Origin of the sequence: Allomuricauda sp. ANG21, from assembly GCF_040705235.1 — a bacterium.
In the GTDB taxonomy this organism is placed as follows: domain Bacteria; phylum Bacteroidota; class Bacteroidia; order Flavobacteriales; family Flavobacteriaceae; genus Flagellimonas; species Flagellimonas marina.
In genome coordinates this window covers 57,672-115,342 of sequence record NZ_JBFCVT010000013.1, presented here as the reverse complement: position 1 = coordinate 115,342, position 57,671 = coordinate 57,672, and the positions used below count along the sequence as shown (strand labels likewise).

General features: G+C 41.8%; 44 protein-coding genes (2 of these 44 cut by a window edge). 26 read left to right on the top strand and 18 right to left on the bottom strand.

Going from position 1 to position 57,671, the window contains the following annotated elements; translation table 11 throughout:
* The 3 genes from AB1A65_RS15245 to AB1A65_RS15235 all read right to left on the bottom strand — a co-directional run.
* Positions 1-1,808 carry the 5' portion of a carboxypeptidase-like regulatory domain-containing protein gene (locus AB1A65_RS15245; RefSeq protein ID WP_366590795.1) on the bottom strand. The gene continues 754 nt to the left of window position 1, outside the view, so the window shows 1,808 of its 2,562 coding nt (coding positions 1-1,808); it begins with the start codon at positions 1,806-1,808; its stop codon lies beyond the left edge, outside the window.
* Complete coding sequence (locus tag AB1A65_RS15240) at positions 1,786-2,700, bottom strand: FecR family protein (RefSeq protein ID WP_366590794.1); 915 nt, start codon at positions 2,698-2,700, stop codon at positions 1,786-1,788. Before AB1A65_RS15240 ends, AB1A65_RS15245 begins: the two co-directional genes overlap by 23 nt.
* 141 nt (positions 2,701-2,841) lie before the next feature.
* On the bottom strand, positions 2,842-3,342 hold the full coding sequence (locus tag AB1A65_RS15235) for a sigma-70 family RNA polymerase sigma factor (protein WP_366590793.1): 501 nt from the start codon (positions 3,340-3,342) through the stop codon (positions 2,842-2,844).
* A gap of 113 nt (positions 3,343-3,455) precedes the next feature.
* On the opposite strand from AB1A65_RS15235, the gene AB1A65_RS15230 reads away from it, so the two are divergent.
* The 3 genes from AB1A65_RS15230 (at position 3,456) to folD (ending at position 7,671) form a co-directional block, all read left to right on the top strand.
* Positions 3,456-5,222 carry a hypothetical protein gene (locus tag AB1A65_RS15230; RefSeq protein WP_366590791.1) on the top strand — a complete coding sequence of 589 codons (1,767 nt, stop codon included), beginning with the start codon at positions 3,456-3,458 and terminating at the stop codon, positions 5,220-5,222.
* A 108-nt stretch (positions 5,223-5,330) separates the two neighbouring features.
* A complete protein-coding gene (gene ffh, locus AB1A65_RS15225; protein WP_366590790.1) occupies positions 5,331-6,659 on the top strand; it encodes a signal recognition particle protein in 1,329 nt (442 codons plus the stop codon).
* A gap of 124 nt (positions 6,660-6,783) precedes the next feature.
* Positions 6,784-7,671 carry a bifunctional methylenetetrahydrofolate dehydrogenase/methenyltetrahydrofolate cyclohydrolase FolD gene (gene folD / locus AB1A65_RS15220; RefSeq protein ID WP_366590789.1) on the top strand — a complete coding sequence of 296 codons (888 nt, stop codon included), beginning with the start codon at positions 6,784-6,786 and terminating at the stop codon, positions 7,669-7,671.
* On the opposite strand, the gene AB1A65_RS15215 is transcribed toward folD, so the two are convergent.
* The 3 genes from AB1A65_RS15215 to AB1A65_RS15205 form a co-directional block, all read right to left on the bottom strand.
* Entirely contained in the window at positions 7,668-7,826 is a 159-nt protein-coding gene (locus AB1A65_RS15215) for a hypothetical protein (protein ID WP_366590788.1), read from the bottom strand. The two genes, folD and AB1A65_RS15215, sit on opposite strands and share 4 nt — an antisense overlap.
* A gap of 280 nt (positions 7,827-8,106) precedes the next feature.
* Complete coding sequence (locus AB1A65_RS15210; protein WP_366590787.1) at positions 8,107-8,529, bottom strand: VOC family protein; 423 nt, start codon at positions 8,527-8,529, stop codon at positions 8,107-8,109.
* Between the two features lie 34 nt (positions 8,530-8,563).
* Positions 8,564-9,403: an alpha/beta hydrolase gene (locus AB1A65_RS15205; protein WP_366590786.1), complete on the bottom strand. Its 840-nt coding sequence runs from the start codon at positions 9,401-9,403 to the stop codon at positions 8,564-8,566.
* Positions 9,404-9,500: 97 nt separating this feature from the next.
* On the opposite strand from AB1A65_RS15205, the gene AB1A65_RS15200 reads away from it, so the two are divergent.
* On the top strand, positions 9,501-9,923 hold the full coding sequence (locus AB1A65_RS15200; protein WP_366590784.1) for a helix-turn-helix domain-containing protein: 423 nt from the start codon (positions 9,501-9,503) through the stop codon (positions 9,921-9,923).
* On the opposite strand, the gene AB1A65_RS15195 is transcribed toward AB1A65_RS15200, so the two are convergent.
* The 3 genes from AB1A65_RS15195 to AB1A65_RS15185 all read right to left on the bottom strand — a co-directional run bounded on the left by AB1A65_RS15195 (position 9,920) and on the right by AB1A65_RS15185 (position 13,013).
* A complete protein-coding gene (locus AB1A65_RS15195) occupies positions 9,920-10,879 on the bottom strand; it encodes a DUF4440 domain-containing protein (protein WP_366590783.1) in 960 nt (319 codons plus the stop codon). The genes AB1A65_RS15200 and AB1A65_RS15195 overlap by 4 nt on opposite strands.
* Positions 10,880-10,951: 72 nt before the next feature.
* Complete coding sequence (locus tag AB1A65_RS15190; protein WP_366590781.1) at positions 10,952-11,500, bottom strand: hypothetical protein; 549 nt, start codon at positions 11,498-11,500, stop codon at positions 10,952-10,954.
* Between the two features lie 4 nt (positions 11,501-11,504).
* A complete protein-coding gene (locus AB1A65_RS15185) occupies positions 11,505-13,013 on the bottom strand; it encodes a helicase HerA-like domain-containing protein (RefSeq protein ID WP_366590780.1) in 1,509 nt (502 codons plus the stop codon).
* A 57-nt stretch (positions 13,014-13,070) separates the two neighbouring features.
* On the opposite strand from AB1A65_RS15185, the gene AB1A65_RS15180 reads away from it, so the two are divergent.
* Together AB1A65_RS15180 and AB1A65_RS15175 are read left to right on the top strand one after the other, a co-directional pair.
* Positions 13,071-13,523: a Rid family detoxifying hydrolase gene (locus AB1A65_RS15180; protein ID WP_366590779.1), complete on the top strand. Its 453-nt coding sequence runs from the start codon at positions 13,071-13,073 to the stop codon at positions 13,521-13,523.
* Positions 13,524-13,683: 160 nt separating this feature from the next.
* A complete protein-coding gene (locus AB1A65_RS15175; RefSeq protein ID WP_366590778.1) occupies positions 13,684-16,170 on the top strand; it encodes a T9SS type B sorting domain-containing protein in 2,487 nt (828 codons plus the stop codon).
* A 25-nt stretch (positions 16,171-16,195) separates the two neighbouring features.
* Here the strand turns inward: AB1A65_RS15175 and AB1A65_RS15170 are convergent, their stop codons facing one another.
* A complete protein-coding gene (locus tag AB1A65_RS15170) occupies positions 16,196-16,870 on the bottom strand; it encodes a DUF4386 domain-containing protein (protein ID WP_366590777.1) in 675 nt (224 codons plus the stop codon).
* 97 nt (positions 16,871-16,967) lie between these two features.
* Between AB1A65_RS15170 and AB1A65_RS15165 the strand changes: the two genes are divergently transcribed.
* Positions 16,968-17,600 (top strand): 7-carboxy-7-deazaguanine synthase QueE, encoded by a 633-nt coding sequence (locus tag AB1A65_RS15165; RefSeq protein WP_366590775.1) that lies wholly within the window; start codon positions 16,968-16,970, stop codon positions 17,598-17,600.
* A 7-nt stretch (positions 17,601-17,607) separates the two neighbouring features.
* On the opposite strand, the gene AB1A65_RS15160 is transcribed toward AB1A65_RS15165, so the two are convergent.
* Together AB1A65_RS15160 and AB1A65_RS15155 are read right to left on the bottom strand one after the other, a co-directional pair.
* Positions 17,608-18,408: a hypothetical protein gene (locus tag AB1A65_RS15160; RefSeq protein ID WP_366590773.1), complete on the bottom strand. Its 801-nt coding sequence runs from the start codon at positions 18,406-18,408 to the stop codon at positions 17,608-17,610.
* 37 nt (positions 18,409-18,445) lie between these two features.
* Positions 18,446-19,159 (bottom strand): class I SAM-dependent methyltransferase, encoded by a 714-nt coding sequence (locus tag AB1A65_RS15155; RefSeq protein ID WP_366590771.1) that lies wholly within the window; start codon positions 19,157-19,159, stop codon positions 18,446-18,448.
* Between the two features lie 85 nt (positions 19,160-19,244).
* On the opposite strand from AB1A65_RS15155, the gene AB1A65_RS15150 reads away from it, so the two are divergent.
* Together AB1A65_RS15150 and AB1A65_RS15145 are read left to right on the top strand one after the other, a co-directional pair.
* A complete protein-coding gene (locus AB1A65_RS15150) occupies positions 19,245-19,739 on the top strand; it encodes a YkgJ family cysteine cluster protein (RefSeq protein ID WP_366590769.1) in 495 nt (164 codons plus the stop codon).
* A 21-nt stretch (positions 19,740-19,760) separates the two neighbouring features.
* On the top strand, positions 19,761-20,591 hold the full coding sequence (locus tag AB1A65_RS15145; RefSeq protein ID WP_366590767.1) for a sterol desaturase family protein: 831 nt from the start codon (positions 19,761-19,763) through the stop codon (positions 20,589-20,591).
* A 198-nt stretch (positions 20,592-20,789) separates the two neighbouring features.
* Here the strand turns inward: AB1A65_RS15145 and AB1A65_RS15140 are convergent, their stop codons facing one another.
* Entirely contained in the window at positions 20,790-22,016 is a 1,227-nt protein-coding gene (locus tag AB1A65_RS15140) for a DUF1343 domain-containing protein (protein WP_366590766.1), read from the bottom strand.
* Positions 22,017-22,019: 3 nt separating this feature from the next.
* Between AB1A65_RS15140 and AB1A65_RS15135 the strand changes: the two genes are divergently transcribed.
* The 4 genes from AB1A65_RS15135 (at position 22,020) to AB1A65_RS15120 (ending at position 26,527) form a co-directional block, all read left to right on the top strand.
* Complete coding sequence (locus AB1A65_RS15135; protein ID WP_366590764.1) at positions 22,020-23,261, top strand: FtsX-like permease family protein; 1,242 nt, start codon at positions 22,020-22,022, stop codon at positions 23,259-23,261.
* A gap of 85 nt (positions 23,262-23,346) precedes the next feature.
* The gene (locus tag AB1A65_RS15130) at positions 23,347-24,327 is read left to right on the top strand and encodes a cysteine synthase family protein (RefSeq protein ID WP_366590916.1); all 981 of its coding nucleotides are present in this window, start codon (positions 23,347-23,349) and stop codon (positions 24,325-24,327) included.
* 125 nt (positions 24,328-24,452) lie between these two features.
* Positions 24,453-25,754, top strand: a complete 1,302-nt coding sequence (locus tag AB1A65_RS15125; RefSeq protein ID WP_366590762.1) for a M20/M25/M40 family metallo-hydrolase — start codon at positions 24,453-24,455, stop codon at positions 25,752-25,754.
* The gene (locus AB1A65_RS15120) at positions 25,751-26,527 is read left to right on the top strand and encodes an aldose 1-epimerase (RefSeq protein ID WP_366590761.1); all 777 of its coding nucleotides are present in this window, start codon (positions 25,751-25,753) and stop codon (positions 26,525-26,527) included. The genes AB1A65_RS15125 and AB1A65_RS15120 overlap by 4 nt, the downstream gene beginning before the upstream one ends.
* Positions 26,528-26,802: 275 nt before the next feature.
* Here the strand turns inward: AB1A65_RS15120 and AB1A65_RS15115 are convergent, their stop codons facing one another.
* The 4 genes from AB1A65_RS15115 to AB1A65_RS15100 all read right to left on the bottom strand — a co-directional run bounded on the left by AB1A65_RS15115 (position 26,803) and on the right by AB1A65_RS15100 (position 32,681).
* Positions 26,803-28,164, bottom strand: coding sequence for an exonuclease domain-containing protein (locus tag AB1A65_RS15115; protein WP_366590915.1), 1,362 nt, complete (start codon positions 28,162-28,164; stop codon positions 26,803-26,805).
* A 67-nt stretch (positions 28,165-28,231) separates the two neighbouring features.
* Entirely contained in the window at positions 28,232-30,649 is a 2,418-nt protein-coding gene (locus AB1A65_RS15110; protein WP_366590760.1) for a TonB-dependent receptor, read from the bottom strand.
* Positions 30,650-30,834: 185 nt separating this feature from the next.
* Positions 30,835-31,920: a histidine kinase gene (locus AB1A65_RS15105; RefSeq protein ID WP_366590758.1), complete on the bottom strand. Its 1,086-nt coding sequence runs from the start codon at positions 31,918-31,920 to the stop codon at positions 30,835-30,837.
* Positions 31,920-32,681: a response regulator gene (locus AB1A65_RS15100; RefSeq protein WP_366590757.1), complete on the bottom strand. Its 762-nt coding sequence runs from the start codon at positions 32,679-32,681 to the stop codon at positions 31,920-31,922. Before AB1A65_RS15100 ends, AB1A65_RS15105 begins: the two co-directional genes overlap by 1 nt.
* 350 nt (positions 32,682-33,031) lie before the next feature.
* Between AB1A65_RS15100 and AB1A65_RS15095 the strand changes: the two genes are divergently transcribed.
* The 6 genes from AB1A65_RS15095 to AB1A65_RS15070 all read left to right on the top strand — a co-directional run bounded on the left by AB1A65_RS15095 (position 33,032) and on the right by AB1A65_RS15070 (position 44,267).
* A complete protein-coding gene (locus tag AB1A65_RS15095) occupies positions 33,032-33,484 on the top strand; it encodes a nuclear transport factor 2 family protein (protein ID WP_366590755.1) in 453 nt (150 codons plus the stop codon).
* A gap of 43 nt (positions 33,485-33,527) precedes the next feature.
* Entirely contained in the window at positions 33,528-35,513 is a 1,986-nt protein-coding gene (locus AB1A65_RS15090) for a M13 family metallopeptidase (protein WP_366590754.1), read from the top strand.
* Positions 35,514-35,975: 462 nt separating this feature from the next.
* Complete coding sequence (locus AB1A65_RS15085; RefSeq protein ID WP_366590753.1) at positions 35,976-38,966, top strand: TonB-dependent receptor; 2,991 nt, start codon at positions 35,976-35,978, stop codon at positions 38,964-38,966.
* 12 nt (positions 38,967-38,978) lie between these two features.
* Positions 38,979-40,577 (top strand): RagB/SusD family nutrient uptake outer membrane protein, encoded by a 1,599-nt coding sequence (locus AB1A65_RS15080; protein ID WP_366590752.1) that lies wholly within the window; start codon positions 38,979-38,981, stop codon positions 40,575-40,577.
* A gap of 147 nt (positions 40,578-40,724) precedes the next feature.
* Positions 40,725-42,680 carry a glycoside hydrolase family 97 protein gene (locus tag AB1A65_RS15075; RefSeq protein ID WP_366590751.1) on the top strand — a complete coding sequence of 652 codons (1,956 nt, stop codon included), beginning with the start codon at positions 40,725-40,727 and terminating at the stop codon, positions 42,678-42,680.
* A 24-nt stretch (positions 42,681-42,704) separates the two neighbouring features.
* On the top strand, positions 42,705-44,267 hold the full coding sequence (locus AB1A65_RS15070; protein ID WP_366590749.1) for a hypothetical protein: 1,563 nt from the start codon (positions 42,705-42,707) through the stop codon (positions 44,265-44,267).
* Here the strand turns inward: AB1A65_RS15070 and AB1A65_RS15065 are convergent.
* Positions 44,264-45,106 (bottom strand): AraC family transcriptional regulator, encoded by an 843-nt coding sequence (locus tag AB1A65_RS15065; RefSeq protein WP_366590748.1) that lies wholly within the window; start codon positions 45,104-45,106, stop codon positions 44,264-44,266. The two genes, AB1A65_RS15070 and AB1A65_RS15065, sit on opposite strands and share 4 nt — an antisense overlap.
* A 133-nt stretch (positions 45,107-45,239) precedes the next feature.
* Between AB1A65_RS15065 and AB1A65_RS15060 the strand changes: the two genes are divergently transcribed.
* The 7 genes from AB1A65_RS15060 to AB1A65_RS15030 all read left to right on the top strand — a co-directional run.
* Positions 45,240-46,163: a dihydrodipicolinate synthase family protein gene (locus tag AB1A65_RS15060; RefSeq protein WP_366590747.1), complete on the top strand. Its 924-nt coding sequence runs from the start codon at positions 45,240-45,242 to the stop codon at positions 46,161-46,163.
* Entirely contained in the window at positions 46,164-47,687 is a 1,524-nt protein-coding gene (locus AB1A65_RS15055) for an aldehyde dehydrogenase (NADP(+)) (RefSeq protein WP_366590746.1), read from the top strand. It begins immediately after the preceding gene.
* A 54-nt stretch (positions 47,688-47,741) separates the two neighbouring features.
* Positions 47,742-48,749 (top strand): 4-hydroxyproline epimerase, encoded by a 1,008-nt coding sequence (locus AB1A65_RS15050; protein ID WP_366590744.1) that lies wholly within the window; start codon positions 47,742-47,744, stop codon positions 48,747-48,749.
* Positions 48,750-48,764: 15 nt separating this feature from the next.
* Complete coding sequence (locus tag AB1A65_RS15045) at positions 48,765-50,009, top strand: FAD-dependent oxidoreductase (RefSeq protein ID WP_366590743.1); 1,245 nt, start codon at positions 48,765-48,767, stop codon at positions 50,007-50,009.
* A gap of 187 nt (positions 50,010-50,196) precedes the next feature.
* Entirely contained in the window at positions 50,197-52,446 is a 2,250-nt protein-coding gene (locus AB1A65_RS15040) for a DPP IV N-terminal domain-containing protein (protein WP_366590742.1), read from the top strand.
* A gap of 78 nt (positions 52,447-52,524) precedes the next feature.
* Entirely contained in the window at positions 52,525-55,581 is a 3,057-nt protein-coding gene (locus AB1A65_RS15035) for a beta-L-arabinofuranosidase domain-containing protein (RefSeq protein WP_366590741.1), read from the top strand.
* Positions 55,582-55,634: 53 nt separating this feature from the next.
* On the top strand, positions 55,635-57,671 hold the 5' portion of the coding sequence (locus AB1A65_RS15030) for an alpha-L-arabinofuranosidase C-terminal domain-containing protein (RefSeq protein ID WP_366590740.1). It continues 294 nt past the right edge of the window; 2,037 of the gene's 2,331 nt are visible here — the first part of the coding sequence; the start codon lies at positions 55,635-55,637; its stop codon lies beyond the right edge, outside the window.

The window sequence follows — 57,671 nt, the reverse complement described above, 5'->3', positions numbered from 1 at the left end:
TGATTGGTGGTCTGACTCTTAAATTCTCCCAAAACTTCAGCACGTAGATAATTGGCCAATCTAAAGTTTAGGTTGATTCTGGGTTCTACCAAAAATGTATTGAAGGTTTCCAGATTCTCAATAAAATTGAACCGGGCTCCAAATTTCCCAATGAATTTGTTCTCAAAGGAAGTATAGCCAATTTCGGAATATGGAGCGTGAATTCTGATGACGCCCTTAATATCGCTTTCAAACTCAGGTTGTGTGACATTGGTGGTGTTCCTGATTCCGGTCTCAATATATTGAAACCCGTTGGTCCATTGTAGGTTGTCCGAAACTTGATAGCGGGTATTAAGTTTTACGGCTCTTTCATCCACGCTATTTTTCTGGTCCAGTTGTCGCACTTGATTGAAGACACTCTGACCATCCAAATTGTAATTGGAATAGTAGATATTCAAGTGGGATGAAAACTGGTCCATCCATTGACTTTGTAGTTGCACACCGACAGATAAATTGGTTTGTTTCAATAGGCTGATGGAGGTTTCACCATCTGTTATATTATTTTCCACATAACGGAGATTGTTGTTAAGACTGATGGCACTCAACCTAAATTTATGCGCATCATTAATGTCATATAAAAGCTTTCCTGAAAAGTCATAGAAGTAAAAGTCCTCATTCCGGATAATTTCATCGTCAACGGCCATGTTATCTTCATCGGTCACTTCACTGTCTTGAAAGGCACGGTCAAAAAACTTGTTGTAGGTGGGGGTGTTCAAAAAATCTGTTGTGGACCTGCGTGCCGAGAATTGGAGCCCTAGTTTATCACTCAATGGAAGCTGCCCAAAAACATCACCACTGATAAAATTAAATCCGGCGCCACCTTCAAAATATTCAGTTATGCTATTACCGGTTTCCATTTGGATAACACTGCTCACCCCATCCCCAAAATTGGCAGGTGTACCGTTTTTAATCACCGAAATTTTGTCCGTTAAATAGGGATTGAAGGCCGATATCAACCCAAAAAAGTGTCCGGATTGATACATTTTAATACCGTTCCAAAGGATGAGATTTTGGTCGTTTGTGCCACCACGAACATTGATGTCGGATACGGTCTCGTCTATACTTTTAATTCCGGGTAGGGCTTGAACCGTTTGCAGGATGTCTGGTTCAATGAGTCCGGGAAGAATTCCAAACTCAGCAGTGTTCATAGTGATACTTGCATCGGTCTCTTTAATAAGTCCGGTGGTCAGGAATTTGTATACAATAACTTCATCCAGTTGCTCGTAATGCTGGGCCATCAATATTTTGGGGCACCCACCTTGTTTTAACAGATTTTCAACAGAAATGTATTTGGTGAGGTAGCCCAAGTAGCGGACTTTCAACGAAGCATCTCTTGGGACATCTGTTAGCGTAAAATTTCCGTTGGCATCCGTGGTTTGAGCATTTGTGGTGCCCAAAACCTCCACAGTGGCTCCAGGAATTGTGTTTTCGGCAAAATTATCCAGCACTGCTCCGCAGAGGGTTACTGAGCGCAGTTTTGCCAGCGTATAATAACGGTCGCTTAGCTTGTTGACTTCAATCTGATATTGGTTTTCAATGTATTGGAGGATATCTTCCAGTGAGGCCAGATTTTTGGGAATGGTCATGGGAATATCATCCAAATCTTCGTTGAGGTATGAAAATTTGACATTAAAGCGCTCTTCCAAGGTTTTTATATATGGAACAAGACCTATGGGTTCCTGCTGTTTTTCTTGAGCATAATTGAAAAAGAAGAACAGTAAAAAAACCAAAAAGTGGCCAACTTGGCTATTGCGACGTATTTCCAGCATAGAAAAGTACATTATCACCCTCAACTGTATAGTTAATGTGAGATGGGGCACTTATACTTTTTAACGCCATATCGAGGTCTGTGTTGCTAAAGGTACCGGTAAAAAGTAAATTGGTGTCTACATTTTCGGTTTTTACCTTGATGTTGTACTGTCTTTCCAGTTCATTGAAGACATATTGAAGAGGGATGCGCTCGAAATTACTTTCATTGTTCATCCAAGTGGGTTGACTGCCATTGGGTTTGGAAGTGTCGATAACTTTTCCATTGATTACCATGAACGAAGTACCTGCAGGCAATTTGGTTTCCGTATTGTTATGGGTTACGCTCACCAATCCTTCGTAACAAGTAACCTCAAAGAAATTTTTCCTGTTTTCTACATTGAACTGGGTGCCCAAAACGGCTACCGTACCGTGTTCGGTTTCTACCGTGAATTTTTTTCCTTTGGCCACTTTAAAGAAAGCTTCACCTTTAAGGTTTACGTTTCGTTTTTTGTCCCAATTCTTTTTACTGAAAGTTACCTCGGAATCGGCATTAAGGAAAATTTCGGAATCATCGGGCAGAGTAACTTCGGAACGTTCTGCAAACTGGGTGGTTATGTTCTCGTTCAAGGTATTCAGGTAAAAATAGGAACCAACAACAAGTACGGCAATAGCAGCGGCAACACGAAGGAACTTTTTGAAAGGACTTAATGTAATGACTTTAGGGGATTGCCCCATGTGTATCTCTTTAAACCGCTCCAAACTTTGGTCCACATTGAACTCAGGGGCCTCCAAAGTATTGGAAACCTTTTTGAGTTTTTCATAGGAAGCATACTCTTCGGAATTTTTAAATTCCGCAAGTTCCTCCTCAGAAAACTCTCCATTGAGCCATTTTGCCAAGTAATTTTCTTGCATGATTTCTATGCTTTACTTTCTTATAACAACTATGGTATAAAATACCCTACTTTTTTAATTTACATGTTCAATTAACAGTAATAAATGAATCCGATCTGATAAGTTTTTGCACTTATTGTAAATTGTTCATTGCTAATTGTCCTATATTCCATCAATCTGCTCCCGTAAGCTTTTTAGGGCCAAATGCATCCGTTTTTCAATGGCCTTTACACTAACACCTTCCATCTCTGCAATTTCAGCATATTTTTTTCCGTCAATCCTGTTGAGCAAGAATGTGGTCCGTTGGTTTTCCGGTAATGCATTCAGAGCATTGTCCAACTTTTCCTTGTATTCCTGTTCTTCCATCAAAAACTCTGGGGAAAGATTTGAAGAATGATCATCAACACTATTGGCATATTTTAAGCGTACTTTTTCCGCTTTGATTACATTAAGATATAGATTGTTGGCCACAGTGTACACAAACGACTTCGCTTTTTCTGGGCTTACCTTGGCACAATTTTCCCAAAGCTTCACAAAAGCTTCTTGTACAGCATCATTGGCCTTCTCCTCATTGCCAAATTTGTAATATATGTAGTTAAAAACCGTTTTGGAATGGGCCTTGAATATGGAACTGAAGACCTGATCTTCACATACGTTGCTCATGGAAAAGAATTTGTTTCCTCATCAAAGATATTTGAAAAAAATTAAGATTTGGTAGGGTTTTTTTTAACACGGTTGTTTTAGAATTGAATTGTAACCCCAAAATTCAAATTGTTATGAAAAAGTTGATCAACAACTTATTGTATGTAGGGCTAGCGCTTTTGGCCCTTAATTTCACCTCTTGCCAAGACGAGTTCGAAGAAGTGGGAGGTACTGATGAACAAGAAACTATTCAAGCTAACTCTTCTGTAGCTACATTAATTAAGGAAACCTCTTCCAAAGATGGTTCCTATGACAACATTGTAGATGGTGCCAGCTGTTTTGCGGTGCGATTTCCCTACACTGTTGAGGTTAATGGTATCGAGATTACATTGGATTCCAAAGAAGATTTGCACGCCATCGAAGAAATTTTTGATGAAGTGGATGACGATGAGGACATCTTAGATATTTTCTTTCCCATTACCATTACCTTGCCCGATTTTTCCGAAATCGTAATTGAAAACAAAGAACAACTGCTCGAAAAAGCTGAGGAATGTTTTGAAGGTGGCAGTGATGATGACATTGAATGTATAGACTTTGTCTACCCCATCACACTTTTCACTTTTGATATCAACGCCCAGCAGTCTGGAGAAGTAAAGATTGAGAGCGATGAGCAAATGAGAAGGTTCTTTGCGGAATTGGATGAAAACGATCTTATCAGCATAGAGTTTCCGCTGACCCTTAAAAAATATGATGGTACTGAAATTGTTGTTCAGAACAACGCTTCATTGGCTGCAGCCTTAAGTAACGCCAAGGATATGTGCGATGAAGATGATGATGACGATTATAATGATGATGATTTCACCAAAGAACGCTTGGATGCCCTTTTGGTTGAGTGTCCATGGGAAGTTCGCGAGATGTATCGTGAAAATGTAAATCAGACCGATCAGTACTTGGAGTATCTTATGACTTTCAAAGAAGATGGAAGTGTAACGGTGAATGACCGTATCGGTAATACCATTAATGGAACCTGGAGCACTACTGCAACAAACGAGGGTGTTCTGGTTGAGTTGGACTTTGAATTCTTGGTCGACTTTAACTTGGAATGGGTCGTTTACGAGTTGGATGACGACAAAATCAAATTCTATAACGACAATGGCAATAAGATTATCCTAAAACAACGGTGCGATACCACTCCTGGCGAAGAACCAAACCCCAATATCTTGAGGGAACTCCTTGGAGAATGCGAGTGGATCATAAAAAAAGTTACCAATCAAGGTGAGGAGATTGAAAGGCTTTTAGGCTACGAGTTTAAGTTCATGGCAGAAGGTATGGTAACTTTGAGCAACGGTGTCAATACTTCCGAAGGAACATGGGAGATTGGACTAAACAGCCAAATGGTATTGTCCCTAATGATTAATATTGGCGATGAAGAAGGCGTAAGTTTTGAGTGGCCTGTGCGTGATCTGACCAACTCAAGACTGAAATTTGAGATTGACGAAACCGATTACGAATTGGTACTTCTAAAAGTGTGTGATGACAGTGCCGATGACGGCGACATTACCGAAATTAGAAACATAATGATGGGTGGAGCATGGAATGTTGCCCTTTGCACCGAAGGAGAAGTGGACATAACCTCAGAATTCACAGGATTGGATTTCAATTTCTCCACGATGCACCAAGTTGAAGTTTCCCTATTGGGTAATGTAACGGCAGAAGGTCTATGGAGAATTCTAAGGGATTCTGAAGAAGGACTAAAGTGCTACCTCAACTTTGATAGCGCAGATATTTTAGGAGAATTAACCGAGGATTGGAAAATAATTTCGGTAACCGCTACTCGAATAGAATTGAAGAACGAGAGTGGAGATGGAACCCTTAAGACCTTAGTGTTCGAGAAACCATAACAAATTTTCCCCAATCTTTTTGATTTGAGAAGGACGGCTCTCCCCAAAGCCGTCCTTTTCTTTGTTATTATTCTTAACTTTGTCCTCCTTTTAAAATAAAGAGCACCTATGTTCGATAATTTAAGCGAAAAACTGGATAAGGCACTCCATTCCCTCAAAGGGCATGGACAGATAACAGAAATCAATGTTGCGGAAACCCTTAAAGAAGTTCGAAGAGCGTTACTGGATGCCGATGTCAATTTTAAGATTGCCAAGGAATTCACCAATAAAGTAAAGGAAAAGGCGCTTGGTCAGAACGTATTGACCACTTTGCAACCAGGCCAGCTCATGGTCAAAATTGTAAAGGATGAGTTGACGGAACTCATGGGAGGCGAAACCGAAGGTATTGACCTTTCTGGAAATCCATCGGTAATTCTCATGTCCGGTCTACAAGGTTCAGGTAAAACCACTTTTTCGGGAAAACTGGCCAATTTCCTTCAAAATAAAAAGAGCAAGAAACCACTTTTGGTGGCTTGTGATGTCTACCGTCCCGCTGCGATTGACCAGTTGCACGTAGTTGGTGAACAAATTGGGGTCGAGGTGTATTCGGATAGGGAGAACAATGACCCAGTTGCCATAGCCAAAGCAGGGATAAAACATGCCAAAAGTTTAGGTTGCAACGTAGTGATTATCGATACCGCTGGTCGTTTGGCTGTGGATGAGCAGATGATGACCGAGATTGCCAATATCCATAAAGCGATTGAACCGCAAGAAACCCTATTTGTGGTGGATGCCATGACCGGTCAGGATGCGGTAAATACGGCAAAGGCCTTTAACGATGTCCTTAATTTTGATGGGGTCATCCTCACCAAATTGGATGGTGATACCCGTGGTGGTGCGGCCATTTCCATTAAATCTGTGGTGGACAAACCCATTAAGTTCATCGGTACCGGTGAAAAAATGGAAGCCATTGATGTGTTCCACCCTTCCCGAATGGCCGACCGTATTTTGGGGATGGGGGATGTGGTTTCCTTGGTTGAACGAGCCCAAGAGCAGTTTGATGAAGAACAAGCCCGAAAAATCCAAAAGAAAATTGCCAAGAACAAGTTTGGATTTGATGATTTCTTGAGTCAAATACAACAGATTAAGAAAATGGGGAACATGAAGGACCTCATGGGCATGATTCCCGGTGCGGGAAAAGCATTGAAAGGCTTGGATATTGATGATGATGCCTTTAAGCATATCGAGGCCATCATTCACTCCATGACTCCCGATGAGCGATCTACCCCCTCCAAATTAAATGCAAGCCGTAAAAAACGAATCGCCGCTGGTAGCGGAACTTCCATCCAAGAAGTGAACCAACTTTTAAAGCAGTTCGATCAAATGAGCAAAATGATGAAGATGATGCAAGGCGGTGGCGGCAAAAAGATGATGCAGATGATGCAGAATATGAGATAATTTTAGTCAGTAGTCAGTAGTCAGTAGTCAGTAGTCAGTAGTCAGTAGTCAGTAGTCAGAAGTCAGAAGTCAGAAGTCAGTAGTCAGTAGTCGGAGAGCTATAACCAAAACCAAATACAAGACCATGGAAATCCTTGACGGGAAAAAAATATCCAACCAAATCAAAGAAGAAATCACCGTTGAGGTGGCCCAAATGAAGGAACGGGGTGAAAAAGTTCCCCATTTGGCCGCAGTTCTGGTGGGCAATGACGGTGCCAGTCTCACCTATGTGGGCAGCAAGGTGCGTTCCTGCAAAAAAATTGGTTTTGAATCCACTTTGATTCACCTTCCCGAAGAAACCACAGAAGAAGAATTGTTGCAACATGTGGCCGACCTCAATGCCAATCAAGATATTGATGGGTATATTGTGCAATTGCCGTTGCCCAAACATATCAATGAAGAAAAAGTGCTCATGGCCGTAGACCCCGATAAGGATGTAGATGGTTTTCACCCCACTAACTTCGGAAAAATGGCCTTGGAGATGGAATCCTTTATTTCAGCAACACCCTTTGGCATTATGGAACTATTGCGTCGCTATAATGTGGAAGCCGAAGGAAAACATACCGTTGTCATTGGAAGAAGCCATATTGTGGGAAGACCCATCAGCATTTTAATGAGTCAAAAAGGAAAAGCGGCTAATTCCACCGTAACCCTAACCCATAGCCGAACCAAGGATATAGCATCAATTACCCGCCAGGCGGATATTGTGATATCCGCATTGGGCGTTCCCAACTTCTTAAAGGATGATATGGTCAAAGAGGGGGTGGTCATCATTGATGTGGGCATTACCCGAGTACCCGATGCATCACGGGAAAGAGGCTATTACATCACCGGGGATGTGGATTTTGATAAGGTCAGTAAAAAGGCCTCCTACATAACGCCGGTGCCAGGAGGAGTAGGCCCAATGACCATTGCTATGTTGTTGAAAAATACCCTGCTGGCAAGAGAAAGGCACCAAGCTAAAAAAGCTTAATCCTGGTTTTCATCCGCTTGGGTTCCCATCAGAAGAACCTCTTCCTCATCATTGGGAGCTAGGTAATCAAGATCATTATCGCCTTCGTCATTGGTGCAACTGGTTACGGCCAAGGATGAAACCAATACCGTAATCAATAGTAGAATAATCTTCATAATAGTACGATTTGGGGGGCACTATTGCCTGTTCAACTTCTTATATAACGTTTTAGGGGTGTTGTTCTTGTTTTTTACCCCAAATATTCGATAACTTGCTTTACTGTGAATTCGGGATAAGCCTATACTTAAGTCTTGGTTTTTAGAAGTTTGAATAATCTGTCGGGTCGAGCGCAGTAGAAACCTAAATGAAAAGTGCAAGCTTTAAGGCTTCTCAACTGCGTGGGAAGTAACATATCCATTCTCCGGGCACACAGTAAAGGTTTGGCCATAGACTGAGCTACTTTGCAAATAATTGTTCCATATCCTTGAACGCTTTGAATTCAAGTGCGTTTCCGGCCGGATCTAAAAAAAACATGGTGGCTTGTTCCCCCGGCTCACCCTTAAATCGGATGTAGGGTGCAATCACAAAATCAATCCCTTTTTCTTCCATTTTTTTGGAAAACGATTGAAAGGTATCCCACTCCAAAACAACGCCATAGTGGGGGACGGGCACATTCTTTCCGTCGACTGGATTGGTGTGCAAACCTTCTTCAGATTTAGGTTTGTAGTGAATCACCAATTGATGTCCAAAGAAATTGAAATCTACCCAATGGTCACTGCTTCGCCCTTCCTCGCATTCCAAAACATCACAATAGAAAACTCGACATTCATCCAAATTATGAACGGGAATGGCAACATGAAAAGGAGTAATATTTGGCATAATTGAGTTTTTAGGAAAGTTAGGGCAATTTTTTTTAAGCTTCCAAAAAAGTGATGATTTGATTGTTCACATCTTCCTGATGCATGGAATGGCCCAACCCCTCCGTAGTGACCAGTTGACTCCCTTTCCATTTTTTATGCACTGCTACCGAAGCATGATAGGGTGTAATGGCATCAAAACGATCGTGAAAGAGAAGCCCTTTTTTACTATTGGTTTCAGCAAATTTTGAAGTGGAAAAATCATGGATTTTAAACCCAAACCGATCCTGAACATACTTATCCAAAACCTTCATCACCCCATCATTGAATCGTAATAGATCTTGGTAGTGTTGCATGATCTCATGAAACTCTGATGGTGATCCGATAAGAATCATTTTTTCCACATCAGGATTTGGGTTGGTGAATTCGTTGTACATCAAAGTCATACCCCCAACAGAATGTCCAATAAGATGCCTTGGGTTAAACTTCTCTATCATATGGCGCAAGGTTTTTTCGTATAAAGGAACATGTAAATATTTCCCAGAGGAATATCCATGGGCCGGAGCATCGAAGGCAAAAATGTTAAAATTGGCCTCGCGTAACTTTTTTATAAGGTTGCGCCACCGGAATGTGTTGCTTTCCCAACCATGTACCAATAACACGGTATCCTTGCCACCTTTCCAGTGGTAGGTCTGAATTTTCAGGTTGCCAACGTATTCTAGGGAATGTTTGGCTTCCTCTAAATAATCCACTTGTTGGGGTTGTACACGGCCTTTCCGAACCGTACAAAACAAATGAAATGCCTTATTGGCTGCTTTTTTTGGGGCGATGATTGTATAAAGATTAAAATATTGGCCATAGGCCAAAGGAATTATTTTTGCTAGGAGTTTTTTCATACGGTTACTTTTTGTAACTTACTCTTTAATAGTTACTAAAAGTACATATTCATTTTAGAACAAAAAAGAAGTCACCTCAACAAAACTAAGTAAGCGTATGGAAACTGTTGCTGAAAATCAAGAAGTTGGAACCGTCAAAAAATTGGAAAAAATGTTTGGGCATATCGATTTCAGGAACCCGCCCGAACTTTGCCCCGTGCGTGATGTCATGTCTGTGGCCTCTGACCAATGGAGTATCCTTATTATTCTTTGGTTGGCCTACTTCCCAGTACTTCGGTTCAACAAGCTTAAAAAGTATGTGTACGGAATCTCAAATAAAGTATTGAGCCAACGGTTAAAAGTATTGGAAGCAGATGGCTATATTTCCAGAACAGCATATCCTGAAGTCCCCATTCGGGTGGAATACAGTCTTACCGAATTTGGACAATCCTATGTGGAAAAGTTATTGGAGCTGACCGAATGGATGCAGGCCAATAGCCCAAAAGTACTGGCAAATCGGGAAAAATATGGACTGTTTTAATCTCGAATCTGATTCCAGATATCCAGATACATTTTCCAATTATCGTTCTCTTTTTTCCAAACCACCACATATTTTCCTTTCCAGTTGTCAACGGAACCCTCCTTATTTTCCGATTTTCCCTCAAAGTATCCATAATCGTGGGCATAGTCTCCAAGAAAGGTAATTTCTTCAGGGAGTATCTTATGATGCAATATTTTGGTCCCAGCCCCCATCATCCATCGTTCTTTAATAGCTTCTCGGCCGGATATGATATCCGCATTATTAGGAAAAATTTTGGCATCCTCAGTGTAGCTGTTGGCCATGCTTTCAAAATCACCATTTATATAGGCTTTTGAAAATGTTTTTGTCGCTGTTATGATTTTAGCCTTTTCCACCTCATTGCCATGGTTGACTTTTCCGTTGGTACAATCTATTTTCCAAGTTGGAAAAACAACGGATTCCGTTTTATCCACCCATTCCCCAATCCATTTAAACCCTGAATCGGCAATGTCGTAAAAAGTGAGTCTATAAAACCCGTCTGTTCCATTGGGAGCTTTTTGTTCCCTGTAAAGCACAATTTTTCCATCTTTTGTCTTATTGCCTTCCCACGAGGGTAAGGTGGTTGAAACTCTTGGAAAACTATAGTAGTGCACATACCATCTTGTGCTGTCTGGAATAAATTGACGGATGCTGCCGGAATACGTGCCATCTTCTTTCAGTGTCTCATCCTGAATGCCCATTCCGTTCATAATATACTTGAAACGCCAAATCATATTCACAGGCTCGGCCCAGGTTTGATCCGCTTTTCTAGCTTGGGATGTACAATTGCATTCTCCTATTAAGGGAGCAAAGTCTAAAAGTTCAGTAGGGGCCTTTGGGTTGGGCAGACCATACGGGTGTTCCACAGAAGGCTCAAAATCATATTGCGACCAGAGTGCAGCGGGAAGCAGGCAAAAAATAAACAACAGGTTTTTCATTGGTTTGGCTTTGGACTATAAAATAACCAATTGATAGAGTCTTATGCTCCTGTTTAGCAATAAATTAACAAGTTATTCCCACCCCAACATCAGGTACTTTATTTTGGCTTCATCCGGGATTTGCACTGCTTCAATATTGGATGAAGAAAAACGAAGATTGGATGGCAATTCTTCCTTGTCAATGGTAAAATAGAGGTTACTTTCCTTTGGAAAAACCACAATACTGCTAATGGTCGTCACTATTTTCTTAATGGCATACTGCTTTTGAATGTCCTTAAAGGTGCTTTGTAGTCCTATGCCTTTATCCGTTTTATAACGTTTGTCCAGAACCCTAACATTTTCAATGGTGGGGATGCTGTCCGTACTGGGTGTCAAGGTCAATAGATGTTTTCCTCCTTTCTCAAAAACTTCAATCTTTTTTGATGAATTTCCAATGCTAAGATTTGCAGTGTCCTTTACAACAGAATCATTGGCAAAGAGTGTTTCCAGTTCTGAAACGGGGGATGATTTTAAAAGGGGACCCACACTATCTTCAGTGATGCGATAGGGCGTGTCTTTTTCACAGGATTGTACAAAAGCCAACGTGCAGGCTAGCAGTAGTAGGGCAGTTTTATTTCTCATTAAATTATCGAATCACTTTTTTTAATACCCCAAGCACACCTCTAATAAAGGTTGCGCTGGTGAGCACCTTGACCACGGGGTTCATTCGGGTGCTTCTTCTTGTGGATGTTGATCTTCGGGAGGAGGTTTGTTCCTTCTCCTTTTCAGCTTCTTTCTCGGCCTTTTCAATTTTTTCATTAAGGATTTCGTAGGCACTTTCCCGGTCGATATCCTCATTGTATTTTTTAATCAACTTCGATTTTCCCAGGGTTTCTTTAAGCTCTTCTTCGGAAAGGATGTCCATTCGGCTCATGGGTGCCCGCATCATGGTGGCGGCCAGCGGAGTGGGCCGTCCTTTTTCATCCAATGCAGAAATCAGCGCCTCTCCGGTTCCCAAGGATGTGAGAATTTCAGCCGTATCGTAAAATTCTGTAATGGGATAGTTTTGCGCGGTTAGTTTGATGGCTTTTCGGTCTTTGGCCGTAAATGCCCTAAGGGCATGTTGTACCTTCAATCCCAATTGGGCCAACACGTCATCGGGAACATCGGTTGGGTTTTGAGTCACAAAATAGAGACCGATTCCCTTGGAACGAATAAGTTTTACAATACTTTCAATCTGGTCCAGCAAGGCTTTGGATGCATTGTCAAAAATTAAATGGGCCTCATCAATAAAAAGGACCAATTCAGGTCGCTCACTATCGCCTTGCTCTGGAAAAGTGGCATAAATTTCGGCCAATAAACTCAACATAAAGGTTGAAAAAAGTTTGGGCCGGTCTTGTATGTCCGTCAACCGGATGATGTTCACATACCCTCTTCCATTTTCATCAATCCGAACCAAATCCTCTACATCAAAAGATTTTTCGCCAAAGAAAAGTTCGGCGCCCTGTTGCTCCAGTTCAATGATTTTTCGCAGAATAGTACCCGTTGAGCTGGTGGAAATACGCCCGTAGGCCTTTTGGAACTCTTCTTTGCCCTCTCCAGTGGCATATTGGAGCACTTTTTTGAAATCTTTTAGGTCAAGCAACGGAAGTTTGTTGTCATCGCAATATTTAAAGACAACGGCAACAATGCCTTCTTGCGTAACAGAAAGGTCTAGGATTCGCGATAACAATACAGGGCCAAATTCAGAGACGGTGGCCCTTAGGCGTACCCCATCTTGTTCTGAAAGGGACAAAATCTCCACCGGAAAACCTTTGGCTTCAAAAGGGAGTCCTATTTTTTCATGCCGTTCATCAATTTTTGGGTGGCCTGGACTGGGTTGGGCAATCCCGCTAAGGTCGCCTTTAAGGTCCATCAACAGCACCGGAATTCCCTTTTCCGATAGATTTTCGGCCAAAACCTGAAGGGTCTTGGTTTTTCCAGTTCCCGTGGCACCCGCAATCAAGCCATGTCGATTTAGGGTTTTTAGGGGAACCTTCACGTAGGCATTGGTTATGGTCTCACCATCCAACATTCCGGCACCCATAACAATAAAGTCACCTTTGGTGGTGTAGCCTTGTTCTATGTGTTCAAAGAATTTTTCTTTGTTGCCCATCCCATTCAATTTCCGATAAAAATAGGGTAATTTTAAGCAAATCTAAAAAACCCTGTCATGAAACCTTTTCAATTTATTTTACTAGTTGCTTTCATTTTGGGAACAACAGTGTCCATCCATGCCCAAGACGAAACCGAGCTTATTTTTCATAAATCGCACGAGGCCAAAAAGCAGGGCGCTCCCTTTAGTGATGCCGTTCAAGCTGGGAATTTGTTTTTTTTGGCTGGGCAAATAGGAATGGACCACACCACCCGGACTTTGGTTGAAGGCGGTATTGAAGCAGAAACTGAACAGGCGATAAAAAACATTCAGGAAGTGCTGAAACAGCACGATATGGATTTGGGAAATGTGGTAAAGTGCACGGTAATTTTAAGTACTATGGACGATTTTGCCAACTTCAATAAAATCTACACCCAATATTTTACCCAAAAGCCTGCCCGAACCACTTTTGCCGCCAGTGGGTTGGCAAGGAATGCGAAAGTTGAGATTGAGGCTTTGGCCGTAAAGTAATAGGCTATGCCTATCGAGTATTATAACACATTTGACTGGTATAGTTGGAACCTTTGGCTTACTTTGTCATCTTAGGCAGAGAACCAAGGAAAGAATGGGTAAAATAAAACAAATTCATGATTTGATCCACAGGGCAATATGGCCTAAACTATGTGGTTTTTTGTTTTTTTTATGGGCGATAAGTATTTCTGCTCAAAATAACAGTGCACCTGAGGTAACGGCAAATGGTGATCAAACCTACTGCCCACAGACTACCGTTCCAGTGGCCACTTCATTCAACATTATAGATGTGGATGATACGGAAGTTGAATCTTTTCACATTCAAATTTCTACGGGTTACGAAAGAGGAGAGGACATACTCCGATTGGAAAACAATCATCCTATGGTAACCACAACATGGAACAGTTTAGAGGGAAAATTGACCTTTAAAGGTCCATCGGGAGGTCCGGTTGCCTATACCGATTTAATAGGGGCGGTCAATGATGTAGTTTTTGAAAGTACATCAGAATCACCGGCTGAGGAAAAGTTTTTCTCTTTTACCATTGGAAGTGCCAATTACTTGCCGGAAACGCAACATTATTACGAGTATGTGCCCAATCTTGGAATTCGTTGGGATGATGCAAGAATAGCCGCCGAGAACAGAACTTTTTTTGGACTACAAGGGTATTTGGCCACCATTACCTCTGAGGCTGAGGCTCAGCTTACAGGTGAACAAGCTGCTGGAACGGGATGGATAGGTGGGTCGGACGAGCAGGCTGAAGGAACATGGAAATGGGTTACGGGTCCTGAAGCAGGACTTATATTTTGGAATGGAAATGTTACGGGTAGCAGTCCAAACTTTGCCTTTTGGAACAACCAAGAACCTAACAACTTGAACGGTGAAACGGGTTCGGGGGAAGATTATGCCCATATAACCGCTCCGGGGGTGGGAATTGCAGGGTCTTGGAATGATTTGCCTATGGAGGGTAATTCAACAGGCGACTATCAGCCCAAAGGGTACATTGTGGAATATGGTGGACTGCCTGGAGATCCTATTTTGACATTATCTGCCAGCACCAAATTAACCACGCCCAAAATTTCTCAAGTTTCTTCTGGTAGCATTTGCGGTCCCGGAATGGTTACCTTGGAAGCCCAATCAACACGTGGGGATATAGTTTGGTTTGATGTGGCAACGGGAGGAACCCCTTTATTCACTGGAAGTACTTTTCGAACACCTTCGCTGACAAATACCACCACTTTTTATGCCATGGCATCCTATAATGGTTGTCTTACGGGTGATCGAATCGCGGTTGAGGCTGAGGTAAAGCTACAGCCGCTGGTCAATGACGGATTTATTATTTCCAATTGTGACGAGGATGGCGTGTTGGATGGGTTCACTGATTTCGATTTGACCCAATATCTACATCTCATCAATTTGGATAACGCCGACTTGGACATCACTTTTTACTTGACCGAAAGTGATGCTGAGAACCAAGTGAACGAACAATCTGCAACTTTGTTCAATAACAGCCTTGCCAACGAACTTTATTTTAGAGCCGAGGGCAGTGGCGTGTATTGCCATTCCATTGGTAGACTCTTCTTGAATGTGACCACAACATCCTTTCCGCAAGATTACCTCTATGAGCTTTCAACATGCGATCAAGATACCGCTGATGGAGTTTCTGTCTTTGATCTGAATGAAGCGGAAACCAATTTGTTGGCCCAATTTCCAAGTGGACAAAATCTAACCGTTTCTTTTTATCAAAATAAAGATGATGCCTTTTTGAAACGTAACAGCATTGAAAATGCCACGGCCTACAATAATACGCAAGCGTATTCTGAACTGCTTTATGTGCGGATTGAGGATGAACTATCGGGGACATGCTATGGTGTTGGCCCACATTTGTTGCTTACAGTATATCCCATTCCGTCTTTTGAGGTGGAAGAGAAATATGTTTTTTGTAGTGGTGATGAAGTTCAGGTTACGCCCATCAACACTGATGGAAACTACCAGTACATTTGGTACAATGCCCAGAACGAAGTAATTGGGAATGATATGCAGATTAACATTTCGGAAGTAGGTACTTTCGGTGTGGAAGCAGTTTCGGTAAATGGCTGCCGTTCGGAAAAAATAAGGTTTGAAGTGGGGGAGTCCGGACCTCCGATGCTATCCCCGGAATTTGTGGAGGTGGATAATGTTGGTGAAACGGGAACAATAACCATAATGCATGCGAATGGCGAACTTGGTCTTGGAGATTATGAATTTTCTTTGGATGATCCTTTTGGACCCAAACAAGATGAAGGTTTTTTCAGGGATGTGGAACCAGGAACCCATACCCTTTACGCTCGGGATAAAAATGGTTGTGGAATAGACCAAATGAAGGTTGGCGTAATAGGGGTTTCCAAGTTTTTTACACCTAACAATGATGGCATAAACGATGAAGTAAAGGTATTGGGGATTACAGGTGAATTTTATCGGGAAGGCAACTTTTTGGTCTACGACCGTTATGGGAAACTGCTGGCACAAAGAAATCCCATGCTGGCAGGCTGGAATGGTCTTTACAATGGCAGCCCCCTACCGCCTTCAGATTATTGGTATGTCCTTGAGTTGGTCGATTTTGATGGAACTTTTTATTACAAAAAAGGACACTTCACACTAAAGCAGTAATTAAAACATGAAAAGGCTTAAATAACTAAGTCTTTTCTTTCGCACCCATGATAGCCAACCATAGGCAGGTTCCAATTTCACCAATGCTGGCCGGAATGGTCATGTAGTTTGAAATAAGATAATCGGAATAATCGGGCAACGCCACTCTGCCCAAAAAGTCCAAATAGTAGCCCACACTACCAACCATTAAAAACAGCCCCAGTATTTTGGGCAGAAAACCGGATTTAAAAACCAAATATCCGAAAGGGAAAAGCCATAAGGCCCAAAAGTTTTGGCCAATAAGGTTGCCCTTGTTGAATTGTCTTAAGTAGAACATCACCTGTTCCGCAATGGGCCAAGTTCCTTCTCCAACCCCATCGATCAGCGATAAAACCGCAAACTTGTTCAAGAGTATGCTAAAAAAGATAGGAACCGTAGGTAATGCTAGGGTTACCATGGCTACGGCAAAAGATTTATTTACGGTGTGCAGTAACTTGTATAATACTGGGAGCAATAATAGAAAAGCCGTAAAACTGATGGATTCTGATACTATTCCCAATCGAAAAAGTCTTTCGGAGGCTACGATGTTATCAAGCGTTTGTTGGGGGTTGTCCCATACAAAAAGTTGGGACGGAACGTAAAGTAGGGAGAAAATTCCGCAAAGAACCACGGTGAGGTATAGGAATCCGGCTAGACGGGCTGTAGATTTATTGGTATTCATGTGGAAGTTTTTTGTATGACGATAGAAGAAAAGGTTTGTTACAGCCAATGATTATTTTATAGGAAATAAGTACACTAAGGAATCTTATCTTTGCACCATGGTAAAAGACAATGTTATGGATTTGGTGGACAAGGGCTTGATGCTTCCTTTAATGGAGGAGTTCTACACCATTCAAGGAGAAGGATATCATAAGGGAACCGCAGCTTATTTTATCCGAGTGGGCGGTTGTGATGTGGGGTGTCATTGGTGTGATGTAAAGGAAAGTTGGAACGCAGAGACACATCCACCCACAGCGATTGAAAGTATTGTTGAAAATGCCGCGAAATACTCCGATACCATTGTAATAACCGGGGGAGAACCTCTTACTTGGGATATGGGCCCGTTGACTTCTAACCTAAAGGCCAAAGATTTGCAGATTCATATTGAAACCTCAGGAGCGTATCCGTTGACGGGAACTTGGGATTGGATTTGCCTCTCTCCAAAAAAGAACAAACTTCCCGTAGGAGACATTTATCAAAAAGCACATGAATTGAAGGTAATCGTCTTCAACAAACACGACTTTATTTTTGCCGAAGAGCAAGCAGCCAAAGTGGGTAAGGACTGTATTCTCTATTTACAGCCTGAATGGAGTGTCCGTGATAAAATGGTTCCTCTGATAGTAGATTACGTAATGAAACACCCCAAGTGGAAAGTTTCCTTACAGACACATAAATACTTGAATATCCCGTAGCACTTTGCTAACGACCACCATTGCTCTGAAGGTCCAGCAAACATTCTTCGTCTAAATTAGGGATTGCTGCCAATCCTTTTGAGGCATTGCTTTGCATCATTTTCAGCATGGACCGCCCAAACTGTAGTTCGGCCCGCATAAGGCAGCCTTCCGTTGTGCAATGACTTTCCGCCTCTTGATCTTCATGGTCATTGATTGCCGGGGTGCCCAAGTCCACAAGCCCCATCAAATGGCCCAATTCGTGGTTCAGGGTTGCTGCTTCAACATCGGAAACGGTTATAAAAGAGCTATTTCCTACCAAATCCCTTATCGTTGCTTCATAGATGATCATGGATGTATTTTGATATACAGCCCCTAATGTAACGGCCTCTGCGCCTTCGTCATCAGACTCGGTAGGTGCATCGGCAAAATAAATGTATAGGGCCAATGTGGATCCATCATTGTAAGCAGTTCGGTTTTCGTTTTCCAATTTTACCACTTCATTCAGGGTCAGGGCTTCTTCATTTGGAGAGGGAAGTTGCTTATAGGTTAACGTAATATCTTCCTTAAAGGTTCTTGCCAATAAAAACTTCTCAAAAGTTGCAATGGCTTCAGTAGAGGGGCGGAACCCTTCTACGTAGGCTATTTCTATCAACAAATTATCATAGTTGGAATTGGCCAGTAAGTCCGCTGCCGATGCCCCGGTACCTAAAAGGTTCGCAGACTTATCTATTTTTGCAGAAGGATTGGAATCTGACGACGAATCTTTGGAACAGCCAATAAAAATTGCAATGGCTATCAGGGTGTAAAGGACAATTTTCTTTTTCATAATAATTGATATTACTTTAAACGTTCCATAACTGGAACTAGTATTGTCTTTTTGTCAATTTGGCCAAGTAATCAAAATGTTCACCGGAATGAACCAATTCACAATTCAGATTATTGGCTTCACAGGCATTTTGTAACGTATGGAAGTCCACATAAAGCCAATCAAATGGCTCTCCTTTCTCATTTTTATATTCCATGGTGAAAGTGACCTCACCATAATAGGTGCCCGTATCCGGAATCCAATATCCGCCATCTTCATCTTGTTCAAACATGTAGATGATGTCACTGGAATCCATCACAATCTGTCCGTTGGGCCTCAATAATGAGGCCAAATGCTGTAAAAAATAGTCCAAATTGGTCAGTGACCCTGCCAAGCCTATGCCATTCATCAAGAGCAACAAGGTATCAAATCTTTCTTTATCATAACTCAGAATGGAGCTGTTTACCAAAGATTTAACTCCTCTTTCCCTACATACGGAAATAGCTCCGGATGAGCTGTCTAATCCCGTAACATCAAATCCTTTGTCTTGAAGATAAAGTGAATGATTGCCTGCCCCACAGCCAATATCAAGCACTTTTCCCCGGGCCAGTTTTAACGCTTTCTGCTCCAATTTGGGCATTTCGGAAAAATTGCGAAACAAATAGGGAAGTGGGATTACATCATCTTCATCCAAGGATGAGTAGGTTTTAATGTCTTCCGAATAGTTACCATGCTGATAATCCAGCAGAGCTCTACCAAAAATGTCTGCCATAATTCTGATAATAAACAACGACAAAGGTGTGACTTTAATCGCAGACTAAGGTTTAATTGGAATCTCTTTTTTATGTTTGTCCAGTATGGATTTAGAATTGGAACAATTGCCCCAAAAGGCGAGAGAGAAACATGCGGAGAACAAAAAGTTCTTTTCGAAGCTTAAAAAGCGACCGCCCAAGGATTTGGATTACACCATGCATGAATTGCACCATGCCGAGTTTGAGCAAACCGATTGCCTTGCCTGTGCCAATTGTTGCAAGACCACTGGACCATTGTTCACCAATGCTGATATTGAGCGAATAGCCAAACATTTTAAGCTGAAACCCTCCGAATTTATAGACCGTTACCTGAGGGTTGACGAAGAGAACGACTATGTGTTGCAGGAGGTGCCCTGTACGTTTTTGAGTACAGATAACTATTGTTCCATTTATGAAGTGCGGCCCAAAGCTTGCCGTGAATTTCCGCATACGGACCGAAAAAAATTTCAACAGATCAGTAATCTTACCCTTAAAAATGTCGCTATATGCCCAGCGGCCTTCAACATTGTAGAGGAGATGAAAAAGCGCATAAAGATGTGATGATTTCTTATATTTGATGCTATGGAACAGGTCATTGCCTACTTTGAAACCATTCCCTCCTGGCACCGAAGCCTTATCTTGGTGGGTGGAATCACCTTCTTTTGGATTTTGGAAGGAATAATGCCACTTTTTAGTGTTCCGTACAAAAAATGGAGGCATTCGGTTCCCAATTTTTTCTTTACACTGACCACGATCATTGTCAATTTTCCGTTGGCTTTTTTACTGTTGAAAACCTCGGATTGGGCCATGGAAAATCAATTTGGAATCATCAATTGGCTGCCCGAAATACCTTTGTGGCTTTATGTACTGCTTGGGGTAATGTTTTTGGATTTGATTGGCGCTTACACGGCGCATTGGGTGGAACATAAAGTAAAGCCACTGTGGATGGTACATCTAGTACATCATTCCGATCATAATGTAGATACAACTACCGCCAATAGGCACCATCCCTTGGAAAGTCTGATTCGGTATACCTTTACGCTAGTAGGCGTTTTTATTGTGGGCGCGCCCATTGGGGTCATTATGTTGTACCAAAGTTTGTCCGTGGTGCTTTCCCAGTTCAACCACGCCAACATACGGTTGCCCAAAAAAGTGGATAATGCCATTAGTCGGGTTATTGTTAGCCCAGATATGCACAAAGTGCACCATCATTATAAACTGCCCTATACTGATTCCAACTATGGGAATATTTTTGCCATTTGGGACCGACTTTTCGGTACGTACATGACTTTAGATGTAGACAAGATTGTTTACGGCGTGGATACGTTTCCCGATGAAAAGGAAAACAGTAGCATAAAAGGATTGCTAAAACAGCCTTTTCATAAGTACCGTAGGCCGACTACCGAAGGCTAGCCGTCATTCAGAGATGCGATGCTTTCCTTTGGTTGAGAAATCTTGGCTTTCCAAGACATCTCGACTGCGCTCGATGTGACAACTAGAAAATTCGAGTGTATTCGCGCAATTCGTGTCAAACTTAAGATTAGCTCTCACATATGACTGAGATGCTGAAACACCATGCCTGCCGGCAAGCAGGAGTTCAGCATGACGTTATTAATTATAGATTAAATACTTCTCCCGAATTTTTTTAAAAGCTTCCAAGTCCTCTTGCCAGGTAGCTTTTATTTCTTCTTCGGATAGGCCAGCTTCAATCTGTTGCTGCAAAAGCGCGGTGCCTGCATGTTTGGTGAATCCACTTGTAAGGAAGAATTTGGATTTGTCCAAAGTGTTTTCATACGCATCCATGACCCATTGCAGGGAGACCTCATGCATCTTAGAAGATTTTGATAAGTCTTTTCCAAAACACGTTTTTCCCTCCTCTTTGGGGCTTTTCGACCCAAAATTGGGTTCGGGAACATAGCTGAAATTGTATTGGGTACTGTCCATAAATGAGGCTCCATACCGCTGAAATTGGTATTCGGTTCCTCTACCTGCATTTACGTTGGTGCCTTCAAACAGACCCAGACTAGGATAAAGCGTTATGGAAACATCGTTGGGTAGATTGGGTGAGGGACGAATGGGTAAATGATATTCAGAATCGTGGGTGTAGTTTTCCAGTTGAACCACGGTCAAATCCACTTTTAGTCCGTTTTCTAGCCACCCTTCACCATTAAGTAGTTGTGCATATTCCCCAATCGTCATGCCATACACTAGAGGAATAGGGGTCATCCCCAAAAAACTGGTATGCTCCTTCTCCATGGTTGGGCCATCCACATAATGACCGTTTGGGTTGGGTCGGTCCAGTACGATTACAGGTGTGTTGTGCGCTGCACAAGCTTCCATAACCAATTGAAGTGTGGCAATATAGGTGTAAAAACGAACCCCTACATCCTGGATGTCAAAAACAACAACATCCAGTCCATCCAATTGCTCTTGGGAAGGTTTTCTATTTTTTCCATACAGCGAGATGATGGGCAGTCCGGTTTGGGTGTCCACGCCATCCTTAACATGTTCCCCAGCATCGGCCTGTCCTCGGAATCCATGCTCTGGAGCAAAGACTTTTTTCACATCAACCTTTAGGGAAACCAAAGAATCCACCAAGTGGGTGTAACCTCCATTATGAAAAATAACGCTGGTTGGGTTGGCTACGATGCCGACTTTCTTTCCTTTTAGAAGTGGGAGATAACCTTCAGTTCTATTGGCGGCTACTTTAATTTCGGCGATAGAATCCTTAGAGACTTCCGCCAATGAAGGTTCAGTTTCTTTTTGTTGTCCCTTGCACGAAGAAAACACCAAAACCAACAATAAAACTGTACTTTTGAAAAGAGATAAAATGGGCATCCGTTGAATTTAGAATTGTTTATTGCCAAACGCCTGATTACAGGGAAGGAGCATAAAATTAGTATTTCTGCCCCTATAATAAAAATTGCCATTGCCGCAATCGCCATTGGTTTGGTCATGATGCTGATTGCCATAGCCACTGGGGTGGGACTTAAGCGTAAAATTCGTGAAAAAGTGTCAGCGTTCAACGGGCACATCCAAATTTCCAATTACGATAACAATACTTCCGATGTTTCCATTTCTCCCATAGATTTAAACCAAGATTTTTATCCGGAGTTCACCAATGTAGATGGGGTAAAGCACGTTCAGGCGGTGGCTACCAAAGGTGGAATCATCCGAACGGAAGATACTTTTGAAGGCATTTTGGCCAAAGGGGTGGGTAAGGATTATGATTGGTCAGCTTTTGCTGAGTATCTTGTTGAGGGACAGCTACCGGATTACTCAAGCAAGCTGAATGAAGAAGTATTGCTATCCCAAATGATGGCCAATCGGCTACAATTGAGTGTGGGCGACACTTTTTTTTCCTTTTTTCTGAAGGATGGGGATGCTAACAGACCACCCAACACCCGAAGATTTACCATTGTAGGCATTTACGATAGTGGCTTTGAAGAGTTTGATGCCGCTTACGTTTTTGTGGATATCCGCCACATTCAGCGGATGAACCAATGGGATGAGGATGAAGTGGGTAGTTTTGAAGTCTTTTTGAATGATTTTGATCAGCTGGAAGAAAAAAGTAACGAAATCTACGGGAAAACGGTCTCCAGTTTGGATGCGCAGAACATCAAAACCAAATACTATCGCATTTTTGAATGGATCGGATTGTTCGACTTCAACATAGCATTGATTATCGGGATAATGATTATTGTTGGTGGTATTAACATGATCACAGCACTCTTGGTGCTGATTTTGGAACGAACCCAAATGATCGGCATCCTAAAAGCATTGGGCTCGGCCAATTGGAGCATTCGAAAGGTGTTTTTGTACAATGCCACCTATTTGATCGCTATTGGTTTGTTGTGGGGGAATGCCTTGGGATTGGGGCTTCTTTTTGTACAGGACAGGTATCGCTTGTTCAAGTTTCCCAATCCGGAGGAATACTATATTGATTACATTCCAGTTTATTTGGATGTACCTACCGTGGTTATTCTAAATTTAGGTGTAATGCTATTATGCTTGTTGATGCTTTTGGTTCCTTCGTACATCATTACCAAAATCACCCCTGTAAAAGCCATCAAGTTCGAGTAAGGATTTTAAAATCCAGTGCACTAAACAAAGAGTTTTAATCTCTATTGAACTCAATTTAACATCCATAAAAGGTATATTTATGGCAATGGAATATGCAGAAAACATTTTAGGGACCATTGGGAATACTCCTTTGGTAAAACTGAATAAACTAACGTCAGAACTACCTTGTTTGGTCTTGGCCAAATACGAGACGTTTAACCCAGGTAACTCGGTGAAGGACCGCATGGCCCTCCAGATGGTGGAAGACGCAGAGGCAGAAGGAATCTTACAACCCGGGGGGACCATTATAGAGGGAACTTCGGGTAATACGGGAATGGGTCTGGCCTTGGCCGCTGTCATCAAAGGCTATAAGATGATTTGTGTGATCAGTGACAAACAATCCAAGGAGAAAATGGACATTCTCAAAGCCATGGGGAGCGAAGTTCATATTTGTCCTACCGATGTTGCTCCAGATGACCCACGAAGTTATTATTCAACTGCAAAGCGACTGTCTACTGAAATTCCCAATTCGTGGTACGTGAACCAATATGACAACCCGGGGAACGCAAAAGCCCACTATTTGAGTACTGGTCCAGAAATTTGGAATCAAACGGATGGAAAAATCACTCATTTTGTGGTGGGAGTTGGCACAGGAGGGACTATATCTGGAGTGGGGAAATATCTTAAAGAGAAAAATCCCAGCATTAAGGTTTGGGGCGTTGATACCTATGGTTCTGTTTTCAAAAAATACCATGAAACTGGAATTTTTGATGAAAATGAGATTTATCCCTACATCACCGAAGGTATTGGAGAGGACATTTTACCCAAAAATGTAGATTTTGACATCATCGATGGCTTCACTAAAGTTACCGACAAGGATGCTGCTGTCTATACCCGCCGTTTGGCCCGCGAAGAAGGTATGTTTTTAGGGAATTCTGCAGGGGCGGCCATAAAAGGAGTGCAGCAATTAAAGGAGCATTTCACAAAAGACGATGTGGTGGTGGTACTGTTCCATGATCACGGAAGTCGATATGTCGGTAAAATATTCAATGATGATTGGATGCGGGAGAAAGGGTTTATCGAATAAAATTTGATAAATTGATTCCGAAAACATTGAATGTTTTAAATCGTCAATTCGAGTGAAATTCTGGAAGAATTTTGTATCGAGAATTGACACCTACTACTTTAAATCCATCTAAAAGCAAGATAACTATGCCAGTCAAGTACCTTATTACCGTTCTATCCCTTTTGCTAACCGTTTCAATTACAGCACAGAAACTTTCCAGAACTGAGAAAAATATTGTTGCTTCCATTGAAAAGAACAATGCGGAGGCCATCGATTTTTTGAAGAAAGTAGTAAATATTAATAGTGGAACGTTGAACGCCAAAGGGGTTAAGGAAGTTGGAATGGTTTTCAAGGATGCTTTCGATGCTATTGGTTTCGAGACCAAATGGATAGAAATGCCACCAGAGATGGGCCGAGCAGGTCATCTTTTTGCAGAAACTTCAGGTACCAAAGGAAAAAAACTATTGCTCATCGGACATTTGGACACGGTTTTTGAGGAAGACAGTCCTTTCCAAACTTTTGAAATGGTCAACGACAGTATCGCGCATGCTCCGGGGGGCAACGATATGAAGGGTGGCGATGTCATTGTTTTGTATGCATTAAAGGCTTTGCAGGAGAATGGATTGTTAAAGGATGCCCAGATTATTGCTGCATTTACAGGGGATGAAGAGAGTACGGGAAAACCTTTATCCATCAGCAGAAAGGATTTGATAGATGCGGCAAAGCGAAGTGATATTGCGTTAGGTTTTGAAACATCAACAGGTTTTAATTACGCTACGGTGGCCCGAAGAGGCGCTTCTGGTTGGGAACTGGAAGTTGAGGGCAAACGTGCCCATTCCTCTGGAGTTTTTAGTGAAAATGTGGGAGCAGGTGCCATTTTTGAAATCTCACGTATTCTCCACCAGTTTTATACCGATGTCAAAGGGGAGGATCTTTTAACCTTTAATCCTGGAACTCTATTGGGTGGTACATTTGTGAATTTTGATGCTTCCACGAGCAAAGGCGACGTATTTGGAAAAACCAATGTGGTTGCCCAAAAAGCAATGGTTCGGGGAGGACTCCGATTTATTTCCGAAGAGCAAAAAGAACGTGCACGGGCAAAAATGCGTGAAATTGTGGCTCAAAACTTGCCCATGACCTCCGCAACCATAAGTTTCACCGATAGCTACCCGGCCATGCAACCCACTGAGGGCAACATGAAATTACTGGAAACCCTGAACCAAGTAAGCTTGGATTTAAAGCAAGGCGAAGTATTGGCATATGACCCAGGAAAAAGAGGAGCTGCCGATGTGTCCTTTGTTGCGCAATATGTGGATGGTTTGGACGGATTGGGAACCATGGGCTCCAACGCCCACACTCCAGAAGAAACCGTTAATCTAAACACCATTGAAGCCTTGACCAAACGTACTGCTATCTTGATCTATAGATTGATAAATACCAAATCATGATAGAACTAAAAAGTAAACATGCCACAGTTGGTATTGATGCCGGGGAGTTAGTGAGTTTTGTGGTCGATGGTCACGAGTTTATCCACCAAAAAGGGAGTCCCGGTTGGCGTAGTTCCGATACGGAAATGTTTCCCATAATTGGCCCTACCAATGAAGCGGATTTCCGAGTTGAGGTTCCCAAAGGTGAAGCCATTCAAGATCAGCACGGTTTGTTGCGTGAAATGGAATATGAATTACAATCCCAAACCGGGGATTCCGCGGCATTTGTAAAACAATATCAGGCGGAAACCCCCATTAAGAATTCAAAATTCCCAGATAAATCTTCAGAGTCAGATTTAATTTGGCCCTATAATTTCAGGTTTGAAAAGTCATTTTCGCTACAAGATAAAACCCTGGAAATAACATTTACCATTTCTGGCGAAAAGGGTATGCCTTTTATGTTGGGTTACCATCCTGCCTTTAAACTTCATTCAAATGACCCGACCATAACTGCAAATCAAAAGGAAATTTCGTTAGATGAGGTATTGGCTGTGGGGAGCCGCGCGTTGCAGGTTCAAAACTGTACTTCCATCACACTAAAAGATGCCAAGGAGATTACCATAAAAACCAAAGGTTTCAGTCAATTTATGTGCTGGACCGAGGTGAGGAACATGGTTTGCATCGAGCCCATTTCGTTTTATCCCTATACAGTGAATCAGGAAGATTTGCACCTTGGTTTTCAGAAATTAGGGGGTGAAAAAGCTATTTACAAAGTAATGTTTAGTGTTTTTTGAAAAAAAATAAACAAAAAAACCATTTTTTATAGCTTTGGTAAACTTTTTCTTACTAAATTAGAAATAGGAAAGCAGTATCGTTCAGTCGGTTTTGTTTTTCAACGCACGTTTCAAAGGAAACAATACGAATTCTCAACCAAGGATTCCGGTGTCGGGGCTACATAACCAAAACCATTCCTATTATGGAAATCATACTCCTTTATAGTATAGTAGTTGGCTTGATTGTGGTCTTTTGGATAGCCTTTGTGGTGCGGATGTACCGAAAAATGAAAGGGCTATAGCACAAAAGACTCCAATTTGGGCAATAGGGATTCCACAATGCGTTGGGCTTCCAAGGTATTTTTTTGCGGAATGATGAAAGATTCAATGTCCTCCAAAGAGGACACTTCCATTTCTTGGTCGATGAAACCATACCCTTTGTAAACCCCTTCAGAAATGAGCACAACGGCCTGTTCATTGGGGTTTCTCCCTTTTTCGCGAATGATTCGCACTTCAGATTCCAAGGATTTCATGGCGGAGATGGCCGTTTTTACCTTTTCATTGTAACTTTCTGCAGATTCCTCTGATTTGCAAATTCCTTCACAGGTTGTAATTCTGTGGTGGGAACAGGCTGCATTGGTCTGCTGCAAATGGCAATATTTGGGACATAGTGCAAAATTTTTACATATTTCTTCCAGATACGCCCTGCAATCCGTTTGGTTATAAAACACCTTTAGTGGATTGGGAATTCCTTTTAGGGTATTGAACGCCAAATGCCGAATTCCGTTTCTGTCCTCATACTCAAAAATGGCGTATTGTTTCAATGTTCGTTTTTGAGCACGATTGTAAGGAGGAAATAGTCTTTTAATTTCAGCGGATTCCATCAAAAGGGCTACCAACTCACTACCCGAAAGCTTAAAATCAATATCAGCGGTTTCGCTGCATAGTTGTGTTTCTTTGACGCTCTTGTCATAAAAATGACCCAACACCCTTTTTTTGAGATTGATGGCCTTGCCCACATAAATGATATCCCCCCGTTGATTTTTAAAATAATAGATACCGGGTTTAGGTGGAATTTTATCAAAAACCGATTTAGGCAAATGTGGAGGTAAAGTGGCCTCTTGACTTCGGGCATTCAAAAACTTTTGAAAAATAGGTTCTGCATTCGGCGTGTTCAACAATTTTTGAAAAAGCAGGGTTGTAGCATGGGCATCTCCACGGGCGCGGTGCCTATCTGTCAACGGAATTTGTACTGCAGAGCAGAGTTTGCCCAGACTGTAAGAGTGCAATCCAGGAATCAACTTTCGGGAGAGACGAACGGTACACAGCTTTTTTCGGGTATAATCGATACCGATTTGGCGAAACTCCTCCTTGATGACGCCATAATCAAAATTCACGGCATGGGCCACAAATACACAACCATCGGTAATGTCTTGGATAGATTGCGAAATCTCTTGGAAAGTTGGAGCGTCCTTCACCATATTGTCATCAATGCCGGTAAGTCCGGTGATAAAATAAGGAATGGGGCATTGTGGATTCACCAAAGAGGTGAACTCGTCGACAATTTGGTCACCATCATACTTAAAAATGGCAATTTCGGTGATTTTGTTCCCCTTAATCCCATTTCCAGTGGTCTCTATGTCGATAATAGTGTACAAGCTTCCAAAAAAGTTCAGGGCATTAAAGTTAGAACTTTTTCGAAGCACATCATAGTGTAAGGCCAGGTTACCCTTGGTTATTGTTTTCTTGTCGGGCCCGGTTCATTTCTTCTTGGATTTCAGATTGTCTTCTACGAACGGGCTGTACAGATTGTTTGCCAAATCGCCATGAAACGGAAAGGGTGGCATAGCGTGTATCGCGATAGCTAGTGAACGTATCATCCAAGTTCCCAAACTGTGTTCTACCCGTAGGGTACTGGTTCCAGAAGATATCGTTGACATTGAACCTCAGTGTCATGGAATCGTTGAACAGGTTTTTTTGAAGTCCCAATGAAAAGGACGATATAGTTTGCGCTTTGGTAATGGTTGCATAGTGTGGGAAGAGATAAAATGCTCCGGCCTGAAGTCGGTATCCCTTGCCCAAACCAAAACTGTGGTTGGTATTGAGGCTGACCACAGGATTGTTGCGGTCAAAATTAAACCCATTGATTTCTCCATCAAAATCGTTGAGTGAAGCGTTCAGGTTCCAGTTGCTCTGCCACCAATTACTGAATTTGATGGGAAGGCTCGCCACAATGGAATAGCTCTTTAAGTTGGCAATATTGATGGGTCTTACAATAACAACCTCTTCATCCCCGTCACGTACAATGGCCATGGTAAGAACGTCTTCCGTATACCCTACATTAAATGCAAAATAATAGCGCTGTTTGAAGGTGTAATTAATTTCGCTCACCCATGTAAACTGGGGTTGCAGGTATGGATTCCCTTCGCGATAGGTATTGGTGTTCACAAAGGTCCGGAAAGGGTTCAGCTGTGCGTAACCAGGTCTATCGATTCGTCTTCCCGCTGATATGCCCAAGGTATGGTTTTCATTCAATGTATAATTGTATGAGGCTGTTGGAAATAGGTTCAAATAATCCTGTTCATTAATGGTGTTGGTGGTTACTTGGTTTCCTGTCACAGAGGTATTTTCAGCCCGTAGCCCAAATTGCGCATTCCATTTTTTACGGTTGAGGTTGTAACTCACATAAGCTGCATAAATATCTTCATCATAGATGAAATGATTGCTCAAATTCGTGTTGGGGGTGGTAACTCCATTATTTTCATTGACATAAACCAAATCGTTATCTGAAGTGACCCAAGTGTTCTTCCAGCCAGCTTCAAATCGATCCCCATTTTTTAGAGTGAGTTCATAATCCAAGGTAAGTCCAGTGAGGTTCAAATAGCCATCGATATCCCCTAAAAGAATATCTTGGGCCGTGGTATTGCTATCAAAAAACTCAAAATTAGAGGTAAACCGTTGGTTGGACCAGTTGCTGTACCTAGCATGGTCAAAATTGAAGTTTAGGATGCTTTTCTCTGTAAAGGTGTGCCTTGCATTAAAATTGGCGGTAAGTTGGTTCCATTCTGAATTGATATTGGTGTCCGTGTTTTCCTCTGAAATGAGTTCACGGTCTGTATCGTAACCCAAAATATTACTGGTGGAAATGTTCTTGTTGCCATTATTGAGTCCGGTGAAGAGTACCCCAAGAGTGGTTTTTTCGCTAGCGGTAAAATCCAAGCCCAGCCTACCTGTATGGGTTTTTAAAGGAAGTTCAAAGTCATTTTGAAGGTCGTAATAGCCCATGGGTTGTTCCCCGTCCAAAAACGTTCGATCAATAACAATTTCTTGGTATTGGTTCCGGTCTGTGTAGGAATATTGGCCATACAGGTTAAATTTCTCGGTCCGGTGATTAAAATCGATGGAACTGTTCCACCGAAAATAACGTCCGTAACCAGGACTCAGGGTTAAACTGCCATTGGTACCGTACAACTTTCCTTTTTTGGTAACAATATTGATGATTCCTGCATTGCCCTGTGCTTCATAACGCACGGATGGATTGGTGATGATTTCCACTTTTTCAATGTTGGATGAAGGCAGACTTCGTAATAGATTGGCCAATTGTTCTCCTTGCAGGCGCGTATCCTTTCCGTCGATGTATATACGAACCCCGGTCCGGCCACTAAGGGATATCACATCATCTTGATCAACAATCACCCCAGGTGCTTTCTCCAGAATTTCCATAGTGGAGTTACCGGTATTTACGATGCTATTTTCAATGTTTAGGACAAGTTTATCTTGTTCTTTTTGAATAAAGGGCTTCTGCGCCACCACGGCAACCTCTTGCAGTTCTTGGGTTTGGTCCTCCAAACGAATATCCCCCAGATCTGTTGAGGATAAATTGGAAAGTGTTGTGGTCTTGTACCCCACATACGAAATGGACAAAAAGGATTTGTCCGGTTGTTGTATATCTATAGAGAACAAACCATCAATATCCGTGATGGCACCTTTCACAAGGGTTGAGTCGGATTGACGCATGGCCACGACATTGGCAAATGCAATTGCTTCACCATTGGAATCCACTATTTTACCGTTAAATGTTGTTTGGCTATGGGCTTCGACGACTATTAGAATAAACAGTAGCCCTAAGATTTTTTTGATCATAAGTTGGTGTCAATAAGAACTAAAGCCAACTTAAAAAGTTGGCTTAAGCATAAATCATCAAACAAAACCATCGTTTTGAAAACAATGCTAAAATCAGATTTTATGCCTGAGTTTGTTCAGAATTGATTTAACTCCACATGTATTTGATGTGAAGCCCTTGAAAATTGCATCGGAATTTCTCTGATTCAATTATATGGAATGGTGATAACGGTTCTGACTCCATTGGACATGTTCTCAAAGTGGAAGTCGGACTTCCCATGATACAATGCCTGCAATCGCTCCTTTATGTTGATGATGCCAATGCCGCTATTGGAATAAATGGGGTATTTGGGTAGTTTTTTACCGTTATTTTCCACAGAAAGCTCAATGGAATCTTCATTTTTGGTAATGGACAGATGAATGCGAAGCTTTTTGTTTTTCTGTGAGAATCCATGTTTTATGGAATTTTCAATGATAGGTTGAATCAACAATCTCGGGATTTGTTTGTTTAGCAAGGATTCCTCTATTTTTTTGGTAATGACCAAATCTTCCTGAAAGCGTTGTTTTAGAATATTGGTGTAATAATCCAAAATTTCCAATTCTTCCCGAACGGTAATGAAGTTTTTGTCGTCTATGCTCAAGAACTTTCGCAACAGAAAACTGATATCAGCTACCATGTCCTGTGCAGCATCAGGATTGTTTGGGATGAGACTGGAGATACTATTAAGGGTATTGAACAGAAAGTGGGGGTTCAGCTGACTCTCCAAGGTCTTTAACTTGAACTTGATTAAGCTGTTCTCCAACACTTTATTACGAATTTCCTGATCCTTTATTTGCTGTAGATAGAAATAGGCGTATATAATCAGTGTCATGGAACTGTACAATAAAATATTGGTGGTGACATTGAAGAAAAAAGTATGGGTCACCTTATCCAAAAAGGCAAAATCGGCATTGATCATGGAATAATCCATAATCATAGGCGGGATAAACCCCACCATATAGCTTTGAATAATGCTCAGTACAATATGTAGGGGAATAATTTTAGTCCACGCAACACGTTTCAGCAAAAGATATTTGGTAAGCAAAGAAACGGAGCACATGAACAGGAGCACAAATGCCCAATCTATAAAGCATACCAATGCGAGACCCACAAGGTCGTCCGTTACTCTTTGAGGGCCACTGTACAGAAAATAAGACCCCCGTAAAAATTCAACAAGGGCAATGAAACTGTAAAAGACCACAAGGTAAATGATCAATCGTTTTTCACTATATTTTTTGAAAAGATTCCGCATTAACCCAATCCCAACTTTTGAAGAAATTCCTTTTTATATGATTTACTGATTCGGAACAGTTCCTGATCTTGCATACGCACATCCATTTCGTTGTAATCTGAATGCACCAGTTCTTGCATATAGTCCGTGTTTATAATAGTGGACCTGTGAATCCGTATAAACTTATGGGCATTCAATTGGGGCATTAAATTTTTCAGCGACTCCCGAACGGTGTATTTTTTTTCTATACTATAAATGTCCGAATAATAGCTGGATGCACAGATATATTTAATACGATCCTTGTTCACGAAAACCGTTCTGTTGTTTTCACGGATGGGCAGTCGAGATGCTAAAGGATTTGGGGAGCCTCCCTGTACCTCCAATAAAAACTTTCTGATATCCGTTCCGTTCGTGTTGAGTCTAATACGCTCCTCAATGCGGTCTAAAGTTTCAAAAAACCGGTTGTTTTTGAAGGGTTTCAGGAGAAAATCCAGTGCATAGTTATTGAAGGCCTGGATAGCATAGTTATCATATGCGGTAATAAATACGATCAACGGCAATTTTTGTAGGGTCAATTGTTGCAGCACATCAAAACCTGTGAGATCCTTTAGCTCCACATCAAGAAAAAGTACATCTGGGGCAAGTTGGTTAATTTGCACTACGGCTTCTTCACCATTGGCGCATTCCGCTTCAATTTGAAACTCAGACCGTGTGCGCAGCAATTCGGCAATGCGTTTCCGGGCCAGCAATTCGTCATCTACTATGATTACCCTATGAGCCATCGTCGCAATTTAAGCGAAAATACTAAACAATTGGTTTTTTAAAGATGCGAGTCGAACCTCATATTTCAAGATGAAAGGGTTTCAAATCAGATACTTGGTTGTTCGCATCAAAATGAGGGTCATTCAGTTCATTCCTGGCGAGCTGTTCCGGGCATCACCTAAATTTAGCCTGAAAAACAATAAGTTTTCCATCAATCAAAAAACGCAATCAATCACCATAATGGCAGTCAAACTGTCCTATAGGTTTCCTGTTATCCAGAAGTTGGATTTTGGGAAACCTGTGTGGTGTTGATTTGTAGCTGAATTGGATTAAAAACTTCCAGAACGTTACTTTTTAAAACCAATTACCAATGAGCACGTCAAGAATCACCTGCGTCCTATTCTTTTTAATTCTGTTTTCGGCATGTACTAAAGACGAAAAAGAACCCTCAAATGAGATTATGACCGCTTGGAAACAGGAGGTTTTGGATGCCGAAGCTGCCTTTGCCCAAATGGCTAAAGAAGAAGGGATGAATAAGGCATTTTTGGCTTTTGCGGCAGACGATGCAGTCCTCATGCGGGGCAATCAACTTATTAAGAGCAAAGTGGGAATAGCCGAATATATGAAAGACCAAAACTCAAAAGGGTTGGCATGGTCACCTGAGTTTGTGGATGTGGCCAAGTCGGGGGATTTGGGCTACACATACGGCTTTTACACCTTTAGCTACGAGGACCAGGAGGGCAACCCAGCAGAAGCCAATGGCGTGTTCCATACTGTTTGGAAACGTCAAGAAGACGGGTCTTGGAAATTCGTATGGGATTGATTTTGGAATGAAGAAGTCAAAAGACTAACTCAAAATAACAAATATGAAAAACAAAATTGTATTGATTCTGGTCCTTGCAGCAATGTTTGTGGTGCAGGGGCAAGACAAACAACGGCTCTACAATGATTTTTATTCCTACGTAAACCATCAATGGATGGATAGCATTGAAATTCCGGCAGCGTATGGCTCATGGGGAAGTTTCCATGAAGTGTACTTTGAAAACCAAGACCGGATTAAGGGAATTTTCCAAGAGCTTGTAGACTCCGGTAAATCCTATCCCAAAGGGTCAACCGAACAATTGGTAGCAGATTTTTATATCAGCTGCATGGATACAGTTACGTTGGAGGAAAAGGGTTTGAACCCTCTAAAATCCATTTTGGAGGAAGTGGACCAAATTAAGTCTGTGGAAGAGTACCTATCCCTGACTGCCAAGTTGTATGCCAAAGGTATTCCAGCCCCCATTAGCGTTTATGAAAGTGTTGATGCTAAAAACAGTACGGTTTATGCCTTGCACTTAAATCAATCTGGATTGAGTTTGGGAAATAGGGCCTATTATTTGGAAGATAACCCTCAATACCAAGAGTTTAGGGATAAATACAAAGACTTGATCACAGACCTTTTTACAATAGCTGGACTTCAACAGACCAAAGAACGGGAAGCAGCTGAAAAAGTTTTTGAAATGGAGACTGTTATGGCTCGCATTCATAGGACCCCTGTTCAGCTTCGGGATTCTGAAAGGAATTATAATAAGAAGACCATCGCAGAACTGAACCAGCTTACGTTTACCGTTGATTGGGCCAAATATTTTAAGGATTTAGGACTGAAAAAGGATGTGGAATACGCTATTGTAAATCAACCTGAGTTTTTGGCAATGTTTGATCGGATGCTCGAAGATTTCTCAATAGATGATTGGAAAACCTATATGCAATGGAAAGTGATTGTAGGTACCACATCTTTGCTCAACAAGGAAGTTAGGAATCGTAGTTTTGAGTTTTATGGAACCACATTGCAAGGCACAGAAGAGCAATTGCCCAGATGGCGAACAGCCCAGAATACTGTCAATTCCAATATGGGTCAGCCTTTGGGCAAATTGTACGTTGAAAAGTATTTTCCGAAGCGGAACAAGGACAAGATGATTGGCTTAATTGATAATCTAAAGCAAGCATTTCATAAAAGGATTGATGGCTACACTTGGATGTCTGAAGAAACCAAGAAGCAGGCCCATCATAAATTGAACAAAATGGGGGTGAAAATGGGATACCCTGATGAGTGGTTGGATTATACCTCTGTAAACATTGCTGCTGATGATTATTTTGGAAACGTAATTCGAGTAACAGAATTTGATTATTTGCGTGATTTAAACCGAGTGGGCGAGCCCATAGATCCCAATGATTGGGGTATGACTCCTCCAACGGTGAATGCATACTATTCAGCTACACGAAATGAGATAGTTTTCCCGGCAGGAATTTTAAACCCTCCATTTTTTGACTATGACGCAGATGATGCCACCAATTATGGTTCAGCAGGAGTTATTATTGGTCATGAAATCACCCATGGTTTTGATGACAATGGAAGTCTGTATGATGCCGATGGAAATTTAAAATCGTGGTGGACTCCAGAAGATCGGGAAAAGTTTGAAGCTAGAGCCAAAAAGATAGAGGAGCAATATGACGAATATATTGTATTGGATTCCATTCATCTAAACGGGAAACTCACCTTGGGTGAAAATATTGGAGACTTGGGAGGTATGGCCATTGCTTTTGAGGCCATGAAAATGAATCAGGAGGAAAAGGGAAATAAAACTGTTGATGGGTTGACCGATGAACAACGTTTCTTCTTGGCATATGCCAAAATGTGGCGGATCAAGTTTAGGGATAAAACGTTGGAGAACCAAGTTAAGACAGATCCACACTCGCCAGGATATTATAGAGCCAATGGAGCTCTATCCAACTTTGAAGAATTTCACAAAGCATTTAATATTCCAAAAGGGAGTAAAATGCGGCGTAACGAGATCATAACAATTTGGTAAGGTAGGGTTGTGTATATTAAGTATGTGCAAGGCGATAACATTTCGTAATACTTAAGGATTTAGATACATTTTTTCAGACGTTGCCTTGCATTGTAAAGGGCCGCTCATTTGAGCGGCCCTTTTTGTTTTTTGAATAGATCTCTCGAAACTGAACTATGGAAATGGGATGGATTAAAAAGGTATAAAATCTAGAAATACAAATGGATGATTACTTGCTTTGAAAATAAATGTAAATATCACACTATTTTTTGACAAATAGTAATAATAAAGTGGTTTGAACAATGAAATTTAGATGGATTAATCAATATAGTATCAAAATATGATAACATTCCCTGAGTAGTTCATAGGGCATAATTTTACTTTTACAAGTGTAAATTTAACGCTTATTAATCTTTAATAAATTATAAAGATTACGGCGCTTTTTTTTGAGTAAAGTCCAACTGAACTAACTAAAAATGTATTATGAAATTGGCTAAATTTTTATCAAAAGCATTTTTGGGAAAAAATGGTGTCAAGAAACAATTTTTCTTGCCTGTTATTTGCCTATTATTTGCACAAGCAGCGTTTTCACAACAGCAAGTTACCGGAACTATTACGGATACTAGTGGTATACCCATTGCCGGAGCATCTGTTGTGGAAAAGAGTACTACCAACGGAACCGTTTCAGATTTCGATGGTAATTTCACAATTACCACATCTGGACCCAATGCGGTCCTCATTGTTTCCTACTTGGGTTTTGCCACCCAAGAAGTTCCTGCGTCATCAAATATAGATGTGGTGTTGGAAGAAGACTTGGAGCAGCTTTCTGAAGTTGTGGTTATTGGTTACGGGACCCAAAAACGGGCTGACGTAACCAGTTCGGTGGCCACCGTAAAATCAGAAGATTTTGTACAAGGTAATGTTAGGGATGCCGCCCAACTTATTCAGGGTAAAGTAGCTGGTCTGTCTGTGTCAGCTCCCTCTGGTGATCCAACTGAAGGCACCCAGATTAATTTAAGGGGTACCTCTTCCATCTTGGGGGGGACAAGTCCTTTGGTGTTGGTTGATGGAGTTCCCGGAAGTTTGAACACCGTAGCTCCGGAAGACATTGAATCCATTGATGTGTTAAAAGATGGTTCCGCCACAGCAATCTATGGCACCCGGGGTACTAATGGTGTAATCATCATCACCACTAAAAAAGGCACCAATGATATGAAGTCTACCATTGAGTACAATGGATACGCTTCTTTGACCACGATTGCAGATCGGTTGAACTTTTTGGACGCATCGGACCTAAGGGAAAAATTTGCTGAAGGTTATACCTTTACTGGAGCCAATCTTCAAGATTATGGTGCTGAAACTGATTGGGTGGATGAAATCACACGAGATGCTTTCAGTCAGGTCCACAATGTTATTTTTAGAGGAGGTAATTCTACTTCCAACATGACCGCCTCGCTGAACTATAGGGATATTGAAGGTATCTTCCTTAAATCAAACAATGAAAGGTATACGGGTAGGGTTAATATCAACCATGCCATGTTCGATGATAAGTTGAAAACCAATGTGGGGGTCATTTTAAGCGAGCAGGTCTATAATGCTTTGGGTGATGGAACTAGTTTCAATAATGGTATCTACCGTCAGGCCCTAATTCATAACCCAACCGAGCCTATTAGAAATGAGGATGGAAGCTGGTTTGAGAGAACCGTCTACTTTTATGATAACCCAGTTTCTATGATTGAAGAGACATTTGGGGAAAATAGATTTAGAACAAGTAGGGTTGATTTTTCCATGAGCTATGATTTTGGGGATAACCTTACCGTAAAAGGTTTGTATACCCGAAAAGGCGAGACCAATATCAGAGGTTTTTATCAAACCAAAAATCATGTTTCAACCACAGAAGGGGGGCAGGATGGATTTGCTTCCAGAGGAACCGACAACTATGTTGGTAACTATGGTCAATTCACTGTGGATTATGACAATTCCTTTGGAAAGCACAAAGTAACTGGATTGGCAGGGTATAACTACGAGGACAACATGAATGAAGGCTTTTGGGCTAACAATCGCAGGTTCCCTACGGACGGATTTACCTATAACAATTTGGGAAGTGGACAAGGCCTTGAGCTTGGTGAAGCTGGTATTGGAAGTTACAAAAATGCAGATAAGTTGATTGCCTTCTTCTCTCGGGTAACTTATAACTTTGATGATAGATACCTTTTGATGGCGAGTTTGCGTCGTGAAGGTTCTTCAAGATTTGGTGAGGATTATAAATGGGGTAGTTTTCCAGGAATATCTGCAGGTTGGAGAATAGACCAAGAGTCCTTTGCCGAAAACTGGGACTGGTTGTCCAGCCTTAAACTTAGATCAGGTTTTGGTGTTACCGGTATCAATGCTGGTGATAGGTACCAGTCGTTGAGTGGTCTTTCGTATGGAGATTATTTCCTTAACAACGGTGCGTGGGTCAGGGAATTAGTGCCCTCGCGAAATGCCAACGAAAATTTACGTTGGGAAAAGAAAGAGGAGTTTAACGTAGGTTTGGATTTTGGAGTGTTGGGCGGACGCATTAATGGATCTGTGGATTACTACAACAGAACTACAAAAGATGCATTGTTCAACTACAGCGTTCCAACGCCTCCATATTTTTATGGAAATATTGCTGCCAACGTTGCGCAAATCAAAAATACCGGTTTGGAATTCTTGCTGAATATTACTCCATTTCAAACAGATAACTTTCAATGGACGGCTAACTTAACGTATTCCACTAACACCAACGAGATTGTGTCATTGTCTAACGATGAGTTTCAATTGACCACAAACTTCTTTGATCAAGGATATACTGGAGAACCCATTCAGATTGCCACACACAGAGTGCAAGAAGGTGAACCCATTGGTAATTTCTATGGATTAAAGAGTGTAGATATTACAGATGATGGTATATGGATTATTGAAAGACCTGATGGAACCCGTGTTCCTGCCACTGAAGCTACCAACGATGACCGTCAAGTACTCGGAAACGGTCTTCCAAAAGCATATTATAGCTGGAACAACACTTTAAAATACAAGAATTGGGACCTCATGTTCAACCTAAGAGGGGCATTGGACTATCAAATCCTGAACTTTTCCCGTATGTTCTATGAGAACCCAACCATCGACTACAATACATTGGATTCTGCTTATGATCTAGTGTATGGTAAAGCGGAGTTGCAAGACGTACAGCGTTATGTGAGCCACTACATGGAAGATGGTGATTTCTTGAAGATTGACAACGTTACTTTGGGATATACGCTTCCTAAAGATGCGGTTAAGTTTGCCCAGACCTTCCGTATTTATGCATCAGGTTTAAACTTGGCGATTATCTCTAAATACAAGGGTATTGACCCAGAAGTTAACAGAAATGGATTGGCCCCTGGTAATGATGAAAGGGATAAATATCCTACTACCAGAACATTTACGTTGGGTATCAATTTTACATTTTAAAAACAAAAAACTATGAAAAACATACGAAACAAAGTGACTACACTTAGACTAAGATTTTTGATACTTTCGGTCAGTGTGCTTCTATTGCCAATAGGATGTACCGACCTCGAAGAAGAAGTTTTTTCCGAAGTTACTGAATCATCCTTCGTGCCAGCCGAGTCAGATATCATCTCGGTAATGGCATCGGCTTACACACCCTTACGTTATGTAATGGGCTGGCAGGGATATTTTGATGTTCAGGAAGAACCAGCTGATATGATTGTAACCCCAACAAGACCTAACGGTTGGGATGATGGAGGCACATATAAAAGGATGCACTTTCACGAGTGGACCGAGACCCAATGGCAGCCAAGAAATACTTGGATAACCTGTTTTAATGGTATCAACAGTGCCAATAGGGTAATCCTTCAAGTAGAATCAGGAGATCTTCCAGTAAGTGAAGCGCAAGCGGCATCCATTATTGCGGAAATGAGAGCATTGAGGGCACTGTATTATTCCATGTTGGTGGACACACACGGAAATGTGCCTATCATTTCAAGTTATGGTGAAGATTTGCCGGTTCAGAGCTCTCGTTCTGAAGTGTACAATTTCATCGTTTCTGAATTGAACGAGGTCATTCCAAGCCTGACCGAAATTGTAGACCAGTCAACCTACGGACGGATGACCAAATGGGCAGCCTATCATGTGTTGGCTAGGGTGTATCTGAATGCGGAAGTGTATTCTGGAACCGCGCAATGGGATAACGTTATCACAACTTGTGATGCCGTCATCAACAGCGGTGCTTTTGAATTATCGTCCAGCTACTCCGATATTTTTGCAACAGCAAATGATGGGAATTCAGAAATGGTTTTTGCCATTCCTTACGATCGTATTTTTGCAGGCCAGTGGAATGCCCATATGAAAATGCTCTTGCCAGAACACAGATTGGTTTTTGGTATGGAGGCACAACCTTGGGGTGGATCTAGCTGCAATCCTCAATTTATTGATAGTTACGAACCGACAGATAATCGACTGGCCGACACTTGGCTGATGGGCGATCAATTGAACTATTCTGATGGAAGTGTTGTAATGACTTTGAGAAAGGAAATGCCAAGTATTTATGACTGTGATTTCACCGATGGTTTCAGGTGTGCAAAATATGAAATTGAGCCAGGTGCCAATGCAAGTCTCAGTGTGGATTTCCCATTTTTGAGATATACTGATGTACTTATGATGAAGGCCGAAGCTTTGCTAAGAACAAACAGAAGTTCTGAAGCCGCCACAATAGTTACCCAAGTACGTATGAGATCCTTTGATGATCCAGCTGATGCAACCGTTACCGGAGCTGAGTTGGAAGGAGACACTACTGTGGAATATGGAACTCTGGCAGAAGATGGAACCATTGATGAGCCAGGTGATCAGTCTGCCGTTCCTTACGGGCGTTTCTTGGATGAATTGGGTTGGGAGTTTGCTGCTGAAGCAAGAAGAAGAACCGACCTTATTAGATTTGGAGTTTACCAAACAAAAAATTGGTACAATCATACACCTAAGGGAGAGTATACAACGCTTTTCCCAATAGGATTGGAAGAGTTGAATACAAATACGAATCTAAGCCAGAATCCTGGTTACTAAGATTAAGGATTTGTACTCAAGTATTTTTTATAATTGTTTGAGTTTGTTGTTAGTGCAGAAAGCGGATGGGGTGCCATCCGCTTTCAACTTTTTTATACCATTCAGTTACTTTTATAGAAAGGGATTAATAATTTAATAGCATAGATTATGGCAAAGTCATTTTTTCTAAAATGTTTCCTTTTTTTTGGTTTTATGGGCCCATCCATGATGGCGCAGCAACAAATCAAATCACCCAATGGAAAACTGTCCGTGGAAGTAAACCCAATGGAACAGATTACCCTTAGTATCAGCTATGATGGAAAATGGTTGATTGATGATATCACTACGGATTTGAACGTGGCCGGAAGGGGCAGTTTGGTCGGTTCATCAAGATTTAAAAAGGCGGATGTTGCAAAGATAAACTCGCTCATTGAAACCGCTGTGCCAACTAAGAACCGACAGATAAAGGATGAGTACAATCAACTCACACTGCACTTTGCCAAGTTTGACTTTGAAGTGAGATGCTATAATAATGGAATTGCCTTCAGATATCACACAAAATTGGGTTCACGACCCATTGAAGTGGTGCATGAAACACTCAATTTTAGCATTCGACCAGAATTTACGTGCTATCTGCCCGAAGAGAAACAACTGATTTCCCATTTTGAAAACTATTTTGAAGTGCTTCCCGTTTCGGATATTACATCTGGGGCTTTGGCCAATGCACCTTTACTGTTTACGAAGGATGGCCAGCCCAGCATAAGTTTTACGGAATCCAATATTTATGATTATCCCCACATGTTCCTAACAAAAGGCAGTTTGGGATTTTCAAGTACTTTCCCAAAGGTGGTATTAAAAACCAAGGAAGGAAGACGGGACCGAGATGAAATCATTGGCGAAGAAGCTGATTACATTGCGAAGACCAGCGGAAATCGAGAATTTCCATGGCGGGTGTTCATGGTGTCGGAAACAGATGAAGATATTGTTTCCAATAATCTGGTGTACCAATTGGCCGGCCCCTTAAAACTTGAAGACACTTCTTGGATCAAACCTGGAAAAGTAGCTTGGGATTGGTGGAGTGCCAACAACATTGATGGAGTTGATTTTGAGTCGGGCATCAACACCCAAACCTATAAATATTACATCGACTTTGCTGCCCACTACGGTTTGGAATACATCATTTTGGATGAAGGATGGTCAAAAACCACAACCAATGTAAAAGCACCTAATCCCAATATTGATGTGGCGGAATTGGTGAAATATGGCAACCAAAAAGGAGTGAGTGTTATTCTTTGGAGTCTATGGCGACCTTTGGATGAAGATATGGCCGGTATTTTGAATCAGTTTCAAGCATGGGGCGTAAAAGGGGTCAAGGTGGATTTTATCCAACGGGCCGATCAGTACGTGGTCAATTTTTATGAAAGACTCGCCCAAGAAACGGCAAAACGGCATATGTTGGTCGATTTTCATGGGGCGTTCAAGCCTACAGGACTTCGACGTGCGTATCCCAACGTCATCAATTATGAAGGAGTAAAAGGTTTGGAGAACGACAAATGGGAAGATAAAATAACCTCAGAGCATGAACTTACCCTTCCTTTTACCCGAATGACTGCGGGTATTTTGGATTTTACCCCTGGTGGATTCGACAATGTGCACAAGGAAAACTTTATGGCCCGTTTTGACAGACCTATGGCTTTGGGAACCCGGGCCCACCAAGTTGCTATGTATGTGGTGTACGAAGCACCATTGCAAATGTTGAGTGATACGCCCAGTAACTATTATCGGGAAGACGAAACCACTTCTTTTATCGCAAAGATTCCCACTATCTGGGATGAAACTGTCATATTGGACGCCAAAGTTTCGGATTACATTCTTTTGGCCCGTAAAAATGGAGATTCATGGTATGTTGCTGGAATGAACGATGCCACACCAAAAGAATTGACCTTGGATTTTTCATTCTTGGGCGAAGGAAACTATGCCATTCAAATCTTTAAGGATGGAGTCAATTCAGATAAAAACGCCCGAGATTATGTACTTGAGGAAACTACTGTTGATTCTACTAAAAAAATGGACATCAAACTAAATAAATCCGGAGGATGGGTGGCCATTGCCACAAAAATGTAAACAAGGTTTTAAACTGAAATCGTCATGAAACAGCACGGTAATTTTTGGGTTTTGGTCAAGCTTTTGGTGATGTTGACCTGTTCCATTGGGTTTGGGCAAACAAAAATGGACTATCGGGTACAATTTGTGGAGCCTGAAAAACATTATGCAGAAGTCCAATTGGAATGTAGCGGTCTGTCCGAGGGTCAAACCAATTTTGTTCTTCCAGTGTGGTCCCCGGGATATTACCAAATTTTGGACTCTCCCAAACACATCATTGATTTTGATGTGAAAAATTCCAAAGGTGAAACGCTGGAATGGCGTAAAAAATCGAAGAACATTTGGGAGGTGGAAAACGGTACCGAAGATGCTGTTACCATTACCTATCGGGTGTTCGCCAATCGGAAATCGGTGGCCGAATCAAAAATAGATTCCACCAAGGCCTTTATTATGCCCAACAATATGTTCATGCACATTCAGGATAAAATCAAGCAACCTGTTACGGTGCAATTTTCACCGTACAAGGATTGGAGTAAAATCTCAACAGGATTGAAATCCACAGCTGAAGGTGTTTTTTATGCCGAAGATTTTGATATTCTTTACGACAGCCCTGTATATATCGGAAACCAAAAGACAATCGAGTTTGAAAACGATGGCAAATCTTATCATTTGGGTGTAGTAACCCCAGAAGGATTGGACGAGGAAAAGTTTGTAGGTGATCTAAAAAAGATAATGGATGCCACTACGGAGTTGATGCAGCATATTCCGTATGATAAGTACAGCTATATATTAATGGAGGCTGGCGGCGGTGGCTTGGAGCATTGGAATTCGCAAGCAGTTTTTACAAGTGGTTCGTTCAATTTTAGGTCAGAGGACCACTATGCAGGTTTTATGAATTTCATTACCCACGAGTATTTCCATCTCTATAATGTAAAGGCCATTCGTCCCATTGAATTGGGTCCTTTTGATTATGGTCGAGAAAATTATACAGACTTGCTTTGGGTCTCAGAAGGGCTCACGGTATACTATGAATACTTGATTATGATGAGGGCCGGATTGTTATCGCCAGAACAGACATTCAATTATTTGAGCGGTTCCATACGAAGGTATGAAAACATTGAAGGGAAAAACCACATGTCCCTTTCCCGATCCAGTTTTGATATTTGGTTGAATTTTTTGAGCAGGGATGAAAATACGGACGAGACTGCCATTTCATACTACAACAAAGGACCAATTATTGGGTTGCTGTTGGATTTGGAAATTCGGAACAGCAGCAATAACCAAAAATCGCTGGATGATGTTATGCGCCATCTGTACAATGAATATTACATAAAACAGGGAAGAGGTTTTAAAAAAGAGGAGTTTTGGTCCATTTGTGAAGAAATGGCAGGAAGTTCACTGGATGAAATCAGAACTTACGTGGATACGGTAGCGCCGATTGATTATCCAAAATATTTGGAATATGCCGGATTGCAGATAGACCTGGGTCCTTTGGAAGATCAGGAAGAAAATTCGGATTTGGTAAAGCGGTCCTATCAGATTTTGGAAAAGCAGGACGCAACAAGAAAACAACTTCAGATTCGAAACTCAGTCTTTAGGACGAATTAAAACAGGGAGCGGTACTTGGATGGTGTGCAACCCTTCAACTCCTTAAACTTCCGGTTAAAATTGGCAATATTGGTAAAACCACATTGTTCAGAAATCATTGAAATGGAGAGTTCGGGCTGGCTTACAATGAGCTTACAGACATTCTCTATTCGTATCTCTATCAAAAATTGGAAAAAAGTCTTGTTTGTCCTTTTTTTAAAATACCTACAAAAAGCATTCTTGCTCATATTGGCCTTTTCCGAAATTTGTTCCAAGGTAATTTGCTCATGATAATGCTCCATGGCAAACTTAAAGACACTGCTCATGCGTTTCCCTTCATCATCAGAATAAATTTTCCGATACACGAAAGAAGCCAAGGGCTGGGTTTCAGACTTTGCAATTTCATTGATCACCAATAAGAGCGACGCAATCCTCTCCACTTTGTTCTGATCCGGCAATTGATTGAATAGCGCAATGATTTTCTCCTTGTTCGAGAGCACTTTCATCCCGTGTTCCGACTTTTTGAAAAAATCATGGGTAAGGGCAAGATCAGTTAAATGAAAAAACTCCTTCCCAAAAGAATTATAATCAAAAAAAAGAGTGTACATAACGGACTCATCAGATGCATTGGCATCACTTCGGAAAACGTGGGGAATGTAACCTCCAATCACCAAAATATCACCTTGCTTATATTCATTGATGGAATCGCCCACAATCAGGGACCCTGAACCTTTTTCAATATAACTTATTTGAATTTCTCCATGTTGGTGGAGTTGACTATAAAAAACCTTCTCCCTGTCTATTTGGTAAACCAGGGCCTCATCCTTGGGTTTTGGGATTTTAAACGGGAGAACTCTCAAGGTTTTATGCAAAAATTATTAATAAATATACGCTAAATCGATTTATGGGTCAACATAGTATTATAAGAGGCTAATAATCAAACAAATTGTTGGAGCCATGTCATTTACTTTTGTAGTAAAATATTTTAGTATTATGATAAATTGGGAAGGCGTAATGCCAGCTGTAACCACAAAGTTTACCAGCGAGGATAAATTGGACCTTGCAATGTTTGAGAAAAATATTAAAGCACAAATTGATGCTGGGGTCCATGGGATCATTTTAGGAGGAACATTGGGTGAGGCGAGTACACTCGAGCAGGAGGAAAAGGAAATCCTTATTAAAACCTCTTTGTCTCTAGTGGAAGGAAAAATACCTGTTATTATCAATATTGCTGAGCAAAGTACCAAAGAAGCTATCGCCGTGGCACAACATGCTGAAAAAGTAGGAGCGCAGGGCTTGATGATTCTTCCCCCAATGCGATACAAAGCAACGGATTATGAGACGGTTACCTACTTTAAAAGTATAGCCAACAGTACCTCTTTGCCTATTATGATCTATAACAATCCAATTGATTATAAGATTGAAGTGACCTTGGACATGTTGGAGGATTTGTTGGAATGTGAGAATATTGAAGCAGTTAAGGAATCCACAAGAGACATTACCAATGTCCTTCGTATTAAAAGTAGATTTGGCGACCGCGTAAAAGTATTTACCGGGGTGGACACCCTTGGTTTGGAAAGCTTGGTCATTGGAGCCGATGGATGGGTGGCCGGTTTGGTGTGTGCTTTTCCTGCGGAAACAGTTGCTATCTATGAATTGGTGAAAGCTGGAAAAATCAACGAAGCGCTCGAAATTTACAAATGGTTCATGCCCTTGTTGGAGTTGGATATCAGCCCCCAATTGGTCCAGAACATAAAATTGGCAGAGGTTGCCACTGGAATCGGTACAGAAAACGTACGTGCTCCCAGATTGCCTTTGCAAGGTGCTGAAAGAGCACGTGTATTGGAAGTAATAAATAAAGCAATGGAATGCAGACCTGCACTTCCAGAGTATAAAAATCTCAGCAGCGTAGCCTAAATGATTACTGGGAAAAACTATATAGGAAATATAATTAGCGGAAATGGGGGTAATGGGTTCAAAACCATAAACCCCCATTTGAATATTGAAAACCCAACAACTTTTGTAGAAGCCACAATCGGGGAGGTTGAAAAGGCAGTAGAATTGGCGTGGAAGGCGTTTCGTGTGTACCGAAAAGTTTCTGGTACGCAAAGAGCAGCTTTTTTAAATGCCATTGCCGATGAAATCCTTGCCTTGGACCAAGAATTGGTGGAGACTTACACTATGGAATCCGGTCTTCCTGAAGGTAGGGCGGTAGGTGAAAGGGGCAGAACCGTTTTTCAACTGCGCTCATTCGCTGAATTGGTAAGCAATGAAGATTGGAGGGAAAATACATTTGACAAGGCAGAACCAGACCGAAAGCCGCTTCCAAAGGAAGATTTAAGAAAAACCTTGATTCCCCTTGGACCTGTGGCCGTATTTGGCGCCAGTAACTTTCCGTTGGCATTCTCAACCGCAGGAGGCGATACGGCCAGTGCACTTGCAGCGGGATGCCCGGTAATCGTTAAAGCGCACCCCATGCATGCCGGAACCTCAGAACTTGTAGCCTCGGCCGTTATCAAAGCCGCTGAGAAAACAGGTATGCCCAATGGGGTGTTTTCTTGTGTTAATGGTGGAATCGATGTAGGTGTTGCCCTTGTGGAGCACCCAAAAACAAAAGCGGTTGGTTTCACAGGAAGTATCAATGGCGGTAGAGCATTGTTCAATTTGGCCGCGAAGCGCGAAGAACCAATCCCTGTTTTTGCAGAGATGGGAAGCATCAACCCTGTGGTCATTACGCCAAGCGCAATTGCTCAAAGGTCTGATGAGATTGCCAAGACCTACGCAGGTTCAATCACCTTGGGAACTGGACAATTTTGCACAAACCCTGGTTTATTGTTGACCATCAAGGACGAAAATACCAAAGCATTTGTAGAGGAGTTGGGTAAACAGGTGATTGCTATTGAGTCGCAATGTATGTTGCATCCCAATATTAAAAGTGGATTCGATAAAAATGGGGCCGGTATTTTGGCACAGCCTGGAGTGGAAGTTGTGGCTCAGCTAGAAGGTGATTTGAAGGATAATTGCGCTGCATCTATCATAGCCACCGTGTCGGGAACCGAGTTTTTGGCCAACCCTAAACTACATCACGAGGTGTTCGGACCTTTTTCTTTGGTGGTGCAATGCCAAGATGAGAACGAATTGCTTGCGGTGATTGAAGGTTTGCAAGGTCAGCTTACAGGAACATTGATTGCAGAAAAAAATGATAGTTTGGACTTGTCAGAAATCGTGGAAGCCTTACAGCACAGAGTAGGTCGAATTTTGTACAACGGAGTGCCTACGGGAGTTGAAGTTTGTCCTTCCATGCATCATGGAGGCCCGTATCCAGCTTCTTCGGACTCAAGGTTTACCGCTGTGGGCACCCATGCCATCAAAAGGTGGGTGCGTCCTATAAGTTATCAATCGTTTCCCAATGAACTATTGCCAGATTCTTTAAAAGGATAGGCATTTTAACTTACTTTGCGTATATAATCATAATACGGTTTTAACAAACAACACGTGGCAAGAAAGACTTTTTTTTGTGTTGATGCCCACACCTGCGGTAATCCCGTTCGTGTTGTGGCAGGTGGTGGTCCCAACCTTTTGGGCAAGAACATGAGTGAGAAAAGACAACACTTTCTCAAAGAATATGATTGGATTCGTAAGGGCTTGATGTTTGAGCCTAGGGGTCATGATATGATGAGCGGAAGCATCCTATTTCCACCCCATCAGCCCGAAAACGATTTTGCCATTCTGTTCATTGAAACTTCTGGTTGTTTGCCCATGTGCGGGCATGGGACCATCGGCACAATTACCATTGCCATTGAAGAAGGATTGATCGTACCCAAGACACCGGGGAAAATTAGAATGGAAGCCCCAGCAGGATTGGTAGAAATAGAGTATCAACAATCTGGCAAGAAGGTGGATTGGGTGCGGTTGGTCAATGTAAAATCGTACCTCGCAGCAGAAAACCTAACTGTGGATTGCCCAGAGTTGGGAGAGCTTACTTTCGATGTCTCCTACGGAGGCAACTACTATGCCATTGTAGATCCGCAAAAGAATTTTAGTGGTGTCCACAATTTTACAGCGGCCAAAATTGTCCAATATTCTAAGGTGGTAAGAGAACGTATTAATGAAAAATATCCTGACACATTCATTCACCCAGAGGACTCCACAATTAGAGATGTAAGCCATATGTTATGGACGGGAGACCCTTTGGATTCAACATCTTCCGGAAGAAATGCGGTTTTTTATGGAGATAAGGCCATAGACCGTTCCCCATGTGGAACGGGTACATCGGCCCGAATGGCGCAACTGAATGCCAAAGGAAAACTGAAAATGGGTGAGGATTTCATCCACGAGAGCTTTATCGGAAGTAAATTCATTGGTAGAGTGGTGGAAGAAACTACCTTGGGTGAGAAAAAGGCGATAATTCCCAGTATTCAAGGTTGGGCACAGGTCACAGGCTACAATAACATCATTATTGACGATGATGACCCTTACGCCCACGGGTTCCAAGTGTTGTAAAATCAGTTGTTTTAAATGAAAAGAGTAGTAATAGTTGGTGGAGGTATTTCAGGACTCTGCAGTGCCTATTATTTGGTGCAAGAAGGATATCAGGTTACCATTTTGGATAAATCTGATGTATCCACCGGGGCTTCGTTTATAAATGCAGGATACATTACCCCGAGCCATTTTATCCCACTGGCAGCTCCCGGAATTATTACACAAGGAATCAAGTGGATGATGGATAGTTCCAGTCCATTCTACATAAAACCCAGATGGGACCTTGATTTTTTTAAATGGACGTTGTTGTTCAAAAAATCAGCCAAAAAATCCCATGTAAAAAGTACTATTCCTATCATCAAGGAGCTCAATTTAAAGAGTAGCGATTTGTATGAAGAAATGCTTTCTGAAGTTGATTTTCCGTTTCAATACGAGAAAAAAGGACTCTTGATGGCCTACAGAACCGCAAAAAGTGAAGAGGAAGAATTGGAAGTAGCTGAAATGGCGGTGAAGGAGGGGTTGGATGCTGTGGCACTATCCAAAGATGAAGTCCGTAAAATACAACCCGCTTTTTCTGATGAGGTTATTGGTGCGATCCACTATAAATGTGATGCCCACATGACTCCCAATTACTTTATGGAACAGATGAAAACCTGGTTAAAATCCCAAGGTGTCGTCTTTGAATTCAATCAAGCTGTGGAGGAATTTATGGTAAAGGATAAAAAGATAACTGCACTAAAAACCAAGGATGCCGTCTTTGGCGCCGACGATTTTGTGTTGGCGAGTGGTACATGGACTTACGCATTGGCTAAATCCCTCAATCTGTACGTTCCAGTGCAGGGAGGAAAAGGATATAGTATGGATGTCCGAAGAAATACTGGAATAACCATGCCTGCAATTCTAGTGGATGCTAAAGTAGCTGTAACACCAATGGAGGATTTTACCCGTTTTGCTGGGACCATGGAATTTTCTGGAAACAACAATATTGTGCGAAAAGAACGGGTTGAAGCACTAGCTGATGCCGTCAAAAGCTATTATTCAGATTTTGAAATCAATCAGGAGGAAAAAGATAGCGCTACATCTGGATTAAGGCCGGTTTCGCCGGATGGACTTCCATACATTGGTAAGACCTCAAAATATAATAATCTAACCATTGCAGCGGGTCATGCCATGATGGGTTGGAGTTTAGGTCCAATTACAGGAAAATTAGTGACGGAGTGCATCTCCAAAATCCGTCCATCATTGGATTTAAAACCACTGTCCCCAGAACGGTTTTCATAGATTTTACACCAAGTTAATTTTAGTGCAATAGATAAATCGTTTTGGCACCAACTTTCAGGCCAATTCCTAATTTACACACTCTTTTTTGACTTGAGCGAGGTGTTAAGGGCAATATAGTATCAGGATTAGTTAATAATGACTGAGAGGGGATAGAAGATTATCTATAGTTTTAAGCAAAAATTAAATCATGGGATTTTTTTTTCAAAAAATAAGTGTATTTTTTATACTTGTAACTTCAGGAGCCTTGTTCGCGCAAGGCACTTTAAAGGAGTATAAAAAAGCCATAATAATCGATTCCCTTTTTAGGAATAAAGTGCTCAATTCCCCATCTTCTTTTCATTGGTTGGATACCAATTTGATGTGGTATGTGAACAATTCCACCGATGGAAAAAAATATCTACTGGTTGACCCCGTACAAAAAACCCAAAAAGAATGTTTTGATCATAATGCCTTGGCCTCTTTACTTTCCAAAGAATTCAATGAAGAGGTTGATTCAAAGGATATCGATATCAGTAGACTGGAGTTCAATCAAGACCTTTCTGAACTTACTTTTATATATGGTGAAGCCAAGGTTTCCCATAACCTACAAGCCAACACCTTAACAATAATTGACCCCGAAGGAGGTAAAAGAGATTCAGATAGAAGGTATTGGGGCAATAGATTTGATGAGAAAAGTAACCCGCCGGTAGTTTCTCCCGATTCCACCATGACGGCCTTTATTAAAAATGACAATCTTTATATTAAAGATAGAGCCACAGAGGAGGAAAATAGATTGAGCTACGATGGTGCTCCCGGTTTTTTCTATTCAACCTATATAAAATGGTCACCCGATAGTAAAAAGATCATGGCGTATAAAGTGCGTCCAGGGGATGATCGCAAGATATATTTCGTGGAGTCCAGCCCCGAAGATCAGTTTCAACCCAAATTACAATCAAGGGACTATTTAAAGCCAGGTGATGAGTTACCCTTCAAAAGTCCACAATTGTTTTTGGTTGATTCCAAAAAGCATATTCAAGTACCCACAGATGAGTTTAGCCATCAATTTGGCCTAAACCGCATCGATTGGCGGGAAGATAGTCGTGCTTTTACGTTTGAATACAATCAAAGGGGACATCAAGCCTATAAAATTATTGAGGTGAATGCTTCAACAGGGAAGGTGAAGGTCTTGGTGAACGAAACCAGCGACACCTTTATCGACTATAGCAGCAAAAAATACCGTTACGATGTAGAAGATGGTAAAGAAATAATCTGGACCTCTGAACGCGATGGTTGGAATCACATCTATTTGTATGATGGAAATGGTCAGGTAAAAAAGCAATTGACCAAAGGCGATTGGGTCGTTCGCGAGGTTATTCATGTGGATGAGGGCAACCGTGAAGTGTATTTTACCGCAAGTGGCATGGACAAGGACCAAGATCCCTATTTCCTACATTATTGCAAGGTAGATTTTGAGGGAAAAAACTTTACCCGTTTCACCAAAGAGGATGGAAACCACAGTGTAACCTTTTCAGAGGACTATACCTATTATGTGGACCAATACTCTAAGGTGGATACGCCTCCTGTTACGGTATTGAAATCAGCTAAGAACAGTAAAAAAGTTATGGACTTGCAACAGGCGGACCACTCTGAGCTTTTAAAAGAAGGTTGGATTGCCCCTGAAGTTTTTACGGCCAAAGGTCGAGATGGTGTTACCGATATTTGGGGTGTCATTGTTCGGCCAACGTCTTTCGACCCCACTAAAACATATCCGGTCATTGAGTACATTTATGCAGGCCCCCACAGTTCTTTTGTTCCCAAAGATTTTAGATCGTACTATTGGTCCATGTCTTCCATAGCCGAGTTGGGCTTTATTGTGGTTCAAATTGATGGAATGGGAACGTCCAATAGGTCAAAAGCCTTTCATGATGTATGTTGGCAGAACCTGAAAGACGGCGGATTTCCGGATAGAAAACTTTGGATCAAGGCTGCTGCCAAGAAATATCCATACATGAATGCTGATAAAGTTGGCATCTATGGTACATCAGCAGGAGGTCAGAACTCCGCTGCTGCACTGGTGTTCAATTCAGATTTTTATGACGTTGCGGTTTCTTCCTGCGGATGTCACGATAACCGAATGGATAAAATTTGGTGGAATGAACAATTTATGGGCTACCCCATTGGTCCTCACTATGCTGCCTCCTCCAATATTGAGAATGCTGCCAAAATGCAGGGTAACTTAATGCTTATCTTAGGTGAAGTTGATGACAATGTGGATCCCTCCACAACCATGCAATTTGCCAATGCCCTTATAAAAGCCAATAAGAACTTTGAACTGGTCACCATCCCTGGCATGGGGCATTCATCTGGTGGCGATTTTGGAGAACGTAAACGTAAAGACTTTTTTGTAAAGCACTTAATGGGTGTTGAACCACCTGCTTGGGAAGAGGTTTACGAATAGAGTGATTAACTAAACTAAATATAAATATAAGTGACTGGTTGTCAGTTATTGTAAACATTCTAGAAAAAGGAAATGAGTATGAGATTAAATAAGGTGTTCGTTGGTGTTGTAATGGCGTTTTGTACTTTGGGTACAACCAACGTGTTGGCACAGGAAGGTGATCAGATATTGGACGGTATTGGTGAAACAGGATTGATTGCCAGGTATGTTTTTGATGGTGACACGAAGGATTGGTCAAGAAATAATTTGCACGCTACCCTGGAAGGTTCAGAACCCATTTTTGTGGATGACGAATACTTTAGCAAAGTACTTTCCCTGCCGAAGGGTAAAGAAGCGTTCATTACAATTCCCGGTGAAGCGGTGACCAATGAAGAATCCATAAGTATTACAGGATGGGTGCATATTGAATCGGCTCAACCTGGTGCACGACTTTTTGATTTTGGAACAACTGCCAACTCCCACTTTACCATTGCCCCTACTGGAACCCAAGACAAGAAAGGTGTTCAAGTTGAGCTTTCTTCAGCCAGAGGAGATGCATATAACACAAGTTCTTCGGCTTTGGAGACCGGTAGGTGGAACCATTTGGCGGTGGTTATTAATATTCCTTCTAAGATGGTAAGTACCTATGTCAATGGAAGGTTGGTAGGTGAAGCCAAAGATGTGGAACTGATTTTGGAACAGGTTTTTGATTTTGAAAAAGGAGAAAATAATAAACTCTACATTGGAAAATCATTGGTTGCCAATGATCCCTACCTTTCAGCCAAACTGCATGATTTTAGAATTTATAGAATCCCATTGAGTGAAGGACAGGTCACCCGAATTCTTAGGGGATCGTTTAGAGGGAATGGTGGTGACGATGAAAGCAAAGAAGAAGTCAATCTTCCTCAATTTGATGCCGATACTCCTCAGCTTTATGCCGATTATCTTACCGGAGTTTCGGATGTTCAAGTGGAAACTGTGGTTGGATTTTTACCAAGATTACCCCGTTTTGTGAAGGGAACTTATGGCAGTGGTGTAAAAGGTCCAAAGGATGTACGTGTACTTTGGCCAGCCCCAACTGACAACTCCCAAGTACTTCGGCCGGGCAAATACACCGTTGTTGGCAGTATATCTGGATCAGACCTAAAACCGAAAGCAACGGTGATCGTTAAAGCTGCTTCAACAGTTTCAACCCCAAGTCAAACTTTGGAAGGTTTTGAACTTAATCAAGTTTCCCTGAACACTGACGGTCATGGACATCAAACAAAATTTATTGAAAACAGGGATAAGTTCATTAATACCCTAGCAAAAACTGACCCAGATTCGTTTTTGTATATGTTCCGCAATGCATTTGGACAAGAACAACCAGCTGGTGCAGAACCACTTCGTGGTTGGGACAGTCAAGAAACCAAATTGCGTGGCCATGCAACCGGACATTATCTGACAGCTATAGCCCAAGCCTATGCCAGTACAGATTATGACAGAAATTTACAGTCCAATTTTGCGGAGAAAATGGATTATATGGTAGATATACTATATGATTTATCCCAAATGGCGGGAAAGCCAAGAGAAGTTGGTGGACCCTATGTTTCCGATCCAACCGCTGTTCCTCCCGGGCCTGGTAAAGAGGGATATGATTCTAATCTGAGTGAGGATGGTATTCGAACCGATTACTGGAACTGGGGTGAAGGGTTTATAAGTGCTTATCCTCCCGATCAATTCATCATGTTGGAAAACGGTGCCTCCTACGGAGGACAACCCACACAAGTATGGGCGCCCTACTACACCTTGCACAAAATTTTGGCCGGGTTAATGGATATTTATGACGTAAGCGGTAACGAAAAAGCTCTGGATATTGCCAAAGGAATGGGAACTTGGGTGCATGCCCGATTGAGCCAAGTCCCTACTGATACCCTGATTAGCATGTGGAATACATACATTGCCGGCGAATTTGGCGGAATGAATGAGGCAATGGCCCGTTTGTACAGAATGACGAACGACCGCCAATATCTTGAAGTGGCCCAATTGTTTGATAATATTAAAATGTTCTTTGGAGATGCTGGGCATTCCCATGGATTGGCAAAAAACGTGGATACTTTCCGCGGTCTTCATGCCAACCAGCATATTCCGCAAATCATGGGGGCTTTAGAGATTTATCGTGATTCCAACGCACCTGAATACTATCATGTGGCTGATAACTTTTGGTACAAGGCCAAGAACGATTACATGTATAGCATTGGAGGAGTTGCAGGGGCCCGTAACCCTACAAACGCAGAATGTTTCATCGGTCAGCCTGCCACTTTGTACGAAAACGGATTCTCAGCAGGCGGACAGAATGAGACCTGTGCTACCTATAACATGCTGAAATTGACCAGAAACCTGTTCATGTTCGATCAGCGCACGGAGTTGATGGATTATTATGAGCGTGGATTGTACAACCACATTCTGGCATCTGTTGCTGAGGATAGTCCGGCGAACACCTATCACGTTCCATTGCGTCCCGGCTCTGTGAAACGTTTCGGCAATTCAAATATGACGGGCTTTACCTGCTGTAACGGAACTGCTTTGGAAAGTAGCACCAAGCTTCAGAATTCAATCTATTTTAAAAGTAACGATGAAAAGGCTTTGTATGTAAACCTTTTTATTCCTTCTACATTGAAATGGACCGAAAAAGATATTACTGTTGAGCAAAAAACGGCATTTCCAAAAGAAGACAATACGCAATTGATTATTAGGGGCAAAGGAAAGTTTGACCTGAATGTGCGTGTACCACAATGGGCAACCAAAGGCTTCTTTGTACAAATCAATGGAAAAGCCCAAAAAGTAAATGCTGCTCCGGGAACCTACCTTACGTTGTCGCGCAAATGGAAAGATGGTGACACGGTAGACATCCAAATGCCATTTGAATTTCATTTAGACCCTGTAATGGATCAGCAAAATATTGCCAGCCTTTTCTACGGACCTGTGTTGTTGGTTGCTCAAGAGCCGGAGCCAAGAGATGATTGGAGAAAAGTCACATTCGACGCTGAGGACATCGGGAAAAACATTCAAGGAGATTCAAAAAAATTGGAATTCACCATAGACGGTGTTGAGTTTAAGCCTTTTTATGAAACCTACGGGCGTCATTCTGTATACTTGGATGTAACCTTAGAGTAGGGGGAATATATATGAACCATGTATTATTTAATTAACCAATCCAATCGAAGACAATGCGGTATTTAGCTCCCATTTTAGTAGTACTGATTTCTATAACACTGAGTTGTAAAGATAAAAACAACTTACGCCTCTTATCTGCAGAAAAGGGAGCTTCCGTATTGGACAATGGCTGGGAAAAGGAACACTGGAGCAGACAGGAAAATTATGCGACTGTTCCATCCGAAAATCACAATGCTGAAGTCTTGGTATTGGAAGCCGATACGCTTTCAAGAAGTAGATGGTACAAAAAAGTCAACATAAAACCCTACACCACCTATAAGGTTACAGGTTATGTTAAAACTGAGGGTGTGGAGGGCGACCGTGATGGAGCTGGTGCTGGCATTGGGTTGGAGCGAATGGAAGTTGGACAGGACACTATTTTTGTTGGAGATAATGACTGGACATTGGTAGAGTTGGTTTTCAATTCTAAAGGTGAAGACAGTTTTATGCTGGAAGGCCTCTTAGGAAAGCGTGGACTGGCCAAGGGGAAAGTCTATTTTGACAATTTCCAACTCGAGGAATTGGATTCTAAGGAACTAAACCCCATGGTTACTATTGACCTTTCTAAGAAAAAGGAACCTATGTCGCCTTATATCTACGGGCAGTTCATTGAACACATGGGCAAAGGAATTTATGGTGGTATTTGGGCCGAAATGCTCCAAGACCGTAAATTTTATTATCATCCGGGAACAAAAAAATCACCATGGAAAACCAATGTAGATACTTTGAACATTCAGAAAGATGCCAGCCATTCGTTTGCCGAATTGGATTTACCGAGATTTTCCTTGAATTCTGATGGTATTCTTCTTTTCCAAGACAGCCTGGCCACCACAAAAGGGAAAAAATATGAAGGTAGAGTGGTGTTGAGCCATTCAGGAATCATTTCGAGTGCTTCCGTTGGACTTATTACCGAAAATGGGTCATCAGAGCAATCACTTGATATTTCCAGAAGTGGATATCTAAAAATACCATTTGTGTTGGATTCCAAAGAAAACTCATCCAACGCCCGTTTAGAAATTAAAATAGTGGGAAGCGGAACAGTTACAATTGCCGCAGTTTCCTTAATGCCAGAAGACAACGTGGAAGGATTCCGTCCTGATGTGCTGGCACTTCTAAAAGAACTGAACTCTCCCATATATCGTTGGCCTGGCGGAAACTTTGTTTCGGGATACGATTGGAAAGATGGGATTGGTGACCCAGACCGTCGCCCCACAAAATATGAAAGGGCCTGGAACGGGTTGGAATATAACGATGTTGGCGTTCATGAATTTATGGATTTATGCCGACTGCTGGGTGCCGAGGCCAATGTAGCCGTAAACACCGGATTGGGTACCGCAGAGTTGGCGGCGGATGAAGTGGAATATTTTAATGGTGATAGATTTACCAAAATGGGGAAGTGGAGAGCAGAAAACGGACATCCCGAACCCTATGGTGTAAAGCTGTGGGCCGTAGGTAATGAAATGTTCGGGGATTGGCAATTGGGCCACATGCCTGTTGAAGATTATGTGGTAAAGCACAACAAAGTGGCCGAAGCCATGTGGGCCGTGGACCCGAGCATTGATTTGATTGCGGTAGGTTTTCCGGGTGAATGGAATGATATGATGTATGAGCACACCTTGGATAACATGACCTATATCAGCGAGCACTTTTACCGACAGGACTGGCATGCAGGGGGATTGCTTACACACGTAAAACAGATTCCAGATGCCATTCGTGAAATAGCCGATGAGCACAGAAGATGTCGTGAAGAAATGCCAAAAGTGGGTGAAAAGAAAGTGAAAATCGCTTTGGATGAATGGAACTACTGGTATGGGCCACATGTGTACGGATTGTTGGGAACGCGGTATTTTTTGCGTGATGCATTGGGCATTGCGGCAGGAATCAATGAGTTTTCCAGACAATCGGATATGTTCTACATGGCCAACTACGCCCAAACAGTGAATGTAATTGGGGCTATAAAAACCACCAAAACGGATTCATGGTTGGAGGGAACCGGACTTGTTCTAAAGCTCTACCGAAAGGAGTTTGGAACACAACCAGTAGCCATTGAA

Coding starts and splice junctions, on each gene's coding strand:
- AB1A65_RS15060 (WP_366590747.1), top strand. CDS start 45,240: ATGATAAATTGGGAAGGCGTAATGCCAGCTGTAACCACAAAGTTTACC.
- AB1A65_RS15110 (WP_366590760.1), bottom strand. CDS start 30,649: ATGATCAAAAAAATCTTAGGGCTACTGTTTATTCTAATAGTCGTCGAA.
- AB1A65_RS15130 (WP_366590916.1), top strand. CDS start 23,347: ATGGAATATGCAGAAAACATTTTAGGGACCATTGGGAATACTCCTTTG.
- AB1A65_RS15095 (WP_366590755.1), top strand. CDS start 33,032: ATGAGCACGTCAAGAATCACCTGCGTCCTATTCTTTTTAATTCTGTTT.
- AB1A65_RS15195 (WP_366590783.1), bottom strand. CDS start 10,879: ATGAAAAACCTGTTGTTTATTTTTTGCCTGCTTCCCGCTGCACTCTGG.
- AB1A65_RS15190 (WP_366590781.1), bottom strand. CDS start 11,500: ATGAGAAATAAAACTGCCCTACTACTGCTAGCCTGCACGTTGGCTTTT.
- AB1A65_RS15055 (WP_366590746.1), top strand. CDS start 46,164: ATGATTACTGGGAAAAACTATATAGGAAATATAATTAGCGGAAATGGG.
- AB1A65_RS15120 (WP_366590761.1), top strand. CDS start 25,751: ATGATAGAACTAAAAAGTAAACATGCCACAGTTGGTATTGATGCCGGG.
- AB1A65_RS15185 (WP_366590780.1), bottom strand. CDS start 13,013: ATGGGCAACAAAGAAAAATTCTTTGAACACATAGAACAAGGCTACACC.
- AB1A65_RS15230 (WP_366590791.1), top strand. CDS start 3,456: ATGAAAAAGTTGATCAACAACTTATTGTATGTAGGGCTAGCGCTTTTG.
- AB1A65_RS15105 (WP_366590758.1), bottom strand. CDS start 31,920: ATGCGGAATCTTTTCAAAAAATATAGTGAAAAACGATTGATCATTTAC.
- AB1A65_RS15180 (WP_366590779.1), top strand. CDS start 13,071: ATGAAACCTTTTCAATTTATTTTACTAGTTGCTTTCATTTTGGGAACA.
- AB1A65_RS15125 (WP_366590762.1), top strand. CDS start 24,453: ATGCCAGTCAAGTACCTTATTACCGTTCTATCCCTTTTGCTAACCGTT.
- folD (WP_366590789.1), top strand. CDS start 6,784: ATGGAAATCCTTGACGGGAAAAAAATATCCAACCAAATCAAAGAAGAA.
- ffh (WP_366590790.1), top strand. CDS start 5,331: ATGTTCGATAATTTAAGCGAAAAACTGGATAAGGCACTCCATTCCCTC.
- AB1A65_RS15040 (WP_366590742.1), top strand. CDS start 50,197: ATGGGATTTTTTTTTCAAAAAATAAGTGTATTTTTTATACTTGTAACT.
- AB1A65_RS15150 (WP_366590769.1), top strand. CDS start 19,245: ATGGATTTAGAATTGGAACAATTGCCCCAAAAGGCGAGAGAGAAACAT.
- AB1A65_RS15240 (WP_366590794.1), bottom strand. CDS start 2,700: ATGCAAGAAAATTACTTGGCAAAATGGCTCAATGGAGAGTTTTCTGAG.
- AB1A65_RS15160 (WP_366590773.1), bottom strand. CDS start 18,408: ATGAAAAAGAAAATTGTCCTTTACACCCTGATAGCCATTGCAATTTTT.
- AB1A65_RS15080 (WP_366590752.1), top strand. CDS start 38,979: ATGAAAAACATACGAAACAAAGTGACTACACTTAGACTAAGATTTTTG.
- AB1A65_RS15070 (WP_366590749.1), top strand. CDS start 42,705: ATGAAACAGCACGGTAATTTTTGGGTTTTGGTCAAGCTTTTGGTGATG.
- AB1A65_RS15145 (WP_366590767.1), top strand. CDS start 19,761: ATGGAACAGGTCATTGCCTACTTTGAAACCATTCCCTCCTGGCACCGA.
- AB1A65_RS15035 (WP_366590741.1), top strand. CDS start 52,525: ATGAGATTAAATAAGGTGTTCGTTGGTGTTGTAATGGCGTTTTGTACT.
- AB1A65_RS15045 (WP_366590743.1), top strand. CDS start 48,765: ATGAAAAGAGTAGTAATAGTTGGTGGAGGTATTTCAGGACTCTGCAGT.
- AB1A65_RS15075 (WP_366590751.1), top strand. CDS start 40,725: ATGGCAAAGTCATTTTTTCTAAAATGTTTCCTTTTTTTTGGTTTTATG.
- AB1A65_RS15235 (WP_366590793.1), bottom strand. CDS start 3,342: ATGAGCAACGTATGTGAAGATCAGGTCTTCAGTTCCATATTCAAGGCC.
- AB1A65_RS15100 (WP_366590757.1), bottom strand. CDS start 32,681: ATGGCTCATAGGGTAATCATAGTAGATGACGAATTGCTGGCCCGGAAA.
- AB1A65_RS15170 (WP_366590777.1), bottom strand. CDS start 16,870: ATGAATACCAATAAATCTACAGCCCGTCTAGCCGGATTCCTATACCTC.
- AB1A65_RS15215 (WP_366590788.1), bottom strand. CDS start 7,826: ATGAAGATTATTCTACTATTGATTACGGTATTGGTTTCATCCTTGGCC.
- AB1A65_RS15140 (WP_366590766.1), bottom strand. CDS start 22,016: ATGCCCATTTTATCTCTTTTCAAAAGTACAGTTTTATTGTTGGTTTTG.
- AB1A65_RS15090 (WP_366590754.1), top strand. CDS start 33,528: ATGAAAAACAAAATTGTATTGATTCTGGTCCTTGCAGCAATGTTTGTG.
- AB1A65_RS15165 (WP_366590775.1), top strand. CDS start 16,968: ATGGTAAAAGACAATGTTATGGATTTGGTGGACAAGGGCTTGATGCTT.
- AB1A65_RS15210 (WP_366590787.1), bottom strand. CDS start 8,529: ATGCCAAATATTACTCCTTTTCATGTTGCCATTCCCGTTCATAATTTG.
- AB1A65_RS15200 (WP_366590784.1), top strand. CDS start 9,501: ATGGAAACTGTTGCTGAAAATCAAGAAGTTGGAACCGTCAAAAAATTG.
- AB1A65_RS15085 (WP_366590753.1), top strand. CDS start 35,976: ATGAAATTGGCTAAATTTTTATCAAAAGCATTTTTGGGAAAAAATGGT.
- AB1A65_RS15155 (WP_366590771.1), bottom strand. CDS start 19,159: ATGGCAGACATTTTTGGTAGAGCTCTGCTGGATTATCAGCATGGTAAC.
- AB1A65_RS15205 (WP_366590786.1), bottom strand. CDS start 9,403: ATGAAAAAACTCCTAGCAAAAATAATTCCTTTGGCCTATGGCCAATAT.